Source organism: Synechococcus sp. CB0101 (genome assembly GCF_000179235.2).
Lineage (GTDB): Bacteria > Cyanobacteriota > Cyanobacteriia > PCC-6307 > Cyanobiaceae > Vulcanococcus.
Genome location: NZ_CP039373.1, coordinates 159706 through 214525, shown reverse-complemented (window position 1 = coordinate 214525; position 54820 = coordinate 159706). Strand labels below are relative to the sequence as shown.

Sequence of the window (54820 nt, the reverse complement as noted above, 5' to 3'; positions counted from 1 at the left end):
CTTTGTGAGCATCCCGCCTGAATTGCATGGTGGGCGAACACCCCAACCTCTGTTCATGGGCTTGCCACTGGAGCAGCTGGTGGCCTTCAACCTGCAGCGCCTATTCCCGGGGATGCTGATCGAAGGCCATCACTTCTTCCGGGTCACCCGTGACGCCGATCTGGAGCTGCGGGAGCTCGAAGCCGACGATCTGATGGAGGCTCTGGAGCAAGGCCTGCGCAAGCGGCGCATGGGGGGCGAAGTGGTGCGCCTGGAGGTGGCCGACGAGATGCCAGCTGAACTGGTGGAGCAGCTGATGCGCGGCATGGAGGTGGACGACTTTGACGTGTACCGGATCAATGGCCCACTCGGCTTGGATGATCTGATGGGCCTTCTGGCGATCAACGCGCCCCACCTCAAAGACGCCCCTTTTCGGGGCCGAACCCCCAAGCAGCTGCGCACCACCCAAAGCAGCCAGCTGGAGGATGGCTCGCTGCAATACCAGGATTTTGAAAGCATCTTCCGCGTGATCCGCCGCGGCGATGTGTTGCTGCATCACCCGTTTGATCTGTTCTCCACCTCCGTGGAGGAGTTCATCAACCAAGCCGCTGATGATCCCCACGTGCTGGCGATCAAGATGACGCTCTATCGCGTGTCGAAAAACTCACCGATCATTGCCGCCCTCATTCGCGCTGCCGAGAACGGCAAGCAGGTGATGACCCTGGTGGAACTCAAGGCCCGCTTTGACGAAGACAACAACATCCAGTGGGCCCGGCAACTGGAGCGCTCCGGTGTGCATGTGGTGTACGGCGTGTTAGGCCTGAAGACCCACACCAAAATCACCCTGGTGGTGCGACGCGAGCAGGAGAACCTGCAGGGCTACTGCCACATCGGAACGGGCAACTACAACTCCAAAACATCCAGTCTTTACACCGATCTCGGCGTCCTCAGCTGCAACAACGAGCTGGTGAGCGACCTGGTGGATCTGTTCAACTACCTCACCGGTTTCTCCAAGCAGCAGGAGTTCCGCCGCCTATTGGTGGCCCCCGTGACCCTGCGGCGGCGCATGCAGGAATTGATTCAGCGGGAGATCGAGCACGCGCGCGCCGGTCGGCCGGCCGCCATCAAAGCCAAGATGAATGCATTGGTGGATCCAGGCATCATCGCCTTGCTCTATGAAGCCTCTCAAGCTGGGGTGAGCGTAGATCTGGTGGTGCGGGGCATGTGCAGCCTGCGCCCCGGCCTGCCCGGAGTGAGCGAGAACATTCGCGTGATCAGCGTGATCGGACGACTGCTCGAGCATTCACGCCTCTTCTGGTTTGCCAACAACGGCGAAGCCGAGCTGTTCCTCGGCAGTGCCGACTGGATGCCCCGCAATCTGGATCGCCGGGTGGAAGCGGTGGTGCCGGTGCTTGATCCCAACATCAGCCTGCAACTGGAGTGGTTGTTGCAGCTTTATCTCGACGATGCCCATGGCTGGCTGATGCAACCTGACGGCAGCTACATCGAGCGTGATGCCGAAGCCAAGGGCCCCGTGGCGCAGCAGGAGCTGATGGAGTTGTGGTCGCTCAGAAGCGCTCCGGCTGAGGCACTTGCCAAGTGGGAATCAAGCCCTGGCGCTGTGCCAACACCTGTGCCTTCCGCTCCAGTTGGCGACGATCCAACCACCACAGCCCAAAGCGCCCCTGTTGTGCAAGCCGGCGACTGAGCAGAGCCGCCCAGTTGCGGTGCTGGGCAAGGCTGAGCGGGGCTGCCACGAGAATGCGGTCGCTGGGGTGAGGCGCCTGCAATCTGGGTTCCCGACGCAGGCGGTCATCGAGATTCACCAGCGCCTGGCCGGAGAAGCCTTCGTAGGCGATCCGCGACCGGGAATAGAAGTGAAAGCTCGGCCGGATCACTCCCAACATCGCGATCGGTTGCCCGTGCAGCTGTTCCGCAGCCTGCAAATCACGGGCTTGTAGCGCGAGGGAGCGGAGCGGTTGGCTGCGCAAGCCATCACCCAGACGCAGCAGTGGCCAATACAGAGCCGGCACCAGCAACAGCCAACTCAACTGCACAGCCAACACAGGCGTGGCCCACCGATCTGCTCGCGTCGGCATCGTGAACCAAAGGGCGATCAAGCCTCCCGCCACCAGCAAAACCAGCGCCGGAGCGATCACGCCAGACGCCCAAAGCGCCTGCTCCAGACCCACCAGATCGGGATCGCCAACCGCAGAGAGCCATTGCGGGGTGAACAGCAAAGCCAGGCCCAAGCTGAGGGAACACAGCGCACCCAAGCGCACACACCAGCGCACAGCCGCATCGCGATCTGCCAAAACCGAAGCGGCCAACAAGGCCGCAGCGGGCGTGGCTGGCAACCAGTAACTCGGCAATTTGGTCGCCGAGACACTGAAGAGCAGCAACACCGCCAACAACCAGCAGGCCGCAAAGCGAGGCAGCCCAGGCCCACGGCGCAGGCCCCGCCATAGGCCGAGCACAACCAACGGGCTCCAGGGAAGGCTGGCCACCAGCAGCATCGCGCCGTAGAACCACCACGGAGCCGCATGGCGATTCACCACCTCGGTGAAACGCTGCAGGTTGTGGTAGCCAAAAAAGCTCTGAGCAAAGGCTGATCCCTCTCGCCAGAGGGCGGCGCCATACCAAGGGGCAGCCACCACCACGGTGATCAACAGGCCCCGTAGCGGCTGCAAACCCCGCCAAAGTTGAGCGGGGTTGCGGTCCAACAGCGCGCAACCAGCCCAAGCCAGGCCAAACAGCACCAAGGCCACAGGCCCCTTGGTGAGCGTGGCGAGCCCAAGGGCTAACCAACACAGCCACCAGGGCACCCGAGTGCTATGGCACGACCACCAGGAACTCAACATCGCCAACGCCACCAGGGCCGTCAGCAGGCTGTCGCTCACACCGATGCGGCTCCAGAGCAGCACCAAAGGGCTCAGGCCAAACGACAGGCCCGCCACCAACCAGAGGCCCTGAGTGCGAGCGAGAACACGGCGCTCCCACCATGCCGTCATCAGGCACACCAGCAGCAACGTGCCAGCCGATGCCAATGCGGACGGCAATCCCGCCGACCAAGACCCCAGCGCATCCCAACGCGCCTGGCCCGGAAGGCTATAGAGCGCAGCCATCAGCCAATAGACCAAGGGGGGCTTGTCGTAGCGGGGTAATCCGTTGACCTGGGGGATCAACCAATCCCCGCTCTCGGCCATTCCGCGGGCTGAGGCGGCAAACAGCGGCGGTGTTTCATCCACCAAGCCGATCCCACCGAGATCCCAGACAAACAACAGCGCACTGAGCAGTGCAGCCAACAGGGCTACACCCCACCAGGGGAATGAATTACGGCTGAGCAACGATCAATGGACGCAAATGGGGGTGAATATCACCGGTGACGAAGCTGGATAGGCCAAATCCCTGACTGAGTGCAGCGACATGAATGCAGGTGGCCGAAGCCAGCGCAAACAGAAAGCGAACGTGATCCGTCACGCCAGGACTGGCAGGGAATAGCGCAACTCTGCTACCGGGAAAGCGATCGAAGCAAGTACACCGTGATGTAGCGGGCCAGACAACCCAGACCTAGGGAAATTCTGGAAAACCCAGCCCGTCTGCGCGAAAATGAACCTGTAATCGCAGACCAGGACTGGGTTGATGGGCGGCAAGCAGCTCGGTTTCACGGACTATGAGCTGACCACGGCCAAGAAGCGCACCAAGCGCGAGAAATTTCTCTCCGAGATGGAGGCTGTGGTGCCTTGGCAGGCACTCATCGATCTGATCGAGCCGCACTACCCCAAGGCGAGCAAGAAAGGCGGCAGGCCTCCCTATCCGCTGGCAACGATGCTGCGCATTCATCTGCTGCAGCAGTGGTACTCCCTCAGCGATCCGGCCATGGAAGAGGCCTTGATCGAGGTGCCCACCATGCGCCGCTTTGCCGGCATCGAGCTGATCAGCGATCGGATCCCGGACGAGACCACGATCCTCACGTTCCGCCATCTGCTTGAGAAGCATGGGCTGGGTGAGCAGATTTTTGACACCGTCAAAGCGCTCCTGGCCGCTCGGGGCGTAACCATGCGTCAGGGCACGATCGTCGATGCCACCTTGATCGCAGCGCCCAGCTCCACCAAGAACAAAGATGGGAAGCGGGATCCGGAGATGCACCAGACCAAAAAGGGCAACCAGTGGTACTTCGGCATGAAGGTCCACGCCGGCGTTGACAAGGACTCAGGCCTGATCCATTCGGTTGTCGTCACCGCCGCCAACGTGCACGACCTCACCCCGGCAGCTGAGCTACTGCATGGAGATGAGGAGGTGGTGTACGGCGATGCTGGCTACCAGGGCATCGCCAAGAGACCAGAAATGGCTGGCAAGACAGCGGAGTTCAGAGTGGCGATGCGGCCCGGCACGCGCAGGGCTCTTCCTGACACCCCGGATGGGAGGGTGCAGGATCTGATCGAGACGGCCAAAGCTCACATCCGCTCCAAGGTTGAGCATCCCTTCCGTGTGATCAAGCAGCAGTTCGGCTTTCAAAAGACCCGGCTGCGAGGCTTGGCCAAGAACCGCTGCAAAATCAACGTGCTTGCGGCACTGTCGAATCTGTACCAGGCCCGACGACAATTACTCGCGACAGTGTGAACAGGGACTTGGTGTGCCTGCACACCTCTATTTAGCCTCAAAACCAGCCGAAAGTGGCTGGATATGTGAGCCAAGGTCATCAAAAAATGGCCTCAGAGGCAATTTGCAGCCAAAACCACTCTTTCTGCTCGCTGCCGCCGCTCAAACACCGCTTGTCCAGAGTTTCCCTAGCGCTCAAGCAGAGACGAGCGGCTACCACGCAGACTATTCCACAATTGTTTGATTTCGTCGTAGGCGGCTTCTTGGCTGATCTTGCCATTGCCCTGGAGACCAACAATCAAGCCCACACGATCGGCGAATTGTTCAAGGTTCTGATGAAAAGCAACCCGCTCAGGGGTCCAGTTGTCACCGCGGTAATGGCTGAATCCCTCCAGGGGCGAGTGGGTCCCCTCCCCACCCGACAGTGGCCCAGGAGACTCAGTCATACAGGGAACAACCAGTGATGCAACAAGCTAACGCCATGGAGAGCGATTTGGTGTTCACCATGATCAGCCAAACCGGCCCGAGACATAATCCTGGGTGGCCTGCTGCGTTGGAGCATTGAAGATCGTTTCCGTGGCCGCAAACTCCTCAAGACAGCCCACCTTGCCGTCGCCATCAGCCTTGGGGGTGACGTTGAAAAAGCCGGTCATGTCGCTCACGCGCACAGCCTGTTGCATGTTGTGGGTCACGATCACAATCGTGTAGCTCTTCTTGAGCTCATGCATCATCTCCTCGATCTTGAGGGTTGAGATGGGGTCAAGAGCCGAGCAAGGCTCATCCATCAGGATCACCTCAGGCTCAATCGCAATGGCGCGGGCAATACACAGACGCTGCTGCTGACCACCGGAGAGGGCATAGCCACTTTCCTTGAGTTTGTCCTTGGTCTCATCCCAGATGGCAGCCTTGCGCAGAGAGCGCTCCACCAGTTCGTCCATATCACCGCGGTAGCCATTGATGCGGGCACCGAAGGCGATGTTTTCGTAGATGCTTTTGGGGAAGGGATTGGGTTTTTGGAACACCATGCCGATGCGGCGGCGCACCTCCACAGGGTCAACCTGCGGCGCATAGAGATCCTGACCATCAAAAATCACACGACCTTTGATCGTGCATCCCTCGATCAGGTCATTCATTCGGTTCAGGGCCCGCAGCACCGTGCTCTTGCCGCAACCGGATGGGCCGATGAAAGCTGTGACCTGACCGCGGGGGATTTGCATGTACACACCCTTAACGGCTTCATTGCCGCCGTAGCTGATGCCGACGTTCTCGAGTTCCATGCAGAACTCAGAACCGGATTGCTGCAGGTGAGACGGAGAAGGCATGGAGGTGGTCATGGCACAGGTTTGGTGACGGAGCGAGAGGAAAGGGGACAATCAGGCGCGAGCGAACCGACCCAACCAGCGCGCGAACAGGTTGGCGGCGAGAATCATCACGACCAACACAAACGAGGCAGCCCAGGCCAGGGCGATCTGTGCGTCGTAAGGCATGATGGCGAAATTGAAGATCAACACCGACATGGTGGCGATCGGATTGAACAAGCCCTCCTGCCAGAAGGGCGAGAACAGGGCGGTGAAGATCAACGGAGCTGTTTCGCCGGCCGCGCGGGCAATCCCCAACACCACGCCAGTGGCGATCGGTGTGAACGCCGCTGGCAAGGTGATGCGGGTGATGGTGACGAAACGGGAGGCGCCGATGCCAACAGCTCCCCAGCGCAACTCTTGAGGAACGAGCTTGAGGGCTTCGTCGGTGGTTTTGATCACCGTGGGCAGCATCAGCACCGACAGGGCCACACCGCCGGCCATCGCGCTGTAGCTCTGATCAAAGAAGAGGCGGGTGCTCACGATCAGGCCGTAAACAAACACGCCGCAGATGATCGAGGGCACACCTGAAAGCACGTTCGTGCCGAACCGCACAAACTGGGCAAACCAGCCGGAGCGCGAATACTCGGCGAGGTAGATGCCGCCGCCAACGCCTACTGGGATGGCGATCAAGCTGGCGATCAAGGTCACCACAATCGTGCCAATGATGGCGTTGCCGATGCCACCACCGTCTAGGCCTGGGGGCGGAGGCAACTCCGTGAGCAAGCGAAAGCTCAGCAGAGATCCGCCTTTGACGAGCACATAGCCCAACACCAGCAGCAGCGGAAGCACGGCGATCAAGGCGAAGGCTGCGGCCACCACCGTGAACAGCAGATTCCAGCGATTGCGCGAGAGGGAGCTGTTGAAACGCAGTGATGAGCGAGCGAAGCCTGGCTGCAGGGGAGCCATCGAAGGAGCTGTTGAAGTCATCGTGGTCAGCTGTACTTGAGGCTCAGACGGCGCACGATCCACTGCGCCAGGATGTTGACAACCAGGGTGAGGATCATCAGCACCAAAGCGGCATACATCAGGGCCGACACCTGGAAGCCATCGGCTTCACCGAATTGGTTGGCCAGCATCGAGGAGATGGTGTTGCCCGGGGCTAGCAGGCTCCAACTGAAATTGTTGGAGTTGCCGATGATCATGGTGACGGCCATGGTTTCACCCATCGCTCGGCCCAGCGCCAACATCACTCCGCCGGTAATGCCCGAAACGGCCGCCGGCAGAATCACCCGCAGGATGGCTCCCCAGCGCGTGGTGCCCACGCCGTAGGCGGCCTGGCGAAGCTCAGGCGGCACCTGTTGAAGCGAATCCCGAGAAATGGCTGTGATGATCGGCAGAATCATCACCACGAGAATCAAGATCGCCGGCGCCACGCCGGGGCCCTGAGCCGTGGTGGAGAAGAAGGGAATCCAGCCGAGATAAACGTGCAGGGCTTCCAGCAGAGGGCGAAGGAAAGGCTCCATCACAAAAATGGCCCAGAGACCGAGCACCACCGATGGGATCGCGGCCAGGAGCTCCACCATCAATCCAAGGGCCTGGCGAAGCCAACGGGGAATCAGGTTTTCAGTGATGAAGATCGCCGTGCCAACACCCAGGGGTACGGCAATCACCAGCGCCAGGATCGAGGTGATGAGCGTGCCGTAGATGGCCGTGAAAGCACCGTAGCTATTGCCGATCGGGTCCCAATCGGAGGTGGTGATGAACCGCAGGCCAAAGGCGCCGATGGCCTGATGGGCCCCTGTCAGCACCGTGAGCAGGATGCCCACCAGCACCAACCCCACAATCGAGGCGAGCAGCACTGAGAGCTGGCGAAAGCCTTGGTCCACCAGCTTCTCCGAGGGCGGCCGACGCCGCAGGGAAAAGAGATCGCTAGGTTCGGCAAGCGGCATCGGCAACAGGCCTTAACCATCCCAAGCTCCCACGCATCAGCACAGCTGGTTTTAAGAGGTGGTTAAGAGCACGAGTTCAGTTGTTTATCGAACCTGGGGCTTCAACCATTCATTAACCAGGACTTAACGAGGCGACTCCTTTGGCTGGTCAGAGTGGCGCCATGCGTTCCTTTCCATCCGTGATCGCTGCCCGCTTGGTTGCCCCCCTGTTCGCCGTAAGCGTGGTGGCGGTCACCGGTACTGCCTTGGCTCAACAGGGGGCCAGCCCCAACAAGACCATCTGGATTTCGGGATCAAGCACGGTCTACCCCTTCAGCGTGGCCGCCATCGCCAACACCAAAGGCCAAATCCCCAAAGGAGTGACGTTCAAAGCCCGGTCGGTGGGCACCAGTGCTGGCTTTCGTGAGTTTTGCAGCGGCAAGCTCAGCATTGCCGCTGCTTCGCGGCCGATCAACAGCGATGAACTGAAGCGCTGTGCAGCCGCTGGCGTGCGTTTCATCGAGCTGCCGGTGGCTTTTGATGCGATCACGGTGGTGGTCAACCCCAAAAACAGCTTTGCCAAGGAGATCAGTACCGCCCAGCTGCGCACGCTCTGGAACCGCAAGGCCCAAGGCAAGATCCAGCGCTGGAACCAGGTGAATCCGGCGTGGCCCAACACACCGATCAAACTGTGCGGCCCTGGTACCGATTCCGGCACCTACGACACCTTCAACAAGGCGATCAACGGCAGCACCACGGATTCCAGGCAGGACTACACCGCCAGCGAGGATGACAACGTGCTGGTGAATTGCGTGGCCAGCCAACCAGGAGCCCTGGGCTATTTCGGCTACGACTATTACCAAGCGAACCGCAGCCAACTGCGCGCCTTGGCGGTGCAGGGAACGCGGGGAACGGTGCTCCCCAGCGTGGAATCGGTTCAGAGTTCCCGCTATTTGCCACTCTCGCGGCCGCTGTTCTTTTACGTGAATGATCAGGCCCTGAAGAGCAACACTGCCATTCGCTCGATGGTGAGCGGAACCCTGCAGCGCGGTGTGAAAATTGCCCAGCAGGCCGGAGTGATCCCACTGCAGGATTCCACCTACCGGCTGGTGACCAACAAGCTCTACCGCAATGTGCTCGGCAGCGCCTTTGCCGGCAAACTTCCGATTGGCCTCACCGTGGGGCAGGTGCTGGAACGCAGCTTCGATGAGCACAAGCGGCCGCAATATCGCTGATGCAAGGTGTCGCAGACGACAGGATCACGCGAATCCGCCGCAAAAGGTGCGCGTTGCTACCTGAAGCCGCTTGTCGAGCGTTAGGTTGGCTTGATTCGAAGGAAAGACCATGTTGGTGAAAACAGGCCACGGCAGCATCAGTTTTGTGGCCGGTTGCTGCTGGGTGAACTCCGTGATCAAGCCACCTCCTCTGCGCCACCAGCAACATGAGCAATCCTCCCAGAACCGATTCGGCCAAGACTCCCAAGCCGGCCGACTCCACAACAGCTGACAGCCATCCCTGCAATGAAGCGCTGATCTCGCGCCAGCGGCAGCGCTACCTCGCCTCCCTTTCTATTGAGGGGGAGGCGCAAAGCGATAACCAATACCGCGAACAGTAACGAACAACGAGGGCTGCCCCGGCTGATCGAGCTTGCGCCGCAGCCAGAGCACGTGCACATCCACGCTTTTGTTGTTGCCGCAATAATCAGCGCCCCACACCTGCTCAATCAATTGATCGCGGCTGAGGGCCCGGCCGGGTTGGAGCATGAAGCACTCCAGCAGGCGAAACTCCCGCGGCGTGAGGTTGACCTCCGCACCATGCACACACACGCGGCACTGCTCGCGAAACAGCTGCAGCGCTCCGGCTTCAAGCACCGTGCCCGCCTGAGCCAAACGGGCGCTCTGCTCCATCCGCCGCACCCGCCGAAGCATCGCCCGGCAACGGGCCACCAACTCCCTTAACCCAAACGGACGCACCAGCACGTCGTCGGCGCCAGTATCCAACAACTCCACACGCTCCTCTTCCGTTGCCGCATCGGCCAAAAGCAGCAGCGGAGTGAGCAGATCGCGCCGCCGCCAGCGCTGCAGCAACGCCAACGTGGCCACCAGATCGTGGCGCTCGCTGGGCAGATTCACCACCCAAAGGGCCGGACGATCGCCCAGCCCTGGAGCGCTGAGCAAGTCTTTCAACTGTTGGGGAGCGGGTTGCTGGTCAACCCGAAAGCCCTCCTGCAGGAGTGCCAGGTGACACTGCTCTCTCCAAATTGGATCATCAGCCACGAGCCGGATCCAGGCCGGCTGGGGAGTGGCAGCCATTAATTCAGCGGTGATGAAGGGTCTGAGGCAAAAAAAGGGGGGCTGAAACAGCCCCCCGATCAATCCAGGTTTGTCTCAGATCAGGCGCCGATCTTGGCGACAGCTGCTTTAGCGCGCTTCAGGATGTCGCCCTTGAGGGGCACATAGCCCAGCCCACTGGCTTGATTCTGAGCAGGGCCCAGCAGATACATCATGGCCTCACGGATCTTGCCGGCCTTCGCACCATTTCCTTTCTCGTAAGCGAGAATCCAGGTGAGGGTGGAAATGGGGTAGCTGCCAGCACCAGCGGGATTGGGATCCTCGCCAGCCAGCTGAGCATTCAGCTTGATGTTGTTCAGAGCAGCAGCACCGCTGGCTTCAGTGGGAAGCACATACTTGCCAGCCTTGTTCTGCAGAGCAGCAGCCTGGAGCTTGCCCTTCACATAGCTCTGGTTCACGTAGCCGATGGCACCGGTGGTGTTGTTGAGCACGCCGGCCACACCCTCGTTGCCTTTGCCGCCCACGCCCACAGGCCACTTCACGCTCTTGCCCTCACCCACCTTGCTCTTCCACTCGGAGGAGAAGGCACTCAGGGAGTTGGTGAACGCGAAGGTGGTGCCGGAACCGTCAGAACGGTGCGCCACGGTGATGGGGCCCTTGCCGCACTTCAGCTGATCCCAGGTCTTGATCTTGCCCAGGAAGATGTCGACAGCCTGCTTTTGGCTGAGCTTCAGACCCTTGCAATCAGGCTTGTTGTAAGCAATGGCGATGGTGCCACCCACAGCGGGGAATTGCACCACACCGCGGCTCACCTTGGCAGCCTCAGAAGCCTTGATCGGCTCGTCGGTGGCGCCGAAATCCACAGTGCCAGCCACGTACTGGCGCACGCCAGCGCCAGAACCCACCGACTGGTAGTTCACCTTGACGCCCTTGGATGCGGCACCAGCGAAAGCGCGCTGGTAGAAGGGAGCCGGGAAGGATGCACCGGCACCGTTGATCACGGATTGTGCAGTGGCGGCTGCAGCGATGCCGAAGCTGGAGAGCACGCCGAAGCAGAGAGCCTTCTTCGCGAAGGACATGGAGAGCAACCGTTCAGGAGCCCCCAACGTCTAAGCAGCCGAGCAGACCGGGAGGTTAGCGATTGGTTAAGAGTGCGTGAATGTTTGGTTGTGAACCACAACTGCGCGTATGGGCGAATACCGAGACCGCCGCATTTCCAATGGCTGAAGACAAATACCAACTCCAGATTCTGCGGCATCCAGTGGGTCTAGGTTGAGCCCAGTTCACATCCTCGCGATGAACAATTCCCTCTCCAGCCTGCATCCCAATCCTGGATGGGCTGGCGGCAGTTCCAGCCAGCCCGTTGGCAAGCACTGCATCCTCGAGCTCTACGACTGCAATCCAGACAAGCTCAACGACGAAGCCTTCATCCGCACCACCATTGCCACCGCCGCCCGAGAAGCCGGTGCAACGGTGTTGCATTTGATCAGCCACCACTTCCAGCCCCAGGGCGTGACGGGGCTCGTGCTGCTGGCTGAATCGCACCTCTCGATTCACACCTGGCCGGAATCGGGTTACGCCGCCGTGGACGTGTTCACCTGCGGGGATCACACCATGCCGGATCGCGCCTGCCTGGCCCTGGTAGAGGCCCTGGCAGCAGGCCACTACAAGCTGAGCAGCTTCCTGAGAGACACGGCCCTACCCGCGGGTTAAGAGCAACAACGCGCCGGGGCCTGGCAATCGGTCGCCAACGCTGCCAGCCAGGCCTGCAGCTGCTCAAGCGCTCCAGAACGCAAGCGGTAGTAAACCCAACGGCCTTCCTCGCGCGCCTCAATCAATCCGGCTTCGCGCATCACCTTGAGATGAAACGACAGCCGCGATTGCGCCAAGTTGAGGTCGGCCACCAGATCACAAACGCAGCGCTCACCGCCCGCCAAGGCCTGGACCACGTCCAAGCGCAGGGGGTCAGCCAGAGCCTTGAGGAGCTGACGGGCCTGCTCCCGCTCCAGCGGCTCAACTGCAACCAAGGCGGGCAGCGGCACGGCACAACGGCTTGGATCAGGGCAAGGTTAAGGGGCTTAACCCATCACAACGCCGCCTCGCCCAACCCAGATCAACAAGACTTGGTAGATCAACATCAGTTGATCTATGGTCCGCGCATTGCTCCCTTGGCACGGCGTCGGTCCCATGCGCATTGGCATTAACGGCTTTGGCCGCATCGGCCGCTTGGTGTTCCGCGCCCTCTGGGGGAGGCCCGGCATCGAGTTGGTGCATGTCAACGACAACGCTGCTGACGCAGCCGCAGCGGCCCATCTCCTGGCCTTTGATTCAGTGCATGGCCGCTGGCAGCACACGGTTGAGGCCAGCGCTTCAGGCTTTGCGATCAACGGCCTGGCTGTAAGCACCAGCCAAGACAGCGATCCCACGGCTGTGCCCTGGCGCGAAGCCGGCGTGGAGCTGGTGCTCGAGTGCAGCGGCAAGCTCAAAACACCTGAAACCCTGCAGCCGTATTTCGACAGCGCCGGACTCTCCCGTGTGCTGGTGGCGTGCCCGGTGAAGGGCGTGATCGCGGGAGCCGAAGCCCTCAACATCGTTTACGGCATCAACCATCACCTCTACGAACCCAATCAGCACAGGTTGATCACGGCGGCCTCCTGCACCACCAACTGTCTGGCCCCCGTGGTGAAGGTGGTGCACGAGAGCTTCGGCATCAAGCACGGTTCGATCACCACCCTGCACGACGTGACCAACACCCAGGTGGTGGTGGATGCCTTCAAAAGCGATCTGCGTCGGGCCCGCTCCTGCATGCAGAGCCTGATCCCCACTACCACCGGATCAGCCAAAGCGATCGGGATGATCTTCCCCGAACTGCAAGGCAAGCTCAACGGCCACGCCGTGCGCGTGCCACTACTGAATGCCTCCCTCACCGATGCCGTCTTCGAGCTGCAGCGCAGCGTGAACGTTGATGAGGTGAATGCAGCCTTTGAGGCGGCTGCCAACGGAGCACTCCAGGGAATCCTGGGCTACGAAACCCGGCCGCTGGTGTCGGTGGATTATGTCAACGACAGCCGCAGCGCGATTGTGGATGCCCTCTCCACGATGGTGGTGAACGGCAGCCAACTCAAGGTTTACGCCTGGTACGACAACGAGTGGGGCTACAGCTCGCGCATGGCGGATCTGGCCTGCCATATCGCCAAGCTGGATGCACGCTGATGGGCATCCTTGCCTTGGCCCGGCGCCCCCTCTCGGCGCTGCAGCAATACGCGGTGGTGACAGCCAACTATTGGGCCTTCACCCTCACCGATGGCGCCTTGCGCATGTTGGTGGTGTTTCACTTCCACGCGCTGGGTTACACCACCCTGGAGATTGCTTTTCTCTTTCTCTTCTACGAATTCTTTGGCATCCTCACCAACCTCTATGGCGGCTGGCTGGGGGCCCGCTTCGGCCTGAGGCTCACCCTCTGGAGCGGCACCTTGATGCAGGTGGCCGCACTGCTGATGCTGATCCCCGTGGCCGACACCTGGCCGAAGTGGTGGAGCGTGGCCTACGTGATGGTGGCGCAGGCGATCAGTGGCATTGCCAAAGATCTCAACAAGATGAGTGCCAAGAGCGCGATCAAAACGGTGGTGCCGGACACACCGGATGATCAGAGCCGCGGTGAGCAGCAGTTGTTCCGCTGGGTGGCGATCCTCACCGGCTCCAAAAATGCGCTCAAGGGTGTGGGCTTCTTCCTCGGTGGCCTACTTCTCACCAGCATCGGCTTCAACGCCGCTGTGGGAGCAATGGCCGCTGGTTTATTCCTGGCCTTTCTGCTCACCCTGGTGCTGCCGGCCGACATCGGCCGCATGAAGGAGAAGCCCAAATTCACGGCTCTGCTCTCCAAATCCAGGGGCATCAACGTGCTCTCGCTGGCGCGATTTTTCTTGTTTGGCGCCCGGGATGTGTGGTTCGTGGTGGCTCTACCAGTGTTTCTTCAGGCCGCCCTGGGATGGCGGTTCTGGGAGGTGGGCGGCTTCATGGGGCTCTGGGTGATCGGCTATGGGATCGTGCAAGCCTCGGCACCGGCACTGAGGCGCAGCTGGGGGCAAAGCAAGCCGCCGGGTGTTTCAGCCGTGGAGTTCTGGAGCGGCGTGCTCACCGCGATTCCGGCCTTGATCGCGATCGCCCTCTGGCGACAGGTGGCCCATCCCGGGGTCGCCGTGGTGGTGGGGTTAGCGGCCTTCGGGGTGGTGTTTGCGATGAACTCCTCGATCCACAGCTACATGGTGCTGGCTTACACCGATACCGAATCGGTGAGCCTGAATGTGGGCTTCTATTACATGGCCAATGCCGCCGGGCGGCTCACCGGCACGCTGCTCTCTGGGGCACTGTTTCTGGCCGGCGGGATGCAAGCCTGCCTGTGGATGTCGTGTGCCTTGGTGGCACTGGCGTTTGCGAGCAGCACAAGACTGCCGGCCGTACACGCCACGCCAACAAGCTAAAACCAGGTTTGTGTTAATCCAGTGATTGACCTTCCTTAAGCGACTGATAACCAGGCTACGAGCTGAGAAAGCAAGGATTGACTGAGCCTATTTCATCCGGCATGGCATTCCTGCGCGAGGCACAATCCAGCATCGATCTGGGTGGGGCCGAGATCCTTGACTACCACCCTGGCCGCAAGATTGCCGCCGTGATCACCGGTGGCTCCAACCTCTCCCTGGTGAGCTATGCCAAAGGATTTGACCAGCCTGAGCTACTGCGTGAGCTGGAGCTCGAGGGCGATGCCCAGAGCGTAGCCATCAACGATCAGGGGCTGATTGCCGTCGCACTGTCGGTGAACGACAACAATGATGGACGCATTGCCTTCTACCAGCTGAATGACAAAAACAAAGCTGTCAAGAAGGGAAGCGTGGCGGTTGGCAACCTGCCCGATTCGATCAGCTTTAGCCCCGACGGCTCAGTGCTGGTGAGTGCCAATGAAGGCGAACCCAGCAAGTTTTATGGCACGGAAGACGGTGTCGATCCTGAGGGAAGCATCTCCGTCATCCGAATTCGTGATGGCAAGCCCGGTGCTTCGAAGGTGACCACCCTCGGCTTTGGCGCATACAGCACCGAAGCCTTGCGCGGCTTGGGCATTCGGATTAGTGGCGAGAATCCCACGCCGCGGCTCGATATTGAGCCGGAATACGTGAGCATCAGCCCCAACGGCCGCAAGGCTTACATCACCCTGCAAGAGAACAATGGCATTGCTCAGGTTGATCTGAAACGACGCAAAATCGACTCAATCTTCAGCCAGGGCGAGAAGAGCTGGTCTGGCATCGCCATCGACAGCACGGATGATGATGGGGTCTACGCCCCCGGCATCAAGACTCTCTTCGGTCTACGCATGGCCGATGGAATCGAGACCTTCCAGCACAAAGGCAAGACCTATCTGATCACGGCCGATGAAGGCGATAGCCGTGTTCGCCCGGATGATGTGAACTTTGAGGCCATCCTCGGCGATGAAACCACCTACTCCTTCGGCGACAACCTCACCGACGGCGTGCTCGCCACCCTTGAAGACGAACTGACGGGTGCATCGATCTATGTGTACGGATCGGCCGACGTTGGCAACCGTGGCAACTTTGAGGCCGATCAAGGGGATGAGTTGTTCATCACCCTCAAATATGGCGCTGTCAGCGATGACGGCTTCTACTCTGATGAGAAAAGAGCCGGCAAACTCACCGAGGGAGATCCCACGCTCCTTAGCGAAGGCCGAATCAAAACGGTGAGCGACAGCAACGACCCTGTCACCGGCATCCGCAGCTTCGGCGGGCGTTCCTTCACGATCTTCGATTCCAAAGGATCGGTGGTGTACGACTCGGGCAACCTGCTCGACCAAATCACCAACGCAGCGGGCTTCTACGACGATGGCCGCAGCGACGACAAGAGCATCGAGCCCGAAGGCGTTGCGGTGGCCACCATCAAAAACCGCCGCTTTGCCTTCATCGGCCTGGAGCGGCCCTTCAACCAGAACGACCCCGACGAGCTGGGCACGTTCATCCCCGTGTTCGAGATCACCCAACCCTCTGCACCCACTTACCTGGGCGCTTTCAGCGGCGCTGGATCGCTCTCGCCCGAAGGGCTCAGCTGGGTGGGTGATGGCAAGCGCGGCGGCTACCTACTGGTCGCGAATGAGGTGAGCGGCACGCTGGATTCCTTCCGATTCAACCTCGGGATGGCTTGACGCTGCCCTTACTTCCAGTTGCTCCGATCACAACGGGGTGCGACAAGCTCGCACCCCTTTTTCGTGCGCCGCATGCGGACGAGAGCCAGCTGATCGAGCCGCGATTGGCATCAGGCTGCATGCGGTCGACCAGACGTTGTCGGCACCGATCTCGAGCGCGGAGCGCGCGGTGGGGTCAGCAAGACCCCAATTCCGCAACAGACTTCGGCCAAAGTTTCACCGCATCACGCTCAAAACAGACACACAAAGGTGCATCAAAGCAGCGTTGCACAAAAGTGCAGCATCAAATCAGTGCAAGAGTGCACCGTTAGATGAGTAGCATCAACTCAAAGGACAGACGCTCCTCCTTTCACCGCCGATGCCTCGACTCACAATTGCGCTCGAGGATCGAGATCACCTAGCCCTAAGACTTCTCGCCTTACGTGATGGCAAACGCCTCAATGAAGTTGTGGATGAGGCAGTCAAGCGCTACCTAGAAAGTGCTGGAGCCTATACTTTACGCATCTCCGATTCAGAGACCAACCCGTAGCGAGCCATGAATCCTGCAGGCCCATGGGAGATCGATCAAACCCGCCTGCCGCAGCAAGTGGAACTGGATCTACCGGCTGAGGTGATGGATTGGCTCCAGAAGCGATCCGCTCAGAGCGGACGGTCGGTGAGCGAATTGATCCTCGAGCTGATCGATCAAGGACTCCAGCAGCGACGCGATGCCGCTCAAGAGGATGCCAGCGGCGGCACCAACTAAGCAGGCTCCGAGAAAACTCCAGCCTTTGCAAGGCTTGCCCGCTCATGGCCCCAACCAGCGAAAGCGTGACATGTCAGAACAAAGCATCACAGAACGTGACCAGGCGATCCTGGCGAACCAGAGAATCTGAAGAGATACTGAAGTTGTCCGCCACCGAGGTCATCCGTGGCATATGCGAACAGGACCAGCGACAGCACCAGTCCCAATGCCGGCTCATTTCGTAGCCGCGCCCCGAAACGGCTCACCATCACCCTCCCCTACACTGTCTTTAGCGCCCTCGAGCAACGCAGCCTTCAAGAGGGGCGATCCCTCAGCAACCTTGCCGCCTACCTGATTGAACGAAGTCTGAACCAGCCGATGCCCCCAGAGTCATCAGCCACTGCCAAGGCTTAAGAGAACAGCCATGGATGCGGTCATTTCAGCGAGATGGATCGCCTTGATGCTCCTTCATCTCGGCGAGATCGCTCTGGCTTGAGCCGCTGAAAAGCACAGATCACGTAGGGCAATAATAAACCCGAAGGCAAGCGATGCCAGAGCTTGCAGGTGGGATTCATGGCCCTTCAGCATGTGCTGCTCATGGCCTAAAGCGGCGACAACCAGCGTGCGTGCTCCCGCTCGGATGCACGGCAATTTGTTGGCAACTCGCTGCAGGATTGATCAACACCAAGTGGAGCATTCAGTCATCAGCCTGAGCGCAGCTGATGCAAGGCTGCGCCTTGTTTGTGTTGAGGCATCGGATCACGTTGGAGCGCCATAGCTTCACGGAATGGATCCCCTCCGTGCCGCTCTCCAGGCCCAAGCTGAAGCACTGCTGCAACAGCTGAGTCTTAAGGAGAAGCTGGCTCTGATCAGTGGTTCCACAGCCTTCTGGCCGGGCATGGCCGCGATTGCCTTCCGGGATGCCCCCCATCAACACCCCTGGCCCGCGGGCGTGCTGCCGCGGCTGGGGCTGAACGGGCTGCAGTTTGTGGATGGCCCCAGGGGGGTGGTACTCGAAGGTGGTGCCACCACCTTCCCGGTGGCGATGGCCAGGGGCGCCAGCTGGAACCCTGAGCTCGAAGCGCAGATCGGTGCAGCCATTGCCCTGGAGGCCCGCAGCTTCGGGGCGAACTGGGTGGCAGCTGTGTGCGTGAATCTGCTGCGCTACCCCGGCTGGGGCCGGGCCCAGGAAACCTATGGCGAAGACCCGCTGCATGTGGGTGCCATGGGCGCAGCCTGCACGCGCGGCCTGCAACGCCACGCCATGGCCTGCGTGAAACACCTGGCCCTCAACTCGATCGACAGCTCACGCTTCGTGGTGGATGTGCAGATCAACCCCCGCGTGTTGCATGAGTTGTTTCTGCCGCAATTTCGGGCCTGCGTGGAGGCGGGAGCGGGTTCGGTGATGAGCGCCTACAACCGCGTGAACGGCACCTGGTGCGGCCAACATCCGCTGTTGCTGCAGCAGATCCTCAAGCAGCGCTGGGGCTTTGAGGGTGTTGTGGTGAGCGATTTCATCTTCGGGATCCGAGATGGCGTGACCGCGCTCCAGGCCGGACAAGATCTGGAGATGCCGTTTCGCATGCTCTGGCGCCACAGCCTCGAAAGCGCCATCGAGCAAGGCGATATTGCGCTGCAGCGCCTCAACGATGCGGTGCGGCGCCAACTGATCCAGCAGCTGAGCGTGCCCGCCACGGCGCCGCCCGCCAGCGTGCGCGGCTGCAAGGCCCATCGCCGGCTGGCACGGCAGGCGGCGCGGGAATCGATCGTGCTTCTGCGCAACCGCGATCAAGAGCTGCCCTGGCAGCAGCTGCGCTCGTTAGCTGTGATCGGACGGCTGGCGATGCAGCCCAACCTGGGGGATCACGGCTCCTCCGACACACGGCCGCAACCGGGGCAGGTGGTCACGCCATTGGAGGGCCTGCGCCATGCCGCGCCCCAGCTCGCCATCCACACCGACCCAGGCACCCACCCATCCCACGCCGCAGCTGTGGCATCCCGCTGTGATGCGGCGCTGCTGGTGGTGGGATTGGATTGGCGCTTGGAGGGAGAACACATCCACCCCGGCGACATCGCCCCCATCCTGGCCTCGGTGCCGCCGCCGGAGTGGATGCTGCGGCTCATCGACTGGCGCCGGCTGCAGCCGTGGTGGACGCCAATCGCCCAAAGCATGGCCTGGATCACCAGCCATGCCTCTCCCCCCACCGGCGGCAACTTCGCCAGTGGTGATCGCACCGACCTGCAGCTTCCCCCCGATCAGATCGCCCTGATCAACGCCGTGGCCGCAGCCAATCCCCACACCGTGGTGGCGCTGATGGGGGGAGGGGTGGTGATCACGCAGCCCTGGGATCAGCAGGTGGCTGGCTTGCTGCTGCTCTGGTATCCGGGCCAGGAGGGAGGCCACGCCCTGGCGGATGTGCTGCTGGGGCACGCCTCTCCATCGGGCCGCTTGCCCTTTGCGATCCCGCAGAACAGCAGCGATCTGCCCAGGCTGAATCCCCACGCCCAACAGGTGCACTACGACCTCTGGCACGGCTACCGCTGCTTGCAACACCAGCGGCGGCCCGCGGCCTATCCCTTTGGCTTTGGCCTCTCCTACAGCGCCTTTGCCTGCTCGGAACTGAGCCTGCAGCGCTCCGAGGGAGCGATCGACCTCAGTCTGCTGGTGCACAACTGCGGCAGCTGGCCTGCGGCGGAGGTGGTGCAGGTGTATCTCGAGCCGCCGGGGCAGCGGGTGGAGCGGCCCGGGCGCACGCTGGTGGCGTTTCAACGGATCGAACTGCGCCGAAACGAGCGGCGGCGGCTGCAGCTGCAGGTGCCCCTGCGGCAGCTCGCCACCTTTGATCCACAGCAGGATGGCTGGGTGCTGGAGCCAGGGCTGCATCGCCTGGTGGTGGCCCGCCACAGCGATGACACGGGCCTAGTCGCCGAGCTCAACCTGGAAGGCGGCTGGTTGGAGCGCTGAGGCGCGCGGGTGTGCGGGCCAGGAGCAAGCGCAACCGCAAGCGGTTGTAGCGCTGCAGCAGCAGACAGGGCAGGTTGAACACCGTGGCAAACAGCAGGTTGATCAGCACGCCACTGGCCGGAAGCCAGAGCAGGGTGAGCAGCCACAGGGGCCAGAGCAGCCCATGCACCCATTCGGCGCGGCGGGTTTCAGCCACCAACCGCTGCAAGGCAGCGGGGTCGCGGCGCGCCAGGCTGGCCTTGCGGATGCCACCGGGCAGGGCATGACCGGCATCGGGAATCCAACGCTTCCAGCTGCGAATGCCCAGGCGCTGCTCATAGATCGCCAGCCAGCGGGTGGCTTTCTCGGGCGACGCAACACCCAAGGGGGCGTTCAACCAAGCCAGCGGCAACTGATTGGCCAGCGCCCCCACCAACAACGCTCCCACCAGCCAAAGGCAGGCCGAACTCAAGGCCGCTATCAACGGGTGCTCACCGTGCGGCCTTTCCAGCGCACGGAGCCGCGCTCGAGATTGACGATGGCCAGCACAAACACCACCAAAAAAAACAGCACGGGAATCGGAAAGATCAAAGGGCTCCAGCGAAAGCGCCCGACCCGCTGGGTGATCACCAGCAGCTGCAGGGCGTAGGCCGCATACACCGCCGCATGCAGGCGCACATCGGCGGTACCCACCAGCGGCCAACCCAACAGAGAAGCTGGCAGACACCAGGCGGCCCAGAACAAGCCCGAGAGCCAGAGCACCACCGCCAGCATCCAGGGCCAGCGCACTTCCCCGGCTGCAGTGGCGAAGTTTTTGTCGAAGCCCACCACCAGATCGCCAAGACCGCCGGGATACATGCGGTAGGCGATCAGGCCGTCGCCGATGAAGGCGCTCACGGCCAAGCCCGCCTGCTCGTAGCGATGGGCCAAAAACCAGTCCTCCACCACCTTGCCGGCCACCGCGGCATGGCCCCCACTGCGGCGGTAGTGCTCGCGGCTGGTGGCCATGGCCGGCCCGAAGGCCACACCGCAGCGCACCCCCAGCGGCACCGCCATCAGGCCCACCAGGTTGAACAACAACGACAACTGCTCATACAACCGTTCCGTGCGGTGAAACGGCTGCACCGACACCAATCCGCCCAGGGCTTGCTGCTGCACCACCAGGCTGTGCAAGAAGCCCGGAGCCGGTTCGGTATCGGCATCAAGAAACACCAACACCTCCCCGGAGCTGGCTCGCACGCCGTTGTGCAAGGCCCAGGTTTTGCCGCACCAACCCGGCGGCAAGGGGGGTGGCTGGATCAACAGCAAGGGCAGTTCGCCGCCAGCGGCAGCAGCAACCGCAGCGGTGCGATCGGTGGAGTGGTCGTCGATCACGATCACCTCCAACGGTTTGAGCCTTTGCGCCTGCAAGGCACTTAGCAAGTTGCCCAGGGTTGTTTCCTCATTGCGGGCCGGAATCAACACCGAAACCGCTGGGCTGTGCTCCAACTGGCCGAGCGGTAAGGGGCATAAATGCCACGACAACCACCAACCCAGCAACCAACGCAACCCCACAGAAAGGCCCAGCCCATCCACCGTTGCGTCAGCCCACTGATTTCACTCCCTATGCAACCCACAAGCAGCCAAGCTGCCGTGCATCAATCGCGCAGCAATTCAGCCACCAACGGTGCCAACGCGGCTGGATCCCGCAGCAGCTGAGGGTGGGTGGCGACAGGCAACACCCGCTGGCTGCCCACGGGCAACACGGCGCTCCAGGCCGGCACCACCGCCAGATCAAGGGCGGAATAAAAGCTGTGGCATTCCACCCGGCGTAACCCCTCGAGATCGCTGTTGAGCCCCTGGAGCAAAGGGCTGCCGGGCTTGAGATCGGCCAACCCAGGGAAAAGCCGGCTCGACCAGGGCTGCGCCGTCCAGGTGCCCTGCTGCGGACTGCCCAGGCTGATGAAGCGGCGCGTGCGGCGCTCACCACCCAGCCGCTGAATCCAGGTGCGCGCGATCACCCCACCCATCGAAAACCCCAACACATCCATCACCCCAAAACGGGGCGCCATCCATTCCAGCTCGCGATCGAGCAAGCGAGCCGCCTCCTGCACCGACGTGCGGCCTAATCGCAGGGGGAGCGCTGGGCTGATTAACAGCTCACGACGCCCCGCAAGCTGTTGCCGCAACCGCCCGAACACCGCAGGGGTGTCGAGCAGGCCATGCACCAAAACCAGGGGAGGATGAATGAGAGGCAGCCGCCAAAAGCCTGTCTCAATTCAAAACAGATCAGCGGCCAGCCAACCTTTTGCTTCGGTGCGGTTCACCGCCTTGATCAAGACGGATTGAACAACTGCCGAATTTGAGGACTCTTCTCAGGACACAGCATCGGGCTGTAGTAGCGAACCGCCGCTGTTTCCACCTGCTCGGGGGTGATGCCGCGGAAGTCGATCGCCGCCTGTTCGTATTGCTCGGCCAACTGCTGCTCCAGCTGCTCGCTGATCGCCGGATCACCAACGGAGCGGCACAGCAATTGGGCGTACAACCGCGCCGCACAGCCGGTGTGGCCATAGCGGGTGACGCAATTGGCCAGCTCTGGGTTCACCGGCACGGCAGGCAAGGGCGGCGGCTCCGGCAGCTGGGCCAGCGCCGGAGCCTTGAGGCCAGGGAGGAGCGCCAGACAGCAACCCCATCGCCACCAGCCGCTACTCACCGAAACTGCTCCGGCTGGCAGCGGCTGAAGCGTTCCAGCTCGGGTTGGTTGAGTCGAGGCTCGGCACCAGCCAGCAACAGCTCGGGATACACCTGGCGCAGGGCGGCTGCCGCACGGTTCAACGCTTCAGCGGCTGTGGCCTCTTCGCTGGTCTGCTGGCGCTCCCAGCGCTCCCGTCGCTCCGCCTCCTGGCGCCGCCAGGCATCCACGGCCTGCTCGTAGAGGTCTTGCTCGGCCTGCTGGTCGTAGATGGTGAGGCGGCGCTGCTCCTCGGGATCGAGGGGTTGGGGGGCAGGGCCAGGCACGTAGGCCTTGGCACGGACCGCGGTCAGCTGGGCCTGGGCGGTGTTGAAGCGCTCCACCAAAGCCGGCAGCCGCTCCTGATGGCGCTTGCACAAGCTGAGCAAACGCTGCTGCTCAGCCAGCCGCTCACGCTCCTGGGGCGAGGGTGCATTCGAGCGACAACTCGCCAGCAACAGCACAGCCAACAAGGGCAACAGCCGGAATCGGCGGATCACACGAACCCTGGGGCTCAAACCACTCTGACAGGAGAAGCGCAGGGCTGACGGGTTGCCCCCATATGGGGGTAGCGACGGCCTGGGCACCGTTCGTAGCTGTACCCAGCCGATCACCATCGATCCTTGGAGAACATCGAAGCCCACCTGGCCAAGCTGAAGGCTGAGCTCGATCAGGCCCGCCAGAGCGGCGACACCGCCAAGATCAACCACCTCGAAGGCGAGCTCAAGGATCTGGAGACCTACCAGCAGCACCACCCCGGCGAGCAGAAAGATCCCTCACCGCTCGAGGTGTATTGCGACCTCAATCCACAAGCCCCTGAGTGCCTCGTCTACGACGACTGAAACCATGAGCCCCCAGGAAGCCCGCATCACGATTGGCGAGCTCGAAGCCAATTACCAGCTGTATTGCAAAGCCCTGAAGATGTTGATCGCTGAGAAGCGAACCCTCAACAAGATTCAGCGCACGGTCTGTTGGGGACGACTCGAGACATTGCATCATTGCTTACCGAAACACTACAAATCGCCGCAATATCTCTACGCCCAACTGACTCGGGAGGAAAAAAAGGTTGCGACCTGAGCCCATCCAGCTCGGCTGGGCGCGATGATGACCACTCGCCAGGGGCTGCGCGATGGACTTCACGCCGTATCTCGACAGCCTCAGCAACGGCAATCTCGATGAGGTGCTGTTGTCGGTGGCGGTGCAAGGCAAGGTGGCACTGGCCCTGAAGGGGCGTTTTTTTCTGCGTTGCCTCTGCGAAAGCTTCAGCTCATCCACCCTGATCGGTTGCGCCGTCACCGATGAGCAGAGTTGCCTCAGCTATCTCCAGCAGGAGCCCTACGAACTGCTGATCTGCACCGACTTTCTGGAAAACGGCAACGGCTTTGAACTGGCCCGCAAGGCGCGTCAATGCCAACCCCAACTGAAGGTGGTGGTGCTGGCCCTCGGTGATGCCATCCCGGTGGAATACGCCGAAGCCAGCTGGCTGGAGGCGGTGGTGGCGGAAGCGGATTTCATCGAAGACCAGAAACCGCTGGAGGCGGCCGTGATGGCCGTGATGGGTCATCACTCCTACCGGAGCCCCTCGTTGCGCTCCGGCCAACTGCCGTATCTGAGCTGCCCGCGGCTGACGCCGCGCGAATACGAGGTGCTCGATCTGCTCGCCAGCGGTCTCACCGACCGCGAAATCGCCGAACAACTGGTGGTGAGCGAAGAAACGGCGCGCACTTACACCAAACGGCTGCTCAAAACGCTGGAGGTGAACAACCGCGTGCAGGCGGTGCTCAAAGGGATGCGCTGCGGCATGGTTCAGATCTGAACCCGCTCCCGAACGCAGACCTGCACAACACGCCCATACTGCGGGTCGATGCATGCAGCAACAGCCCATGGCGCCTCGTCTGTCGGCTCTACTCCCTGTGGCGGCCCTGGGCCTGAGCCTGCCCATCGCCGCACTGGCTGCTCCGGCCCAGGCAGCACCCAGCAGCTGCCCCACCCCCATGCTCGGGCGCTACGCCGTGATGGGCATGGGGGTGCAGAGCGGCAAGGAGCGCAACACCCCCACGGCGCATGTGTTGGAGGAGCGTTGGCTGGCTGGCGGCAAGCTGCAAGGAACGGTGGTGGAGCGGCTCGGCCGCAGCGAGCGCCAGGCCACTTACAGCGGCACAGCCCGCATGGCGGCGGGATGCGTGTTGCAGCTGGAGCGCACGTTGCCGTGGGGCCGCGAGCGCAGTGAAGTGGTACTGGATGGCAAAGGCCGCCCGCTCTACAGCCTCAACCGCAACACCGGCAGCGTGATCACCAGCCGCTGGCTGCCGATGGCGCCCGGGACCTGCCAGGCGGCGGATCTCAATGGCCTGGTGCTGAGCAGCCAAGTGGGGCTCACCTGGCGCAATGGCGGCTGGAGCCCCAACGCCGTGGTGCAACGGGAGCAATGGCGCGATGGTGCGGTGCGTGGCCTGGCGCTGTCCAGCTACGGCGGCGTGGGTGAAACCGCCAGCTACAGCGGCCAACTGAAGCTGGATCCAGCCAGCTGCTGGGGCAGCCTCAGCGAGACCGACGCCAAGGGCGTTGGCTACAACTACCGCGCGCTGCTGGTGAAGGGCCGCTCCGGTGCCCGCGGCTACTTCTACCTGCAGCGCGATCCAGACGATCTCACCGCCGGCTGGCTGGTGCGCGACTAGAGCACCCGGCCGATCAGGGCGGCCTGGTAAAAGCCAGCCGCCTGAATCGCCGCCAGGGCAGCCGGGGCTGAAGCCTCAGGCAACGCCGCGAGCAACGGGCCGCAGGTCTGCGGGTCAATCCACAGCTGTTGCTGGGCTGCCGTGGCGGCGCCGCTGAGCCGCACCGAGCCGGAAGCCTCCAGCAAAGCCAGGGCCCGGGCATTGGCGGGCGCCAAGGTGCTGCTCAGCCCCTGCTCCAACAGCTCCAAGGCCCCGGGCAGGGCAGGGATGGCCTCTGGATCCAACAGCACCTGCAGAGCAGATCCGAGCATTTCCCCCAGATGGCCGAGCAGGCCAAAACCAGTCACGTCCGTGCAGGCCTGGCAGCCATGGGCGGCCAGTAGATCCACCAAGGGCGCCTGGCTTTGCTGCATCACCTCCAGGGCAGCATCGAGCCAGGCGGGCCGCGCTGCTCCCGCCATCGCCGCCGCAAAGAGCACCCCCGTGCCGATCGGGCGGGTGAGCAACAACCGCTGGCCTTCCGCCAGGGGGCCCTTCGGCCACTGACGCTCTGGCCTCACCAGCCCATTCACCGCCAGGGTGAGCCCCAGCCCCGCCCCATCGCGCCCCTCGAGGGTGTGGCCGCCCAGCAGCGTTGCCCCCTCCGGCTCGAGCACCGAGCGCACGCCCGCCAGGGTGTGGAGCAACACCTCCTCCTGCAGCGCCGGCGCCGCCTCCGGCAGGGTCACCACCGCTTGCAGGCTGTGGAGCCGCGCCCCGCAGGCCCAGAGATCACTGCAGGCATGCAGGGTGGTGAGGCGGGCATTGAGCCAGGGGTCATCGAGCAGGGCCGGAAAGCCATCCACGCTTTGCAGCAGCAGCTCACCGTGCCCATTGCGATCCAGGCAGGCGGCATCCTGGGGTGCTGGCGCGATGCCTTCCGGATCGAGGCGCATCAAAGCCGCCTCCAAGGGAGCAGCCGGCAGCTTGGCGGCGCAACCGCGGCAGGCCATCGGCGCCTCGGCGGCCGCCATGGGCGCCGCTGGCAGGAAGCCCTGCATGAAGCGGCGATCGATGCGGTCTTTCCAGCGCCACAACCAACGTGCAGGGCCAACGCTGAAGGGCCCGTAAAACGCCAGCGCCTGCAAGCTGCCATCGCCCAACAGCTGCAGAGCCCATCGCTGGGGCTTCCAGACCCGCAGCGGCTGTTGAGGCCGGCTGAAGTGGCGCCACAGGTTGTCGGCGAGCACAGGCGCGGAGCGCACGGCCCAAACGCCAGCTGCAGGCCTGGGGTCAGCCGCGATCACGGCGCAATCGCCGCTGGCAAACAGCTGCGGGAGCCCCTGCACCTGCAGGCTGGCCTCGGTCAGCACCCGGCCCGTTTCCGCCTCCGCAGGCAGGCCACTGGCCGCCAACCAAGGCGGCGCTTCACTGCCGGTGCAGGCGAGGTCGGCGGGTGCCTGATCATCGGTGCCCCAATGAATCGGGATCCCGGCACGGGTGAGGCACTGCAGAGCAGCGGCATTCGCCGCCGGTGATCCGAGCTGCAGCTGCCGGGCGCGCACGAGCAGTTCCGCTGCCAAACCGCGGGCCCGCAGCGCCATCGCCACTTCCACCGCCGCGGCCCCGCCCCCACGAATGCGCACGGGGGGGCTCTGCGGCATCTGCAAACGCTGCTCCAGCCAAGCCAGAAACGGCTCGAGGGGCTTCACCGGCACAACAGCGCTCGAGCTGGGATCACGCCAGCGGGTCTGGCAGCCCACATTCAGGCTCAAGGCGTCAAAGCGCAGGGGCGGGCGATCCGCCAAGCGCAGCAGCTGGCCCTCAAGATCCACACCGCTGATCTCCGCCTGGAGAAAGGTCACCCCCGCTCGCCGGCACAGATCGCGCAGATCAATGGCGCAGTCTTCATGCGGATAGAGGCCGGCCACCAGGCCCGGCACCATCCCGGAATAGAGCGCGGTGCTGCTGCGATTCACCAGGAACACCGCCACCGCCTCAGGCTTCAGCCGCGGCCGCATGATCCAGCGGCGCAACAGCAAGGCATGGGTGTGGCCGCCACCGGCAAGCACCAGCAAGGATCGAGCCGGTGGCTGCCGATGCGGTGAGCGCAAGGCTCAGTCCACGTTCAGGTGACCGTCGTCATCCCAACTGAGCAGGGAAGGCAAGCCATCACGGCCATGGGACGAGCCCACCCGGGCCACCCTGGATCGGCCGTTCACCAATGGGATCAATCGGCCGAGCTGCTCGGTGATCCGCTCGCTGGCTGGCGGCGTGGAAGAGGGCTGGGCCTGGTCGGTCATCCCACCACTTTAAAGAGAGGCGGGGGAGCCGCTCTCCGCAGCCGTGGTGCCGGTTTCCAGCTCCAAGCCAGCGCGGCTGAGATTCCAGCGGTGGATCGCCACCGCTTCGGCGGAGCGGGCCGCCTGGAGGTTGCGTTGCGCGATCAACAACTCGGTGATCGGCGCGACGCCCGCCCTGTAGCGCAGCAGTGCATCGCGCACAGCCTCGGCACCGGCAGCGGCTGCAGCCGCCGCGGCTCGCATTTGCGGCCCTGCTGCCTGGTGGCTGGCATAGAAGGTTTCCACCTGCTGGGTAATGGCCTGCTCCGCGATCTCGATCGCCAGCTCGCTCTGCTGAGCGCGGCGCTTGGCCAACGCAACGGCTTCACGGGTGAGGCCGCCATCAAACAAAGGCTGGCGCAGCCCCAGCACCGCACCCCAGTCGTAGAAGCTGCCGGACACGCTGCCGCTGGTGTTCACGGTGGGGAGGTCAGGGCCTGCGGCACCGTTCACCGAAACCCGGGGGCTGGTGTTGAGCACAGGCACGTTGAGCCAGTCGCCACTGATGCCCCCACCCAGCAACAACCCAAGCTGGGGCAGGCCCGAGGCACGCGCCACCTGGATGCGGGCGAGGTTGGCCTGGCGCTGCTGATCGAGGGCTTCAAGAGCTGGCCTGTCCTGCAACGCCCGTTGCAGCGTGGGATCTAAACCGAGCGTCCAGGCCGGGCCGGGCAACAGTGGATCCTCAATGCTCACCGCTTGCTCCGGCGGTAGATCGAGCTGGCGAGCCAGGGCACTGAGGGCGATCGTGCGCTGCGAACGGGCTTCCGCCAAACCCTGCCGATCGGTTTCCACCAGGGCCTCGGCCTGGAGGGTGTCGATGCGTGCCGCCAAGCCTTCGCGGCGGATCGCGCGGGCATCGCTGAGCAGCCGCGTTGACACTTGCAGCGCGCTCTCCCATACGGGAATCAGCGCTTCGGCGAGCTGGGCGTTGAGATAGGCGGTCTGGATGGCGAAGCGCGTGCGCCGTTGCTGTTCACTTCCCTGCGCTTCAGCGGCCGCCACACCAGCCCGCGCCGCCTTCTGCAACGGCCCACGGCTGAAATCGATGAGCGGAACCGTGAGGGCAAGGCCCACATTCACGAAGGTGTTCTGCACCACGGCGTAGCCATCGCCGCCCAGCTCGAAGTTGAGGTCGCCGATGGCGGGCAGGTTGGAGATGAAGCCGATGTCGGTACCCACCTGGCCGTAGGTGCCCAAGCCCACCAGATCGAGCTTGGGCATGAAGCGGGCGCGCGCCAGCCCCTGCAAGGCCCGGCTCTCATCCACCACCAGCCCGCTGTTGCGCAACGCCAAGGATTGGCCCATGCCGAGCGCGATGGCCTGATCAAGCGTGAGCGCCAAGGGCTGCTGCGGAGCAGGCACCGCCTGGGTTTGGAGCGGCATGGCGCCGGCGGGCCTCAGGGCCAGGGCCGCGAGCGGACCAAGCACCAGGGCCAGAGCCTTGAAACGGTGGCGCGATCGGCGGCGCAAACCTCGAAAGCTGAATCAGCCGTTACCCTACCGTCAGTAAATGGCGCTCCAGAGATCTGGGCTCGATGGCAGTGGTGAGCGACCGTATCCCTCAGCTGCTGCCGATCACCGCCGTCAGCGCCGTGTGTGTCGTGTGGGGCCTTGCGCCATCCGTGCCGGTGAAGGTGGAGGGCAGCGCGGTATTGCTACCACCTGAGAGCCGTGTGGGGATTTACGCACGCTCCCCTGGGCAGGTGCAGGAACTGCACCGGCAGGTCGGCGATCAGGTGCGGCAGGGAGAGCTGCTGCTGAGCATCAACCGCATCGATCAGCAGGCAGCCGGTGGAGGTGCAGTGGGCCCCACCAACAACGCGCTGCTCGATCAGATCGCTGCCCTGGATCGCCAGAAAAACACAATTGAATCGCGCATTGGCACCCTGCGTGTCGCCAATCAGCCGGTGGGGCTCCAGCTCAAAGCCCTCGAAAACCTTCGGCGCGACGAAGTGATTCCCCGCTACAGCCCGCTTTGGGTGGGTGCCCAGGACCTGTATCTGCGCAACGAAAGCCTGATCAAGGAGCTTCAAGCCCAACTGGCGCAGCTGGATGCCACCAAGGCGGAACTGCAGGCCCAGCGCAACAGCCAATCGGTGCTGGCACCTCGCGACGGGATGCTGCTGGGACTGAGCGTGAACCCAGGCCAGGCTGTGATTCCTGGCCAACGGATCGGCACGGTGGGGCTCGGCCCGGAACCACGCGCAGGCGCCAAGGAACGCACGGCCATTGCCCTCTTCAGTGATGGCGACATCGCCCGGCTGCGCAAGGGCATGGCGATTCAGCTGGATCTACAGCTGCAAACCCGCGACCGCTATGGCGGCAGCTCCCAGCGCTATGGCCTGGTGGAGGGCCGCATCGTGGACATTTCACCGGCAACAGCCGATCTGGCCGAGGTCTCGCGCACGGTGGGCGATCCCGCCCTGGCCAGCAGCCTGATCGCCCGCAGCCGCCAAGCCGCCTTCGGCGAAGGGGGTGATCCGTTGGCGGTGCTCCCCGACAAAGCCACCTCGCCGGTGCGGTTGGTCACCGTTGAACTGGAAACCGCGAACACCCCCTCCGGCCTGCGCTGGAGTGCCAGCCAAGGCCCAGACATCAGCCTCGAGAACGGGACCCCCGCCAAGGCCGAGGTGCAGGTGGAACGGCGCCGGCCCCTGAGTTTCGTGCTGCCATTCCTACGCTGGCTCGGGGGGACAGAACGATGAATCACACCGTGCAGCGCTGGCTCAAACCCTGGCGTCAGCCGGCCCCTTGGCTCGCGCTGGTTCTGCTGATCATCACGGCCATGAGCCAGCCGCCCAGGCTGTGGTTCTGGCTGGCCCTGCTCCTGATCGTGCTGCTCGTGGGTTGGGTGCAGGCCCTCAAACGCCCTGGCCATGGCGGCTGAAGCTCCCGCTGGGAGCCTGAGCCTGGATCTGCGAGCCGCACTGGTGATCGGCCTCGCGGCAGCGCTCAGTGATGCCGCCTGCCAAGGCATCGGGCTCAGTGGTGAATCGATCGCCTACGGCGCCCTGATCGCGGCCCTGGTGGTGCGGCCGGATTTCAGCCGCTGGCCGCTGTTGATTTATCCGGTGCTGATCGTTCTGGTGGGGATCTGCCTGGCGATTGGCGTGAGCCTTGGGCTGGGCCTTTCGGATGCACCGCAGGCGTTCGTGTTCGGCCTGGTGGCGGCCCTGATGCAACTGATCACGTTGCTCTTGCCCAGCAAATTGCGTCTGCTGAGCGGCGTGGTGGCCTGCGCCGGAGTGCTGCCACTGCTGGGCACACCGAGCTGGGAGGGCTGGCGTGACGAAATGCTCGCCATCGTGATCGGCCTGCTCGCGGGCACGCTCCTCCAACTCACCTTCACCCCGGCAGGGCTGAAGCAACCGCCCGAGGAGAGCCGTGCAGAGGCTGAGGATCCACCTCTGGCGGATCGCATCCGCGCCGGCCTTTCCTCACCCTTTTTCTGGCGAAAGCTGGTGTTCGCCAGCCTGGCCTATGCCATCGGCCTGGGTGTTGGAGCCGTCACGCCGAAATATCTCTACTTCGGGGTGGTGCTTCTGCTCAACGACAGCATCGGAGCCACCATGGCGCGGGTGCGCGATCGCATGGTGGGCGTGAGCCTCGGTGTGCTGATGCCACTGCTCGTGTTCAACACGATCGGCTTGAGTGAGCTCTCGATCGGGCTGGTGATGGGCGGAACCGCTGCCTTACTAGCCGCCCTCAACCGCCGCAGTTACCTGCGCACCGCTCTGATCTCGAGTGGTGTGGCCTTCATTGGCTACGGCCCCTTGGTGGCTTGGTACATCCCGCACCGCTGGATCGATTACCTGATGGGCTCCGCCTTGGCGCTGGCGGTGGGTGTGTTCCTCTTTCCCAATTCAGCGCTGCGTCGCTTCAACCAGCTCACCGCTGGCGAACACAACCCCACCGTGGCCAGCGAGCTGCAGGTGTTGCTGCCAGCCGCCACCGAAGAGGCCCGCTGGCTGGGCCTGCCCAAACCCCAACTGCCGGCCTGCACCCCATGACCCCGCGCCAGCGCACGCTTCTGCTTGGCGGATTGGCCTTCCTGCTACCCCTGAGCAGCCAGGCCAAAGCGGCACCAATCGCCGAGGGCTGCACCAGGCCAGGAGTTGCCGTGCAACTGCTGATCTGCGGCGCCATGGTGGCCACCACCTGCGTGGTGCAACTGGGGCTCACCACCCTGATTGCGGAATGGACTCACCACCCACGCCTCATCCACTGGTGTGAAGCCAAGGCATCGAAACGAGCGCTTGCGGTGCTGGTCGGAGCGAAGCTGGTGGTGCTGGCCCTGTTGGCTTACATCCTGATGTGGGCGCTGCTGTTGACGGGTCTGGGTCTGCTGCCAGACCTGGAAACAAGTTTCTATTTCAGTGGCATCACCTTCACCAGCGTTGGCTACGGCGATGTGAGCTTGCCCAGCTGCTGGCGCCTGCTCAGCGTTGGGCTCGCGGTGGATGGGTTGCTGATGGCTGGATGGAGCACCGCGTTGCTGGTGTACATCGTGCAGCGTTCGATGGAACTGCGGCTGAAGCAGCGCAATAGCCCCTAAGCGGTCTGCACTGTCCAGCCCATCGGGTGAAGCCGTTGCAGATCCATCACCTGATTGCGGCCCTGATCCTTGGCCACATACAGCGCGGCATCGGCCGCCTGCAGCAATTCCGATAGGTGTTGGCGGCCTTCACTGCCCTTCTCCACCATGCCGATCGAGAGGGTGAGTTGCGGCTCACTGCCGTCGGCCAAGGTCCAGCGCTGGGAGGCCACCCGCTGGCGCAAGCGCTCCAACAAATCATGGGCTTGCGGCGCTGCCGCAGCCACCAGCAGAGCGAATTCATCACCTCCGAGGCGCCCCACCAAATCGCCGCGCCGAACAGCTCCGTTGAGAAAATCCGCCATGCGACGAATCACCTCATCACCAGCAGCGTGGCCATAGGTGTCGTTGATTGTTTTGAAGTGATCGATGTCGATCAAGGCCACCACCATCGGCTGATCTAAGCCAGGCAGTTCCAACCGTTCATCAGCGGCTTCGAGAAAGGCTCCACGATTGAGCACACCGGAGAGGCTGTCAGTCTGAGCAAGGCTGATCAACTCCGGCAGCAGCTGGCGCCGCACCACAAGCACCAGTGCCCCTGTGGTGAGGAAGAGAGGCACCAAGCCGAGCAGAAACACCAGCCCCGTGAGCTGCAGGGCCCGGCCCACCAGGGGCTGGAGGTCGAGATCGATCACCAACAGCCCTTGTTGGCCAAAGGCCGGCAACCCCTCAAGCGCCAGGGGGGTGGGCAACACACGCACCATGTGGTCGCCCCCAACCCAGGGGATGGGGCCATCGAGCAGCGACGAGGCACGGTCGGGTGCGCAAAAACCGGTCTGACTCTCCACAAAACAGGCTCTCAGATGAGCTCCCAGATCGCCCAAACCATCCGACAAACTGAGATCCTGCACGCGCTTCCCCACCAGAGCGTTGTCGCTGGCGGCCAGGATCAGGCCCCGTTGGTCAAGCAACAACGCCGAGCGCAATTCACGCGATGCCGCTGCCAGCTGCAGCTGCCGCTGCACCTCATACATCGGCTGAAAACTGGTGAGATTGCCCGCGAGATCACGCTCAAGCGTGCGGGCATGGTTCTCCAATTCCTGGAGTGTGGTTCGCAACACCAGGGCACCACTCACCGTGCCCAAGGCCGTGGATCCAAACGCTGCCGCCGCCAGTGCAATCCCCAGCAGACGCCGATTCACCCGTTGCCGAAGCGGCCCCTTCATCGCACCAACTCCGGAGCGATCTGGGGCAGTGGCACACCCTGCGGCAAGCGATTGGCCTGGCGCATCTGAGCCTGCAACTGCAACAAGGTGCGCTGCACCGGTCCAGAGGGGGCGAGCAGCTCAGCCTGTTGCGCTTGATCGGGGTAGCGGATCAAGCGCTGGGAGAGCAGAAATTGCTCGGATGTCACCCCCTGGCGCTGGGCCATTAAGGCCGTGGATTGCTGCGGCTCTTGCTGGGCCAACTGGCGAGACGCCCACCAGGAGCGCACCAGGGCCGCCACCAACGGCTGGTTCGAGCGCTGCAACTCCGGGCTCACCGCCAACACATCCACCACCTCTCCGGGAATCTCGCTGGAGCTGAACAACACGCGCCAACGCGGATCAGCCAGCAGCGCATCGCTGTGGGGCACGTAGGTCACCACCGCATCCAGCGCCCCACGCTTGAGCTGGGCGACCAAGGCTTTCGGGCTGTCGTAGCGGAGCTGAACATCCGCAAGCCCTAAGCCGTGGGGGCGCATAGCGCTCAGGAGCATGAATTCACCGAGCACGCTGCGCTCGAGCCCAACCCGTTTGCCTTTGAGATCGGCAGGTGAGCGCAGCGGGGCATCAGCGATCAATTGATCGGCACCGTTGGAGTCGTCCAACACCAGCACAATCACCGGACAGCGGGCCGGCACCTCGCGGCAAATCGCGATCGCCTCGGGCAGGGTGGTGGCGATGGCATCGACATCACCACGGCTGAAGGCGCGGCGCTGATCCTGCAGGGAGCCAAATTGATCCACCTGCAGGCTGAAACCTTGCTCACGGTCCAAGCCTTTGCGGCTGGCGAGATAGAAGTATTCGTAGGCCGGCCAATCCACGATGGCCAGCCGCACCGGGCGCTCTCGCCACGGCGCCAGACACGACACCAAACCCAGAGCCAAGGCAGCCGAGCCCACAACCCCTGCGAGCAAGCCCCGCCGCTTCATCGGGCCGCCTCCACAAAACGAGGGGTCACCGTTGGCACCGGTGCCCCAGACCCCATGATCTTCAGCCGCTCCTGCACGGCCTGCACCGCTTTGAGATTTCGGGCCAACGGACCGCCAGGCTGCAACATCGGCCCTTGTTGCTCCAGGCTGAAATACACCAAGCCTTGCTCCGCCTGGCGGTATTCCTCGGGGCTGAGTTGCTCCCGCTGAGCGGCTAACGCAATCGCCTTGGCAGGGTTTTGGCGCGCCGCCTGGTGTGCTGCAGCCCAAGCCCGAATCAACTTGGTGATCGTGTCGCCATGGCGGGCCAGATACTGGGGATCCACCGCCAACACATCGAACACCTCACCAGGAATGGCGCGGCTATCGAAGAGCGGACGCGACACCCCATCACGGGCGGCGTAATCACTGAACGGCGGGAAGAACACCGCCGCCTTCACCTCGCCTTTGCGCAACGCATCAGGCATTTGCGCGAGGGGAATGTTCTGCAAGCGCACATCGGAGAGCGCCAAGCCCACTTGGTCTAAAGCGCGGCTCAACACATAGGGCCCCAAGGTGGAGAAGGTCACCGCCACGGGTTCGCCCTTCAGTGCGGCGAGGGTGGGGATCGAGCGGGCCACGGCGATCTGATCGCCACCCCTCGACTCATCCAGGATCAACACGATCACCGGGCAGCGGCGCGGTGCTCGGCTGCACAAATCCACCGCCTCCACCGTGGTGAGCTGTGCCAGGGGCACATCTCCACGCAGGTAGGCGTGCACGATTGTTTGTGGATCCGGGAACTGCAGAGGCTTCAGCTCAAGCCCCTCGCGCCGATCCAAGCCCAGCTTGTGGGCCAGATACATGTATTCGTACCCCGGCCAGTTCGACACCGGCACGTCGATGCTCGGACGCTGGCCTTGGCAGCCGGTCAAGACCCCAACAGCTGCGGCAACGCTGAACGCTGCCAGGGATCCACGGCAGATCCGACGATAGACGGAGCGCACTGGGGCAGGAATCATGTCCCAGGCTAGTCAGGGAAGGCGATCTGGCAACGCTGATGCCAGCGCAGCGTGCCTTCCTAAGCTCCACTCACCTTGAGATGATCCGTGCTCGATCCCGCCCTGGTTGAGCAGGCCAACCCACGGTTGAGTGGCGGAATCAGTGAGCTCCTCGCGGAAGCGGAGCGCATGCAGCGCTGCGGCAGCTGGCGGATCCAGCACGACAGCGGCGAAGTGCTCTGGTCACCTGAGACTTACCGCCTGTTGAACGTTGATCCCAACCTGCCGGCCAGCCTTGAGCTACTCCTGGAGCAGGTTCACCCCGAGGAGCGTGACCTGCTCGCCGGCAGCGTGCGGCAATCGTGGTTGAGCGGTAGGCCGTTCCGGCTGGAGCATCGGCTTCAACTGGCCAACGATCAAATCGTGCAGGTGTTGCATCGCGGCGAAACCATCTGCGACGACAACGGCAAAGCGCTGTACACCGTCAGCACGCTGCAACGCCTCTCGCAGCAACGCAATCTGCAACTGGAGCTGGAGCAGGCCACCCACACCGATGCGATCACCGGGCTTCCTAACCGCCTGGCATCCATCAGTTACTTGGAGCAGCGCATTCGCGAACTGCCCTACAACCGCCAGATCGCCATTCTCTGCCTCGATCTCGACAACTTCCAGGGCATCAATGACAGCTTTGGCGTTGAGATCGGCAATCGACTGCTGCACTGGACTGGCGAACACCTGCGCCAACAGCTGCAACCAAGCGACTGGTTGGCCCGCCTGGATAGCGACACGTTCCTGGTGGTGCGCAGCGACAACCTGGGCAACATTTCTCAGGCCATTGATCTGGCCCAGCAACTGCAGGACTCGCTGCGCCAGGTGGTGCCTCGGCTCGACGCCCCGCTACCGATCCAACTCAGCGCCTGCGTGGGGGTGAGCATCGCGCCCGACCACGGCAGCGATGCCTCCAGCCTGTTGCAGTGGGCCAACACAGCCCTCACCGAATCCAAACGCCAGGGCAAAGGCGGATGCAAGGTGTACTCCACGGCCATCAGCCAGAAAATCCGCGAAACGCTCGATCTCGAGCAGCGCTTGGCGCGCGCCCTGGATCGCCAGGAGTTGCTCTTGCACTATCAACCGCAATGGGACCGGCAGCAGCGTCTGATCGGTGCGGAAGCACTCCTGCGCTGGCACACCCATCGCGGTGAAACCATCCCGCCCAACCGCTTCATCCCCCTAGCCGAACAGAGCGGCTTGATCGCGAGCATTGGGCATTGGGTCTTGGAGCAGGCTGTTGCCCAACTCAGCCAATGGCAGCAGCAAGGGCTCCACTTGGGGCGGCTGGCGATCAACGTGTCTGGCCATCAACTCGATCCCGATCAGCACCCCCTCGATCAGCAACTGCTCAGGCTTTGTGATCACTGGAAGGTGGAACCCAGTCAATTGGAGGTGGAAGTTACGGAAACGGCCTTGATCAGCAATCCCTCGGCCGCCGCCGACACGCTCAAACAACTCGCAGCAGCAGGCGTCAGCCTGGCGATTGACGACTTCGGCACCGGTTTTTCATCCCTGGCGAGCTTGCAGCGCCTGCCGCTGCAACGGCTCAAGATTGACCGCTGTTTTGTGAGCGATCTACCCAACACCCCCTCCGATCGCAGCATCGTGAAGGCCACGATCCTGATGGCCCACGAGCTGGGGCTGAGTTGTCTGGCTGAAGGGGTGGAAACCGAGGAGCAACGGCAACAGTTACTCGACCTGGGCTGCGACAGTTTTCAGGGTTACCTGCTGGGCAAACCGATGCCCGCTGCACAACTGCAGGAGCTGATGGCCGCACAAACAGCAATGTCCTCGAATGGGAACTGACAACGGGGCGCAGGCTGGTTAGGTTTCCCGTACCACCAGAGCTGAACCTGCACCGATGCTGCAGGCCCCGATCCCTCCGGACGACACCGCACGCCTTCAGGAGCTGCGTAGTTACGGCGTGCTCGACAGCCCGGATGAGCAGTCGTTCGATGACATCGGCGCCTTGGTGCGCGACATCGCCAACACGCCGATCGGGATCATTTCGCTGGTGGATGAGAACCGGCAATGGTTCAAAAGCTGCATCGGGCTCGATGCCAAAGAAACGCCGCGCAATATCTCCTTCTGCGGCCACACGATCCTGCAGCGCACGCCGCTGATCATCGAAGACGCCCTCGAGGATCCGCGCTTCTGCGACAACCCCCTGGTGCTACAGGAGCCCCACATCCGCTTCTACGCCGGGTTTCCACTGATCTCCAGCAATGGCCTGGCCCTCGGCAGTCTCTGCGCGGTGGATCAGCAACCCCGCCACCTGGAGGCCCACCAGATCCAGGCCTTGGAACGCTTGGCACGGCTCGCGGTTCGCCAAATGGAGCTCAAACGGCAGAGCCGGCTGCTGGAGCAGGCTGCCCAGGCAGCGCCAGAAGCCCAAGAGGGCCTAGCGCCCACCACCCCACCACGCCTCAACCAACTGCTCACCAGCAAAGAGCAGTTGCTCAGCATGGTGGAGCTGATGCTCAGCCAGAGCAGCCAGGCCTACTTCGGGGTGATGCGGCTGGAATTCAAGGAGTTGCGCCGCATCGCCAATGCCCTCGGCGAAGCCACCGCCAAGGTGCTCCGCCAAGAGCTGCAAGAGCGCCTCGCCGCACTGCTCCCGGATAACGCCAGCTGCTGCGAACTCAACGATCAAGAGTGGCTGGTGCTCACCCCCTTCACCGCCACCGATGAGCAACTCGGCGCGCTGGCGGCGGCGATCACCCAACAACTCCAACAACCCGTAGGCGTTGCGCAACAGTTGCTGAGCTCACAAGTGGCTGTGGGAGCTGCACTCTTCCAAGGCAACTACAGCAGCGCCAACGACCTGCTCAGCGATGCAGCCATTGCCCTGCGCAATGCGGCACGGCGCCCGGGCAGCCACTACAGCTGCATTGATCTAGCGAGCCGCATCCAAGCCCAACAAGACCTCCAACTCGAATCCGAACTGCGCCGTGGTCTCAGCACCGGTCAGCTCGAGCCCCACTTCCAACCCCTCTTCGATCTCCAAACCAAACAGTTGATGGGGATGGAGGCCCTGGCCCGCTGGCGCAGTGTGAATGGCGATCTGTTGATGCCCAGCCTGTTCCTGGCAGCCGCTGAGCGCGCCGAACTTTTGGGGGAGTTGGATCTGCAGATGATCCGCCAATCGATCGCGGCCAGTCATGCGATGGCGCGGGTGCATCCCCAGCAAGCGATGGTCCTGAGCCTCAACCTCTCAGGCGCCTTACTGGAGAGCCCCACTCTCCTCGATGTGCTGTTTGCCTTGATTGATGCGGAGCCACTCCCGCCGAATTGGCAACTGCAACTGGAGATGCTGGAGGTGAACCTGCAGCAACCTGAAGCCGACATTGCCCACACCCTCGATCAGCTCCACCAGCGCGGCGTGCTGCTCGCCATCGACGACTTCGGCACCGGCTACTCCTCCCTCAGCCGCTTAAATCGCTTCCCCTTCCACAGCCTGAAGGTGGACATGAGCTTCGTGAAGCTCCTCGATGCCCCCGATCAACCCAGCAACCGCATCCTGGAGGTGATCCAGGCCATGGCCGAAGCGCTCGAGCTGCACACCACCGCAGAAGGCGTGGAAACAGAAGCCCAGCGCCTGTGGCTGCAGCGCCAGGGGTTCCACTGGGGCCAGGGCTACCTGTTGGCCAAGCCCATGCCCCTGCAGGAGACCCTCAACCTGCTGCTCACGCACCAGGGCGCAGCAGTGCCGCTCTGACCTGATCGGCGCTCCAGCCCGCCACCCGGATCCATTTGCTGCGCCCGCTGGCGCCGCGCACCAGCTCCACCGCCGCGGCAGACACCTTCAGCTGACGGGCGATCAGCTTGAGCAGCGCCTCATTCGCCGCCCCATCCACCGGCGGCGCCTTCAGGGCAATGGCGATGGCCTCACCGCGCAGACCCAGCACCCGCTCGCGGCTGGCCCGGGGCTGCACCCGGATCGCCACCAATTGCTCCGGGGCTGCAGGCTCCATCAACAACGAAACTAAGAGCACAGCAGCAGGGCTTCACTGCGATGGCCGGCACTTCACCCCGACAGACCCTCACCATCCGCAAGCCCGACGACTGGCACGTGCACCTGCGCGATGGGGCGTTGCTGCAGGCCGTGGTGGGCCACACCGCCGCCCAATTTGCCCGGGCGATCGTGATGCCCAACCTGAAACCGCCGATCACCACCACAGAGCAGGCCAGCGCTTACCGCGATCGAATCCTGACGGCCCTGGAGCGAAGCGCCGGCCCCGAGTCGGCAGCGGGGTTCACACCCTTGATGACGGCCTACCTCACGGAAACGATCGCGCCGGCCGAGCTCGAAACAGGCTTTGCCGCCGGGGTGTTCACCGCAGCGAAGCTCTACCCGGCTGGAGCCACCACCAACTCCGATGCCGGCGTGCGCGATCTCGCCCACATCACCCCGGTGCTCACCTGCATGGAGCGCATCGGCATGCCCCTGCTGATCCACGGAGAGGTGACCGATCCAGCGGTGGACATCTTTGATCGCGAAGCCGTGTTCATCGAGCGCCACCTCAAGCCGCTGCTGGAGCGACACCCGGCTCTGAAGGTGGTGCTGGAGCACATCACCACCGCTGACGCCGTGCGGTTTGTAGAAGCGGGCCCCAGCAACCTGGCGGCCACCATCACCCCCCACCACCTGCACATCAACCGCAATGCCCTGTTCCAGGGCGGGTTGCGGCCGGACATGTATTGCCTGCCGGTGGCCAAGCGCGAGCAGCACCGCCTGGCGCTGCGGGCGGCGGCCACTTCCGGCAACCCGAAGTTTTTCCTGGGCACCGATTCAGCCCCGCACCTGCGCCACGCCAAGGAGAGCAGCTGCGGCTGCGCCGGCATCTACAACGCGCCCTATGCCCTGGAGAGCTACGCCCAGGTGTTCAGCGACGAGAACGCCCTCGAGCAACTCGAGGCCTTCGCCAGCCTGAACGGCCCCCGCTTCTACGGCCTACCGCTGAATGCCGGCAGCGTCACCCTGGAGCGGCGCGCCCCCGATCCGGATGAGCCCGGCCTGCCCGCGATTCTGGAACTACCCAATGGCACCACGGAACCCAGCCGCCTGGTGCCTTTCCACGCCGGCGAGCAGCTGGAATGGCACCTAGCAGCCAACAATGACTAGGAGCTTTACGTTCTCTTAATCAATTAGTGCCGAAAAGCACTTGAAGCACCCTGCCGCACATCGTTAACTGGCGACCAAGATCAACGATCGGGATGGCTCTGTTTTCCTGGATTGCCAGCGTGGACAGCGATGCTCTCCTCGATGCCCTGGCCGAACCCCTGCAGCAACTGGGGCTGGTGATCGACCCCCACGTAAGCAGCGCCAGCCAGGTGCTGGCCTGCGATCGCCCCAATTGCGGCCTGCCCATGGCCCAGCGGGTCACCGTGCTCGCCTCCTGGAACTGCAGCCGCTCACGCGAAGCCCAGCTCGAGGTGCGCAGCTCCGAGCCCCAGCTGCGCGCCGGCACCCGCTGCCAGCAGATCGCCGAACGACTGCAAGCCGCCAACCCGGGATCCGCCCAAATCGGAAGCAAATCTTGAATCGGTAACCGCTGCTACCGGGAGGGGGGTAGGCCGCTCCATAGGTTCCGCCTCAGTGGATCACTGGAGAGCAAGCTCCATGCAAACCCAGGTGCTGATGCAAGCCACCGATGGCAGCTGGAACACCAGCAAGACCTATCCCAATCCCCTCCTGGCCTATATCGCGGCCCGCAAACTGAGTCGGCAAGAACAACGCGCCTGCCGCACGGTGTGCAGCAGCGGTCAGGTGCTCGAAGAGATTCGCCCTTGAGGCCCTAACGAGCTCGCGCCGTAAAGAGCTCGCAATGTTTGGCAGACAACACCAAACAGTGCCCCTACGGTCCTGCTGGTCCCTCCCTGCCAGCCAGAACGTTATGGCTCTCGTTCAAGCACCTGCCCTTGGCATTGAGCGTTTTACCGCCGGACAGCACAAAGAAAACCGGCCGCACGCCTCAACCGACGACCTGAACGCGATCATCCGCGCGGTGTATCAGCAGGTGCTAGGCGGCCAATATCTGATGAGCAATGAGCGCCTCAGCGGCGCTGAATCGCTGTTCCGCAATGGCTACCTGAATGTGCGCGAACTGGTGCGCACCGTGGCCAAGAGCGCGCTCTATCGCTCGCGCTTCTTTGAGAACTGCAACCCCTATCGCTTCATCGAGCTCAACCACAAACACCTGCTGGGCCGCGCTCCTCAGAACAAAGAGGAGATGCTGCACCACTTCACGATCCTGCAGGAACAGGGCTACGACGCCGAGATTGATTCCTATCTCGATAGCGATGAGTACAACCGCCATTTCGGCAACGACAACGTGCCTCACCTGCACGGCTGGAACTATTCCGCCGGCCATGAGGGGCGCCAGTTTTCCTGGCTGATGCAGCTGGCCCGCGGCGCCGCCGCATCAGTGAAAGGCGATGGCAGTGGCACCCAGTTCAAGCTCGGCCGGGCCCTGCACCAAAACCGCCCCGTGCCCGTAGCGGTGTCGGCTGCCAGCCGCTACGCCCACATCAGCACCGATGGACCGTTCCGCGCCGCTACCTCCAGCGGCAGTGATCTGCCGGTGGCCGACCTGGGCAACGCCCGCCGCATTGATGGCACCCCCGCCTACGGCTTCCGCAGCCAGGAACTGCTGATCTCGAGCCCCAGCGCCGGCGCCGCCGGTGAGGGCAGCCGCGTGGTGACCATCACCGCCACCGGCATCGCCAACAACCGCTTTGTGCGCCACGGCGCCTACACCACCCGCGTGCCCTTCAGCCGCATGAACGAGGCCCTGCAACGGGTGATCCGCCAGGGCGGCCGCGTGGTGAGCGTGGTGGTGAGCGGTGAGGGCGAACTCGCTCCAGTCCAGGCCTCAGAGGCGCCCAAAGCGGCCCAACCGGCAGCAGAGCGCGCGGCTGCACCCGCAGCCAAGGGCCGCGGCCGCCAGAAGAAAGGCTGAGACCAGACGCAACGCGTTGTTGCCAAATGCGGCCGCAGGTCAGATCCTGTGGCCGCACCCCACCCCTCTCGCATGCGCCAGCTCCGCCGCGGCCTGCCAGCGCTGCTGGTCGCCCTGGCCCTGGCGGGGCCCGGCCGCGCTGCGGCCCAGGAGCCTGAACCTGAAAACCTGTCGCTGGCCAGCGACTGGCCCACGCTGCAGACCCTGCTGCGACTCCCCGACTGGATGGATCTGCAGTTCAGCGTGACCGCTGAACCACTGTTTAACCCGATCGGCGGCGAGCGCTCCGCCGGCAGCTGGATTCAACAAAGCACCCTCGAGCTCAACCTCAGCGCTGGCCTCAACCAACCCAGCAGCAGCTGGACGGAATTCGACCACTGGCAGCTGCGCGTGGTGGTGAATCACGACGCCGGCGATGGCTTCTACAACAGCGCCATCGGGGCCCTATTCCCCCTGCAGCAGGTGGCCTATCCCGCCGGCTTCTACGGCACGGAGGCCTCGATTGAGCGCAAGGCCGGCGAGGGCTGGCTGAGCTTCAAGGCGGGGATCCTGCCGCTCAACCCGGATTTCGTGGAAGTGCCGGTGCTCGGCAACTACGTGCACTCCTCGTTCAACAACACCCTCAACATCTCGGTGGCGGATTTACCGATCAGCCCCTACAGCGCCTTCGGTGGGGTGGTGAGTGCCCATCCCTCCAAGGAAATCACCTTGCGCTATGGCCTGTTTGATCTGAGCAGCACCAACACGATCTCCCGCTGGTTGGGGCTCACCGATGGCGGGGTGGGCCCGAGCGTCGGTACGGCGCAGTTTCTGCAGGTGGATCTTGAACCGGCATCGATGAGCGCCGCACCGCTGCAGGCCTGCCGCACGGAGCGTGGCGTTCAACGCCGCCGAGGCCCCTGCAGCGCGCCGGTGAGCGTGCAAAACCAACTGCCCAATGGCCTGGTCAGCCTGGGGGGCTTTCTCACCAGCGAAAACGGCAATGGGGTCTACGGGAGCGTGACCCTGCCCAGCGGCCTGCCCCTGGGCCTGGCCGATCGCCTCTGGATCGGCGGCTCCTATTCCCCCGATTCCAGCCTTGATATCGCCCCCACGTTTGTGGGCGGTGGCCTGGTGATTCAGGGCCCCCTACCCAGCCGGCCGTTGGATGTGGCCCTGTTCGGCATCGGCCGCGGCGGCCTCAGCAACCAGCTCAGCACGAGCCCCTATGAAGCGATGCTTGAGCTGGGCTACCGCATCCAGTTCAACGAGAGCTTCAACCTGCAGCCCACGCTGCAGTGGATCTTCAACCCGAGCGGCGCCGCTCAGCCCGTGCCGGGGATCCTGGCGGCTGGCGTGCAAGTGCAGCTCAACTTTTAAGCCGGCCTGAGGCCATCGCCTCCATCAGGCGGTTCTCGTTCTGCTGCTCCAGCAATGCGATCGGATCCAACCGATCCGGCGGCGCCTGCCAGGGTTCGAGCCAACCAGCCGGTTGCAGCATCAGCGAAGCAAGGAAGCGGTAGCTGATCCACACATAGCGACCAGAGTGGAGCTGTGTCTGCTCTGCCTCTGCTCGTTCATGGCCCTCTCCTTTCGAGAGCTTCAAGCGCAGCTGCAACCCGACTGGGGCTGTGAGCACAGCGGCGACGGGGGCCAGTTCGATGTGCTGGTGGTGCCCTCGTTGTCGATGGACCAGGCCCTGATGGCCCTGGTGACCGGCGCCCATCACTACGAGGAACGCCAGTTGTTTGCATTGATGCGCCTGCGGGATCCGGGGGTGCGAGCGGTCTATGTGACCAGCAAGCTCCTGCCGGAATTGGTGGTGGATGCGGTGCTCGAGCTGATGCCGGGCGTACCCACCTCCCACGCCCGCCGGCGCCTGCACCTGTTCGACACCGACGACGCCTCCAACCGCCCCCTCACCGCCAAGTTGTTGGAGCGGCCCGCCCTGCTCGGCCGCATCCGCGAGCTGCTGCGCCCCGGCCGCAGCTTCATCAGCTGCTTTGTGGTGACGGAGCTGGAAAAACGGCTCTCCGAGCTGCTGCAGGTGCCCCTACTCGGCACCGATCCGGCGCTCGGCTACTGGGGCAGCAAGGCCGGCAGCCGCGCCCTGTTTGCCCGCTGCGGCGTGCCCCATCCCCCTGGCAGCGGCCTGGCCCACAACCTCACCGACCTGGCGGAGGCCACCGCCGAGCTCTGGGAAGCCCACCCCGAGCTGCGCCGCTGTGTGGTGAAGCTGAATGAGGGTGTGAGCGGCGAAGGCAACGCCTGCCTGGAGCTCGCTGCGCTGCCGTTGGCGGAGCTCAGCGGCCGTGAGCGGCGCCAGCGCATCCAAGGCGCCCTGGAACAGTTGCCGATGCCGGCTGCACTGTGGCAGGAGCTGTTGAGCCAGCAAGGTGCCCTGGTGGAAGCCTGGCTCGATGGCGGCGAAGCCCTCACCTCCCCGAGCGTGCAGGGCACGATCCACCCGGGGGGTGCGGTGGAGCTGGTCTCCACCCATGAGCAGATCCTCGGCGGCGCCGGCGGGCAGACCTACCTGGGCTGCCGCTTTCCCGCTGAAGACGCCTACCGCCTGGAGCTAATGCGCTACGGCCAGGCGGTGGGTGAAGCCCTCGCCGCCGAAGGCGCCCTGGAGCGCTACGCCGTGGATTTCATCGCCCGCCGCCTCAACGGCCAATGGGATCTGCAGGCAATTGAGGTGAACCTGCGCCAGGGGGGCACCACCCACCCCACCATGGCCCTGCGGGCGATCACCACCGGCCAGCTGGATCCCCGCACCGGCCTGTTCATGGCCCCCACTGGCCAGGCGGTGTACTACAGCGCCACCGACAACCTCACGGATCCGCGGCTGCGGGGCCTACTGCCGGCCGATCTGATCGACATCGTCGCTGAGGCCGATCTGCATTACGACCCGGCGCGACTGCGGGGCAGCGTGTTTCACCTGCTGGGTTGCCTATCGGAATACGGCAAGCTCGGCATGACTTGCATCGGCCGCAGCGCAGAGGAAGCCGAGGCGGTGTATCGCGCCACCGCCGATGGTCTGATCGGTCGGGCCGGCGAGCTGCAGGCTGGTGTTTAAGCCTGGCTGGCTTGCGCTGGAATCACCAGCACGGGCAACTTGGCGTGGGTGAGCACCCGCTGGGTTTCACTGCCGATCAACAACCCGGCAAGGCCGCGGCGGCCATGGGAGGCCATCGCAATCAGATCGCAACCCAGCCGTTCGGCCGCCTCGAGGATCGCCTCATGCACCAGCGGGCTGACGCAGGTTTCGCTGCTCGCCTCCACCCCGGCGGCCTGCGCCTGCTCCAGGGCCTTGTCCAGGATGGTGGCCGCGAAGCGGGCATTGGCCTGGCTGAATTGCTCGCTCAAGGCGGGATCCAGCACCAGGCCTTCGCCGTAGATCGCCACATCGGGGCGCCCGTAGTAGCTGGGCTGCACGTGGAAAAAGCTCACCCGCGCTCCGCTCTGCTTGGCCAGCTCCAAAGCGGCGTGCACCGCTCCATCCGTCAGCTCGGAGCCGTCGATCGGCACCAACAGATGACGAACCATGGCAACCCGGGCGCGACGTCTGCTTGAAGGCTAGGTACTAAGCAGGGATCCAACCAGCCAGATGGGAAGCCGCCTGGGAGCGCACCAGCGCCCGCGCCGCCGGCAGGGCCGGCTCCAGCCGCTGCGAGCTGAAGGGCGGCAGGTTGCGGCTGCGCAACCAGGCACCCCAGCGGAATTCATGGAAGGGGATCAGGGGAGCCGCGGCCACCAGCCCCTCGCGCTTGAGCTTCCACACCAGGCTGCGGTAGGGGTCGTCCTGGGTGCCAGCGAGGCTGCTGGGCAACGCGGAGGGATGGAGCGGTCCCAGGCCGCGGCCGTCATAGAGGTAAAGCCAACCGCGTTGGTGCAGCTGCTCCAGCACCGCATGGCGTTCAGACACCTCCAGCTGAAGCACCACATAGCCAAAGGCGGTGGCGGAGGGGTCGAGTTCGAGCAAGGCCCGCAGGCGGTGGTGGCGATCCACCATCCAGAGCTCACCGGAGGCGCTGCGCACCAAGGGCGTGGGCTTGCGCTTGAGATAGCGGCGCCGCTGCTTGGGGTCATCGGCGGCGAAATCCACTTGGCGGCTGCGGATCTCGGCCATGCCCACACACATCTGGGTGGGCTGCAGGGCCGAAAGCGGCACCTCCAACAGATCGTCGGACGGAGCCGGAAGGGGTTGGTAGGGGGGCAACCGCAAGGCCATCGACCGACCTTAAGCCGATTGGCCCGGGCCTGGATCAGCGCCTGCCTGGCCGTGCTGCTCTGGCTCGGCTGGGCCACACCTGCCCGCGCCGCCCAGGCCTGCACCCCGATCAACGAAAAGGAGGTGGCCCAACTCTTTGACCAATGGAACAGCGCCCTGGCGAGCGGTGATGCAGATCAGGTGGTGGCGCTCTACAGCAGCGACGCCCTGTTGCTGCCCACCCTCTCGAGCGAGCCACGCACCAGCCCCGCCGGCATCCGCGATTACTTCAACGGGTTTCTGGCCGGAGAGCCCCAAGGGCACATCGACAGCCGCAGCATCCAACTGGGATGCAACGAAGCGATGAGCGCGGGCACCTACAGCTTTCGCTTCGCCGATGGCCATCAGGTGAAGGCCCGCTACACCTTTGTGTATGTGTTCAGCGATGGGCGCTGGCAGATCCAGCACCACCATTCCTCCCTGATGCCCAGCGCTTAGGCGCTCTGCGGGAGCGCGCTAGCGGCAGCGGCGGTGGAGCTTTTGTAGCGGCAGCCATCTTGATGCTCACGCACGGTGCAGCCATACATCTCGAGGAAGAGATCGCGATCGGCCAGGGAGCCCGTGAGGCCGCAGTTGAGGTAGTGCTGGCGCAGGGGCGTCCAGGGGCGCGCGAGCAATTGGGCGTGCAGTTTCTGCAGGCGGAAGCGGCGCAGGGCCTTCAAGGGCGCTTCACCGCAGTGGGCATGGCAGAGGTTCTGGAGCGTGCGCACACTCACATGGCAGTGGCTAGCCAGATCCGCCATCTTCAGCGGGCTGGCGTAATGCTCAGACACGTAGGCAGCCAGCTCCGCCATAACTCCCGCATCGGGCGTGGAAGCGGCGATGAGCAAGGAACGAGGCGACACGCATCGTCAGCCAAGACAGGTCGTGGAATGCAACTTATCCGCTCGAGATCACCCAGCAGATCGGCCACAACACACCGTGAAGCCTTATGCAGATTCTGTATTGCTAATCCAGTTACAATTACTACCAGATGTGCATTTAGAACCTGACGCCGTCATAGATCTGCATCGTGGCAAACCCCAGCGAAGCCGCCACCGGATTGGGGCCAGCCGGTAGCGCCTGAACCCCAAACATGTAGGTGTCCGCCTGGAAGGGGTTATTCCAGGGCTTGAGCGCCACCGTGATCGTCTGACCTGGCTGCGGCGGCTGCGGGAATTGCACCGTGATGCGGCGCTCCTGAGGATTAAACGCTGCCTGCACAGGAATGGCGGCACCCTCGCGGCGCGGCAGGCCCACAAAGGCCCGGGTGCGCTCCGGTGCGAACTGGAAACTGCGGTCCACCCCGCGGGTCTGCTGAATCACCAAACCACCCAGGCCGGCGCCGGACTGCTCCGGCAGGGTCACGGTGAAGTAGTAGGTGGCAGCGGTCTGCCCCACATAGGCGTAGTAGTTGGTGAAGGTCACCTTCCAGGGCGGGCGGGTGAACCAGGTCTGACCATCGAGCTCAAGGGCCTGAACCGGCGCAGCCACCACCTGCAGCGCCACCACCGCAGGCACGATCCAGGGGGTGACCATCCACTCAGCAGCGCGTTGCCCGCAAGGTAGCGGCGGCTCGAGCCGTTGATAGTGTCAGAACGATTGTTTGTCAGATCGATGAACCGAGCTGAACTCGACGCCATCGACCTGATGCTGCGCGACCTCAACACGCGCCACGATGAAATCCGCCACCGCGCCGCCTTCCGGGGCTGCACCCGCGAACTGCTCACCCTGCAGGAAGAGCTGGTGCGCTACCTGATGGGCAAGCGCGAAGGGCTCAACGGGCGCTGAGCCTCAAGCGGCCTGCACAAACGGCTTGGGGTTCTGATCGCGGCGGTGCTGCCGCGGCAGTTCCGGCCCCTGTTGGTTGCCAGCCAAAGCAGCGGTGCTCTCCAGGGCGGTGCGCATCAGCCGGGCCGCGTGCAAGCTCATGTCGCGCGGCACACTGATGCGGTCGCGCCAGTAGCGCAGACCTGCCGCCGTGCCCGCTGGAGGAGCCACAGCTGCATCGGCTGGTTGTCGCAGCAGGTTGGTGAGGGCACAGCGCAGGGCCTGCTCCAGGGCCTGGCCGGCAGCAGCCCCGCGGCGCAGACCCTCGGGATTCACCTCCAACAACCGGTGGCGGTGGCGCAGCATCCGGCCTAAGGCTTCATGGGCCGCATCGGCTGGTGCGGGCTGCCTTGTTTCCACCACCGCTGGATCCGCCGCCGTCCAGGGGCCCTGATCAATCAGCCGCGCCACGCGCTGCTGCTCGGCCCCACCGCTGGCCAGGCAACACCCCATCTGGGGCGGCAGGTCGTGGGCGTGGGTGTGGATGTCGCTCTGGGTGCCGAGGTAGGTGGAGCGCTGCTCGAGCGCCGCAAACCAACGATCAATCGCTGGGTGTTGGCTCCGCAGGCCATAGCCCTTGTAGTAAGCGAGCGAGGCATTCATTCGCTCGAGGTAGGGCACAAAGATCACATCAGCCGTGCCGAACTGAGGGCGAAAAAAGGGCCCAGCCGTGGCCTGCAGGGCTTCTTCCACCAGGCCGGCCATGCGGATGAAATGCTGCTCCGCCGGGGCCGTGTGGGGGCCTTCGCCCTCGCAGTAGCAAAGCCATTGGCACCAGGCGCGAAACAGCCGCCGCTCCAGCTGCCGCAGCGCAAACACATCCGGGTTCTGCAGCCCCTCCTCGCCCAATGGCCCGAAGCTCTCCTCCAGGGCCTGAAGGATCAGATCGCTCTCGGTGATCAGATGGCCATCGAGCTCCAGGGCCGGCAGCATCCCCGAGGGCACCAGCTGCTTAAACCAGCGCTCCTTCTCGCCGTAGCAGAACATCGTGACCTTGCGGATCCGATAGGGGATCCGCTTCTCTTCCAGCCACAGCCACACCTTCTGGCAATAGGGGCACCAGGCGTGGTGATCGCGATACAGGGTGACGCGCACCTCCGATTCCGGCCGGCCAAACAAACGCAGGCGCGCTTGGGCATTCGTGGGCCCCTCCACCCGCTGGCGCTGCAGCTCCGATTCACGGATCGGAGCCAACCGTTGCTCGAGTTGTTCCCAGCTGAGTGGTTCCATCGCCACAGCATGAAGCAGTTCGCAGCGGCGCCGTGAGCGGCCGGGCGACGGATCCCCCAACCGGAAAGCCTTGCCAGTTGCGGGCACGCGGATCAGCCTGAGAACAGCACAGCGGCGATGTCTTGATCCCACCCCAGAAACAGATGACCGGCATGCTCGGCCATCCGGTGGCTGAAAACCCGATCGATCGGATGTTCGATGCGGTGTACAGCCACTACGGCCTGCACTGGCAGTTCTGGAAGAACGACATCGCCTCCGAGCACGACCTTGCGCTCGCCATCGCCGCGCTGGCCCCGCTCGGCTACCGCGGCGTGGGGATCACGGTGCCCTACAAGGTGGCCGTGATCCCGATGCTCGATGCCGTCGACGACGATGTGCGCGCCATCGGGGCCGCCAACTACATCACGATCGAGCAGGGGCGCTTGATCGGCCACAACAACGATGGCAAGGGTGTGGTGAAGGCGATCGAGAAGGTCGCACCTCTCAAAGGAAAACGCGTGGTGATGCTCGGCGCTGGAGGAGCCGGCCGTGCCATGGCCGTGGAGATGGCCTGGGCCGGCGCTGCCCAGCTCACGCTCGTCACCCGCCGCGAAGCTCAGGGCCGCGAGGTGGCCGAGCTGGTGCAGCGGGCCAGCGGCGTGCCCTGCCATTGGCAGCTCTGGCAGGCGCCACTGCAGGTGCCCGCCGGCACGGATCTGTTAATGAACGCCACCCACCTGGGCTGCGCTCCCGAACTTGAACCAATCCCCGTGGACTGGGCCAGCGTGGATCCGGGCTGCATCGCCGTGGATGTGATCACCAACCCACGCATCACACCCTTCCTGGCAGCGGCGCGCCAGCACGGCTGCCCCGTGGTGGACGGCGTGGAGATGCTGGTGCAGCTGGCGATGCAGATCTTTGAGCGCTGGACCGGCGTGAGCCCCGAGGAAGCAGTGTTCCAAAAGGCCGTGGCCGAGGCCCTCGGCGAATGACACACAGAACACCCGAACCGAGCCATTCGGCTATGCGCTAAGCGTCATACAGCTAGGCTTGGAGGAACCCCTGGCCCCAGCGCCTCCCAGCGGCATGACTGAGCATTTCGACCTGGTGGTGATTGGCGCCGGCTCGGGTGGCCTGGCCGCCGCCAAGCGCGCCGCCAGCTACGGGGCTCGCGTGGCGATCGTGGAGGGTGATCGCGTAGGCGGCACCTGCGTGATCCGCGGCTGCGTGCCCAAGAAGCTGATGGTCTACGGCTCTGCCATGCGCCATCACCTGCACGATGCCGCCAGCTACGGATGGAGCATCGGCGAGACGTCGCACAACAGCGCCGAGCTGCTGCAGCGCGTGCGCGCCGAGGTGGATCGGCTCAACCAGCTGCATCTCGGATTTCTGGAGAAAGCCGGCGTGGAGCTGGTGCGCGGCTGGGGTCGCTTCGCCGATGCCCACAGCGTGAGCGTTGTTGATCAAGCCGGCAACGAACAGCAGCGCCTACGCGGCGAGCGCATCCTGATCGCTGTGGGTGGACGCCCCCATCGCCCCGAGATCCCCGGCGCCGAGCTGGGCTGGGTGAGCGACGACCTGTTCAACCTCGAACGCCTGCCAGAGCGCGTGGTGGTGGTGGGCGCCGGCTTCATCGCCTGCGAGTTCGCCTGCATCCTCAACGGCCTCGGCGTGAAGGTCACCCAGCTGGTGCGCGGCGATCACCTGCTGCGCGGCTTCGATCTCGAATCCAGCCGCGCTGTGCAAGAGGCGATGGAAGCCGATGGCATCGAGATCCGCTTCGCCCACAGCCCCGCTGCGATCGAAGGAACCCCCGGCGATCTCACCGTGATCACCCAAAGCGGTGAACGACTGGCCTGCGACGGCGCCCTGCTGGCCACCGGCCGGCGCCCCTTCCTGCAAGGGCTCAATCTCGAAGCCGCCGGCGTGGCGATCGAAGGCCACCGCATCCCAGTGAGCGCCGATCAGGTCACCAACGTGCCCCATATCTATGCGGTGGGCGACGTGACCGATCGCGTCAACCTCACGCCTGTTGCCGTGGATGAGGGCCGCGCCCTGGCCGACACGATCTGGGGCCGCAAACCACGCCAAGTGGATCACGAGCTGGTGGCCAGCGCCGTGTTCTCCCAGCCCGAGCTCTCAGGGGTAGGCCTCACCGAGGAAGCGGCGATCGAGCGCTTCGGCGTTGATGGTGTGAAGGTGCACCGGGCCCGCTTCCGGCCGATGAGCCAGGCGCTCCCCGCCCGTGATCCCAAGGTGTTGCTCAAGCTGGTGGTGGAGAGCGCGAGCGGCAAGGTGGTGGGCTGCCACATGGTGGGCGAACACGCCGCCGAGATCATCCAAATGGCGGCGATCGCCATCGGCATGGGCGCCACCAAGGCCGACTTCGACCGCACCATGGCGCTGCATCCCACGGTGGCCGAAGAGTTCGTCACCATGCCGAACTGATGCCCCGCACGGTTCTAATCAGTGGCGCCAGCCGCGGCATCGGCCGCGCCATCGCCGAACGGCTACTGGCGGATGGTCATCGGCTCAGCCTGGGCTTGCGCGATCCAGGCGTGCTGAGTGGATCGGCGTTGGATCCCGAGCGCATCGGTGTGGATGAGCACGGCCAACCGCGCCTGCTGCTGCACCCTTACAACGCCGAAGACCCTGCCGCGGCTGAAGCCTGGGTAGCGGCAACCGTGAGCCAATTCGGTGCGATCGACTCCGTGGTGCACAGCGCCGGTGTGTTTTCTCGCGTTCCCCTGCTGTTTGAACCCGGCCAGGAGCAGGAGATTCAGCAGCTTTGGGACGTGAATGTGATGGGGCCCTGGTGGCTCACCCGCGCCGCCTGGCCCCACCTGGCCGCCCATGGATCCGGGCGCGTGATCGTGTTGGTGTCGATGAGCGGCAAACGCTCCAAGGGTCGTCTAGCCGGCTACACCGCCAGCAAATTCGCCCTGATGGGCCTTTGCCAAACGATGCGCAACGAAGGCTGGGAGCAGGGCATCCGGGTGAGCGCCATCTGCCCCAGCTGGGTGAACACCGACATGGCCGCAGCCGTGAACGCCATGCCCAAAGAGGCGATGAGCCAACCGGGCGACATCGCCTCCCTCACCGCGCAGCTGCTGGAACTGCCCAACAGCTGCGTGCCCTTTGAGCTGGCGGTGAGCTGCAACCTGGAGGCGTGAGCTCTGCCACTCAGCTATAGCCAAGCACCGGCTTGAGCAAGAGGATCACAACCGGAAAGGCCATGAACAACACCGACAGCGGCATAGCGATGAACAAGGCCTTTCGGTGGTGCCGGTAGGCGGTGATCACACACCAGCCCGCCAGAGGAAAGAACAACAGAATTGCCGTGATCAGCCCTGGTGAATAGAGACCAGTGCGCAGCGCAGGGAGCACGTGAAAGCCCACGGCATTCACCAACATCAATCCTGGCAGCAGCAAGGCGGCCGCTGGCACCTGCCAACCCACACCGCCCGCCAACAAACCGAGCGGAATCACCCCGAATCCATTGGTGATGTAGAAGTCGCCCCAGGTCACGGGTAGGCCCAGCACCTGTTCAGCCCAGGGCTTCCAGCCCAGGTCGTATTCCTCGATCACATGGAGCCCGTAGGCAACCAGACAGAGCCAGAAGATGGCCTTGCCCAACGGCGAGGCTGGATTGAAGCGCTCGTTCATGGCAAACAATCAGCAGGTGAATGGAAGATCAGTGCTGCCTTGGCGGGATGCCATAGCGCTGGCGCAGCTCCTGCACAGGCACAGCGGCATCGGCGAACAGGTCCCAGTCGCCGATGAGGTTGCGATTCATCTGCAATCCACGCTCAACGCCCTCAAACAGCACCTCTGGATCGAGATCGTGTTGATGGTCACCGGTTTCAATCGGCACCACGGAACGGCCCAGCTGGAATTCAGCCAAGACGAGCAAAATCGAGAAGAAGGGATCGCTGTTGCGGCTCATACCTGCCTGCAAGCCAGCCACACCACCTTCTTCAGCTGGCGTGGTTCCGTAACCACCCAGCACATGCATGCAGTCATGGCGAGCGAGGGTTCCGGGGGGGCCACCAGGCTCGCCAGGCACAGAAAAACCGTTGGCGTTGATGAACTGGATGTACGCCTGACCCAGTGTTCCCTCCGGTAAGTCACCAAGGGCGCGGTAACGGGCCGCTTCACCCGGGTCGTTCTGCTTGAGCACATAGTGGGCCAAATCCATGGCGGCTTGAAGCCGGCCACGGCCCAGAAAATCGCGGACGGCGCCTGCGATAAAACCGCGGCGTGCCATATCCAGCCGCACCAGGCCCATGCGTTCATGCACGAGGTTGGCGTAGGTGTTCACCACCTCGTCACCCTCTCCCAAAACCCGGGCTGCACGGCGCAGGTAGGCGAGACGCTCCTCGCTGAGCTCACCATCCATCAGGGCGGCCACAGTCATCCCGCGCAAGATGCGGGCTCGCCAGATCGGATCGCTCAGCTGATCAGCGAGGTCTTCAGGACTGAGGGGGGTGAGTGTGTCGAGATCGATCTGGGGTTGGTGGGCCAGGTGATCGCGAATCGCTTCGATGGTGTGGCGTTCTGCAGGGTCAATCGTCGAGCCCCCGGCACAGAACTGAGCCACTCCCAGCAACGCCCCGAGTGCGATCCGGGCTGTGTCTTCATCGGCCCGGATCGATGGATCGGCGAGAGAAGCGCGGTGTCGATGCGGAACCGACTGAACCATCGCCTTTGTAGCGGTGTGCTGTCCTGTGGCTAGCAACGTGCTGCTGAAGGGTCAACAGCCATTCACACCGCACAAGCACGATGAAGGATCAGTCGCGGAAGCGGGCGGCGCTGAAGTCGTAGCGGCGGGTGAGTTGGAACACCGTACCGCTGAGCAGCAGCAGGCTGATCAGGTTGGGGATCGCCATCAATCCGTTGAGGATGTCGGCCACGGTCCACACCAGATCGAAGCTGGCCACCGCGCCGATCACCACCACCGCCACCCACACCAGACGGAAGGGTTTGATGCCTTTCACACCCACCAGGAATTCCAGGCAGCGCTCGCTGTAGTAGCCCCAGCCCAGGATCGTGGTGGCGGTGAAGAACACCGTGCCGAAGGTCACCAGCCAAGCGCCGCCCGGCAGACCCCAATCGAAGGCGGCCATGGTGAGTGCCACACCCG

The 54820-nt window shown here is 63.7% G+C and carries 60 protein-coding genes and 1 pseudogene (2 of these 61 running past the window's edge); 31 read left to right on the top strand and 30 right to left on the bottom strand.

The window, feature by feature from the left end; all coding sequences use genetic code 11:
• Window positions 1–1687, top strand: partial view of a polyphosphate kinase 1 gene (gene ppk1, locus CB0101_RS01210; protein ID WP_010309567.1) — the 3' portion only. It extends 566 nt beyond the left edge of the window; the window shows 1687 of its 2253 coding nt (coding positions 567–2253); its start codon lies off the left edge, out of view; the stop codon is at window positions 1685–1687.
• Between the two features lie 943 nt (window positions 1688–2630).
• Here the strand turns inward: ppk1 and CB0101_RS15585 are convergent.
• A pseudogene (locus tag CB0101_RS15585) lies at window positions 2631–3185 on the bottom strand (ArnT family glycosyltransferase); the annotation flags it as partial.
• 436 nt (window positions 3186–3621) lie between these two features.
• Here CB0101_RS15585 and CB0101_RS01200 point away from each other — a divergent pair.
• A complete protein-coding gene (locus tag CB0101_RS01200) occupies window positions 3622–4602 on the top strand; it encodes an IS5 family transposase (protein WP_136643901.1) in 981 nt (326 codons plus the stop codon).
• A gap of 167 nt (window positions 4603–4769) precedes the next feature.
• Here the strand turns inward: CB0101_RS01200 and CB0101_RS01195 are convergent, their stop codons facing one another.
• The 4 genes from CB0101_RS01195 to pstC form a co-directional block, all read right to left on the bottom strand.
• Window positions 4770–5027, bottom strand: a complete 258-nt coding sequence (locus tag CB0101_RS01195) for a hypothetical protein (protein WP_136643924.1) — start codon at window positions 5025–5027, stop codon at window positions 4770–4772.
• Window positions 5028–5090: 63 nt separating this feature from the next.
• Entirely contained in the window at window positions 5091–5915 is an 825-nt protein-coding gene (pstB, locus tag CB0101_RS01190; RefSeq protein WP_010309587.1) for a phosphate ABC transporter ATP-binding protein PstB, read from the bottom strand.
• A 39-nt stretch (window positions 5916–5954) separates the two neighbouring features.
• Window positions 5955–6848 (bottom strand): phosphate ABC transporter permease PstA, encoded by an 894-nt coding sequence (gene pstA, locus CB0101_RS01185; RefSeq protein WP_010309589.1) that lies wholly within the window; start codon window positions 6846–6848, stop codon window positions 5955–5957.
• Between the two features lie 26 nt (window positions 6849–6874).
• The gene (gene pstC / locus CB0101_RS01180) at window positions 6875–7831 is read right to left on the bottom strand and encodes a phosphate ABC transporter permease subunit PstC (RefSeq protein ID WP_010309591.1); all 957 of its coding nucleotides are present in this window, start codon (window positions 7829–7831) and stop codon (window positions 6875–6877) included.
• 161 nt (window positions 7832–7992) lie between these two features.
• Here pstC and CB0101_RS01175 point away from each other — a divergent pair, with 161 nt between their 5' ends.
• Window positions 7993–9045, top strand: coding sequence for a PstS family phosphate ABC transporter substrate-binding protein (locus tag CB0101_RS01175; RefSeq protein WP_043717755.1), 1053 nt, complete (start codon window positions 7993–7995; stop codon window positions 9043–9045).
• A 24-nt stretch (window positions 9046–9069) separates the two neighbouring features.
• On the opposite strand, the gene CB0101_RS15200 is transcribed toward CB0101_RS01175, so the two are convergent.
• The 3 genes from CB0101_RS15200 to pstS form a co-directional block, all read right to left on the bottom strand.
• The gene (locus CB0101_RS15200) at window positions 9070–9225 is read right to left on the bottom strand and encodes a hypothetical protein (RefSeq protein WP_168187927.1); all 156 of its coding nucleotides are present in this window, start codon (window positions 9223–9225) and stop codon (window positions 9070–9072) included.
• A gap of 153 nt (window positions 9226–9378) precedes the next feature.
• Complete coding sequence (locus CB0101_RS01170; protein WP_010309596.1) at window positions 9379–10122, bottom strand: winged helix-turn-helix domain-containing protein; 744 nt, start codon at window positions 10120–10122, stop codon at window positions 9379–9381.
• A gap of 80 nt (window positions 10123–10202) precedes the next feature.
• Entirely contained in the window at window positions 10203–11180 is a 978-nt protein-coding gene (gene pstS, locus CB0101_RS01165) for a phosphate ABC transporter substrate-binding protein PstS (protein WP_010309597.1), read from the bottom strand.
• Window positions 11181–11397: 217 nt separating this feature from the next.
• Here pstS and speD point away from each other — a divergent pair, with 217 nt between their 5' ends.
• Window positions 11398–11814, top strand: coding sequence for an adenosylmethionine decarboxylase (gene speD, locus CB0101_RS01160; protein ID WP_010309599.1), 417 nt, complete (start codon window positions 11398–11400; stop codon window positions 11812–11814).
• Here speD and CB0101_RS01155 read toward each other — a convergent pair.
• Window positions 11811–12143, bottom strand: a complete 333-nt coding sequence (locus CB0101_RS01155) for a helix-turn-helix transcriptional regulator (protein ID WP_010309601.1) — start codon at window positions 12141–12143, stop codon at window positions 11811–11813. The two genes, speD and CB0101_RS01155, sit on opposite strands and share 4 nt — an antisense overlap.
• A gap of 145 nt (window positions 12144–12288) precedes the next feature.
• Here CB0101_RS01155 and CB0101_RS01150 point away from each other — a divergent pair, with 145 nt between their 5' ends.
• From CB0101_RS01150 to CB0101_RS01125, 6 genes are all read left to right on the top strand, one after another.
• Window positions 12289–13314 (top strand): ArsJ-associated glyceraldehyde-3-phosphate dehydrogenase, encoded by a 1026-nt coding sequence (locus CB0101_RS01150; RefSeq protein WP_010309603.1) that lies wholly within the window; start codon window positions 12289–12291, stop codon window positions 13312–13314.
• A complete protein-coding gene (arsJ, locus tag CB0101_RS01145; protein WP_010309605.1) occupies window positions 13314–14582 on the top strand; it encodes an organoarsenical effux MFS transporter ArsJ in 1269 nt (422 codons plus the stop codon). The genes CB0101_RS01150 and arsJ overlap by 1 nt, the downstream gene beginning before the upstream one ends.
• A 101-nt stretch (window positions 14583–14683) precedes the next feature.
• Window positions 14684–16306 (top strand): choice-of-anchor I family protein, encoded by a 1623-nt coding sequence (locus CB0101_RS01140; RefSeq protein ID WP_010309608.1) that lies wholly within the window; start codon window positions 14684–14686, stop codon window positions 16304–16306.
• A 535-nt stretch (window positions 16307–16841) separates the two neighbouring features.
• Window positions 16842–17051 carry a ribbon-helix-helix protein, CopG family gene (locus tag CB0101_RS01135; RefSeq protein ID WP_010309620.1) on the top strand — a complete coding sequence of 70 codons (210 nt, stop codon included), beginning with the start codon at window positions 16842–16844 and terminating at the stop codon, window positions 17049–17051.
• A gap of 165 nt (window positions 17052–17216) precedes the next feature.
• Window positions 17217–17444 (top strand): hypothetical protein, encoded by a 228-nt coding sequence (locus CB0101_RS15720; protein WP_071778139.1) that lies wholly within the window; start codon window positions 17217–17219, stop codon window positions 17442–17444.
• Window positions 17445–17817: 373 nt separating this feature from the next.
• Window positions 17818–19995: a beta-glucosidase gene (locus tag CB0101_RS01125; protein ID WP_010309624.1), complete on the top strand. Its 2178-nt coding sequence runs from the start codon at window positions 17818–17820 to the stop codon at window positions 19993–19995.
• Here the strand turns inward: CB0101_RS01125 and CB0101_RS01120 are convergent.
• The 5 genes from CB0101_RS01120 to CB0101_RS01100 all read right to left on the bottom strand — a co-directional run bounded on the left by CB0101_RS01120 (window position 19964) and on the right by CB0101_RS01100 (window position 23184).
• Window positions 19964–20446 carry a hypothetical protein gene (locus CB0101_RS01120; RefSeq protein WP_010309627.1) on the bottom strand — a complete coding sequence of 161 codons (483 nt, stop codon included), beginning with the start codon at window positions 20444–20446 and terminating at the stop codon, window positions 19964–19966. The two genes, CB0101_RS01125 and CB0101_RS01120, sit on opposite strands and share 32 nt — an antisense overlap.
• A gap of 8 nt (window positions 20447–20454) precedes the next feature.
• Window positions 20455–21549, bottom strand: a complete 1095-nt coding sequence (locus CB0101_RS01115; protein ID WP_029553018.1) for a glycosyltransferase family 2 protein — start codon at window positions 21547–21549, stop codon at window positions 20455–20457.
• A 62-nt stretch (window positions 21550–21611) separates the two neighbouring features.
• Window positions 21612–22184, bottom strand: a complete 573-nt coding sequence (locus CB0101_RS01110; RefSeq protein ID WP_010309632.1) for an alpha/beta hydrolase — start codon at window positions 22182–22184, stop codon at window positions 21612–21614.
• A 104-nt stretch (window positions 22185–22288) separates the two neighbouring features.
• Entirely contained in the window at window positions 22289–22666 is a 378-nt protein-coding gene (locus CB0101_RS01105) for a hypothetical protein (protein WP_010309633.1), read from the bottom strand.
• Window positions 22663–23184: a hypothetical protein gene (locus CB0101_RS01100; RefSeq protein ID WP_010309635.1), complete on the bottom strand. Its 522-nt coding sequence runs from the start codon at window positions 23182–23184 to the stop codon at window positions 22663–22665. The genes CB0101_RS01105 and CB0101_RS01100 overlap by 4 nt, the downstream gene beginning before the upstream one ends.
• A 123-nt stretch (window positions 23185–23307) precedes the next feature.
• On the opposite strand from CB0101_RS01100, the gene CB0101_RS01095 reads away from it, so the two are divergent.
• From CB0101_RS01095 to CB0101_RS01080, 4 genes are read left to right on the top strand one after another with little or no spacing between them, the layout of a single operon-like run.
• A complete protein-coding gene (locus CB0101_RS01095; RefSeq protein WP_010309637.1) occupies window positions 23308–23526 on the top strand; it encodes a CP12 domain-containing protein in 219 nt (72 codons plus the stop codon).
• A 4-nt stretch (window positions 23527–23530) separates the two neighbouring features.
• The gene (locus CB0101_RS01090) at window positions 23531–23761 is read left to right on the top strand and encodes a DUF3136 domain-containing protein (protein ID WP_010309640.1); all 231 of its coding nucleotides are present in this window, start codon (window positions 23531–23533) and stop codon (window positions 23759–23761) included.
• Between the two features lie 52 nt (window positions 23762–23813).
• Window positions 23814–24500, top strand: a complete 687-nt coding sequence (locus CB0101_RS01085; RefSeq protein WP_010309642.1) for a response regulator transcription factor — start codon at window positions 23814–23816, stop codon at window positions 24498–24500.
• A gap of 52 nt (window positions 24501–24552) precedes the next feature.
• Entirely contained in the window at window positions 24553–25362 is an 810-nt protein-coding gene (locus CB0101_RS01080; protein WP_246833799.1) for a hypothetical protein, read from the top strand.
• Here CB0101_RS01080 and selD read toward each other — a convergent pair.
• The 3 genes from selD to CB0101_RS01065 are packed head-to-tail and all read right to left on the bottom strand — an operon-like array spanning window position 25359 to window position 29156.
• Complete coding sequence (gene selD, locus CB0101_RS01075) at window positions 25359–27455, bottom strand: selenide, water dikinase SelD (RefSeq protein ID WP_029553020.1); 2097 nt, start codon at window positions 27453–27455, stop codon at window positions 25359–25361. The genes CB0101_RS01080 and selD overlap by 4 nt on opposite strands.
• Before the next feature lie 3 nt (window positions 27456–27458).
• Window positions 27459–27644 carry a hypothetical protein gene (locus CB0101_RS01070; protein ID WP_010309650.1) on the bottom strand — a complete coding sequence of 62 codons (186 nt, stop codon included), beginning with the start codon at window positions 27642–27644 and terminating at the stop codon, window positions 27459–27461.
• A 9-nt stretch (window positions 27645–27653) separates the two neighbouring features.
• Window positions 27654–29156 (bottom strand): TolC family protein, encoded by a 1503-nt coding sequence (locus CB0101_RS01065; RefSeq protein WP_010309652.1) that lies wholly within the window; start codon window positions 29154–29156, stop codon window positions 27654–27656.
• 74 nt (window positions 29157–29230) lie between these two features.
• Here CB0101_RS01065 and CB0101_RS01060 point away from each other — a divergent pair, with 74 nt between their 5' ends.
• From CB0101_RS01060 to CB0101_RS01045, 4 genes are read left to right on the top strand one after another with little or no spacing between them, the layout of a single operon-like run.
• Entirely contained in the window at window positions 29231–30391 is a 1161-nt protein-coding gene (locus CB0101_RS01060; RefSeq protein ID WP_136643921.1) for a hypothetical protein, read from the top strand.
• Window positions 30388–30573 (top strand): hypothetical protein, encoded by a 186-nt coding sequence (locus tag CB0101_RS01055; RefSeq protein WP_010309658.1) that lies wholly within the window; start codon window positions 30388–30390, stop codon window positions 30571–30573. Before CB0101_RS01060 ends, CB0101_RS01055 begins: the two co-directional genes overlap by 4 nt.
• Complete coding sequence (locus CB0101_RS01050; RefSeq protein ID WP_010309660.1) at window positions 30563–31696, top strand: FUSC family protein; 1134 nt, start codon at window positions 30563–30565, stop codon at window positions 31694–31696. The genes CB0101_RS01055 and CB0101_RS01050 overlap by 11 nt, the downstream gene beginning before the upstream one ends.
• Entirely contained in the window at window positions 31693–32241 is a 549-nt protein-coding gene (locus CB0101_RS01045) for a potassium channel family protein (protein WP_010309663.1), read from the top strand. The genes CB0101_RS01050 and CB0101_RS01045 overlap by 4 nt, the downstream gene beginning before the upstream one ends.
• Here CB0101_RS01045 and CB0101_RS01040 read toward each other — a convergent pair.
• From CB0101_RS01040 to CB0101_RS01030, 3 genes are read right to left on the bottom strand one after another with little or no spacing between them, the layout of a single operon-like run.
• On the bottom strand, window positions 32238–33446 hold the full coding sequence (locus tag CB0101_RS01040; protein ID WP_050778786.1) for a diguanylate cyclase: 1209 nt from the start codon (window positions 33444–33446) through the stop codon (window positions 32238–32240). The genes CB0101_RS01045 and CB0101_RS01040 overlap by 4 nt on opposite strands.
• Window positions 33443–34414 (bottom strand): ABC transporter substrate-binding protein, encoded by a 972-nt coding sequence (locus CB0101_RS01035; protein ID WP_029553021.1) that lies wholly within the window; start codon window positions 34412–34414, stop codon window positions 33443–33445. Before CB0101_RS01035 ends, CB0101_RS01040 begins: the two co-directional genes overlap by 4 nt.
• Window positions 34411–35328 (bottom strand): ABC transporter substrate-binding protein, encoded by a 918-nt coding sequence (locus tag CB0101_RS01030; protein ID WP_010309669.1) that lies wholly within the window; start codon window positions 35326–35328, stop codon window positions 34411–34413. Before CB0101_RS01030 ends, CB0101_RS01035 begins: the two co-directional genes overlap by 4 nt.
• A gap of 174 nt (window positions 35329–35502) precedes the next feature.
• Here CB0101_RS01030 and CB0101_RS01025 point away from each other — a divergent pair, with 174 nt between their 5' ends.
• Together CB0101_RS01025 and CB0101_RS01020 are read left to right on the top strand one after the other, a co-directional pair.
• Window positions 35503–37251, top strand: a complete 1749-nt coding sequence (locus tag CB0101_RS01025) for a bifunctional diguanylate cyclase/phosphodiesterase (protein ID WP_010309671.1) — start codon at window positions 35503–35505, stop codon at window positions 37249–37251.
• 55 nt (window positions 37252–37306) lie between these two features.
• The gene (locus tag CB0101_RS01020; RefSeq protein ID WP_010309673.1) at window positions 37307–39163 is read left to right on the top strand and encodes a sensor domain-containing phosphodiesterase; all 1857 of its coding nucleotides are present in this window, start codon (window positions 37307–37309) and stop codon (window positions 39161–39163) included.
• Here CB0101_RS01020 and CB0101_RS01015 read toward each other — a convergent pair.
• Window positions 39132–39419 carry a DUF167 domain-containing protein gene (locus CB0101_RS01015; protein ID WP_029553022.1) on the bottom strand — a complete coding sequence of 96 codons (288 nt, stop codon included), beginning with the start codon at window positions 39417–39419 and terminating at the stop codon, window positions 39132–39134. The genes CB0101_RS01020 and CB0101_RS01015 overlap by 32 nt on opposite strands.
• A gap of 41 nt (window positions 39420–39460) precedes the next feature.
• On the opposite strand from CB0101_RS01015, the gene pyrC reads away from it, so the two are divergent.
• The 5 genes from pyrC (at window position 39461) to CB0101_RS00995 (ending at window position 43766) form a co-directional block, all read left to right on the top strand.
• On the top strand, window positions 39461–40570 hold the full coding sequence (gene pyrC / locus CB0101_RS01010) for a dihydroorotase (protein ID WP_010309679.1): 1110 nt from the start codon (window positions 39461–39463) through the stop codon (window positions 40568–40570).
• A 92-nt stretch (window positions 40571–40662) separates the two neighbouring features.
• Window positions 40663–40989, top strand: a complete 327-nt coding sequence (locus CB0101_RS01005; protein ID WP_010309682.1) for a hypothetical protein — start codon at window positions 40663–40665, stop codon at window positions 40987–40989.
• Window positions 40990–41068: 79 nt separating this feature from the next.
• On the top strand, window positions 41069–41239 hold the full coding sequence (locus CB0101_RS15195) for a hypothetical protein (RefSeq protein WP_010309684.1): 171 nt from the start codon (window positions 41069–41071) through the stop codon (window positions 41237–41239).
• Window positions 41240–41342: 103 nt separating this feature from the next.
• Window positions 41343–42407, top strand: a complete 1065-nt coding sequence (locus CB0101_RS01000) for a phycobilisome rod-core linker polypeptide (protein WP_010309688.1) — start codon at window positions 41343–41345, stop codon at window positions 42405–42407.
• 72 nt (window positions 42408–42479) lie between these two features.
• A complete protein-coding gene (locus tag CB0101_RS00995) occupies window positions 42480–43766 on the top strand; it encodes a carbohydrate porin (protein WP_010309690.1) in 1287 nt (428 codons plus the stop codon).
• On the opposite strand, the gene CB0101_RS15190 is transcribed toward CB0101_RS00995, so the two are convergent.
• Complete coding sequence (locus tag CB0101_RS15190) at window positions 43756–43920, bottom strand: hypothetical protein (RefSeq protein ID WP_010309692.1); 165 nt, start codon at window positions 43918–43920, stop codon at window positions 43756–43758. The genes CB0101_RS00995 and CB0101_RS15190 overlap by 11 nt on opposite strands.
• 45 nt (window positions 43921–43965) lie before the next feature.
• Here CB0101_RS15190 and CB0101_RS00990 point away from each other — a divergent pair, with 45 nt between their 5' ends.
• Window positions 43966–45465, top strand: coding sequence for a peptide ligase PGM1-related protein (locus CB0101_RS00990; protein ID WP_043717776.1), 1500 nt, complete (start codon window positions 43966–43968; stop codon window positions 45463–45465).
• Here the strand turns inward: CB0101_RS00990 and CB0101_RS00985 are convergent.
• Together CB0101_RS00985 and CB0101_RS00980 are read right to left on the bottom strand one after the other, a co-directional pair.
• Window positions 45462–45935: a universal stress protein gene (locus tag CB0101_RS00985; RefSeq protein WP_010309698.1), complete on the bottom strand. Its 474-nt coding sequence runs from the start codon at window positions 45933–45935 to the stop codon at window positions 45462–45464. The genes CB0101_RS00990 and CB0101_RS00985 overlap by 4 nt on opposite strands.
• A 37-nt stretch (window positions 45936–45972) precedes the next feature.
• Complete coding sequence (locus CB0101_RS00980) at window positions 45973–46620, bottom strand: ParB-like protein (RefSeq protein ID WP_010309701.1); 648 nt, start codon at window positions 46618–46620, stop codon at window positions 45973–45975.
• 18 nt (window positions 46621–46638) lie between these two features.
• Here CB0101_RS00980 and CB0101_RS00975 point away from each other — a divergent pair, with 18 nt between their 5' ends.
• On the top strand, window positions 46639–47097 hold the full coding sequence (locus CB0101_RS00975) for an SgcJ/EcaC family oxidoreductase (protein ID WP_010309705.1): 459 nt from the start codon (window positions 46639–46641) through the stop codon (window positions 47095–47097).
• On the opposite strand, the gene CB0101_RS00970 is transcribed toward CB0101_RS00975, so the two are convergent.
• Window positions 47094–47504 (bottom strand): helix-turn-helix domain-containing protein, encoded by a 411-nt coding sequence (locus CB0101_RS00970; RefSeq protein ID WP_246833798.1) that lies wholly within the window; start codon window positions 47502–47504, stop codon window positions 47094–47096. The two genes, CB0101_RS00975 and CB0101_RS00970, sit on opposite strands and share 4 nt — an antisense overlap.
• Before the next feature lie 136 nt (window positions 47505–47640).
• On the bottom strand, window positions 47641–48177 hold the full coding sequence (locus CB0101_RS00965) for a DUF2808 domain-containing protein (protein ID WP_010309709.1): 537 nt from the start codon (window positions 48175–48177) through the stop codon (window positions 47641–47643).
• 78 nt (window positions 48178–48255) lie between these two features.
• Here CB0101_RS00965 and CB0101_RS15185 point away from each other — a divergent pair, with 78 nt between their 5' ends.
• Entirely contained in the window at window positions 48256–48429 is a 174-nt protein-coding gene (locus tag CB0101_RS15185) for a hypothetical protein (RefSeq protein WP_010309711.1), read from the top strand.
• A gap of 3 nt (window positions 48430–48432) precedes the next feature.
• Here CB0101_RS15185 and CB0101_RS00960 read toward each other — a convergent pair whose 3' ends face one another.
• A complete protein-coding gene (locus CB0101_RS00960) occupies window positions 48433–49698 on the bottom strand; it encodes a glutathione S-transferase family protein (protein ID WP_010309713.1) in 1266 nt (421 codons plus the stop codon).
• Between the two features lie 122 nt (window positions 49699–49820).
• Here CB0101_RS00960 and CB0101_RS00955 point away from each other — a divergent pair, with 122 nt between their 5' ends.
• The 3 genes from CB0101_RS00955 (at window position 49821) to CB0101_RS00945 (ending at window position 52850) form a co-directional block, all read left to right on the top strand.
• A complete protein-coding gene (locus tag CB0101_RS00955; protein WP_210409960.1) occupies window positions 49821–50669 on the top strand; it encodes a shikimate dehydrogenase in 849 nt (282 codons plus the stop codon).
• 94 nt (window positions 50670–50763) lie between these two features.
• On the top strand, window positions 50764–52125 hold the full coding sequence (gene gorA, locus CB0101_RS00950; protein WP_029553024.1) for a glutathione-disulfide reductase: 1362 nt from the start codon (window positions 50764–50766) through the stop codon (window positions 52123–52125).
• Window positions 52125–52850, top strand: coding sequence for an SDR family NAD(P)-dependent oxidoreductase (locus tag CB0101_RS00945; protein WP_010309719.1), 726 nt, complete (start codon window positions 52125–52127; stop codon window positions 52848–52850). The genes gorA and CB0101_RS00945 overlap by 1 nt, the downstream gene beginning before the upstream one ends.
• A 10-nt stretch (window positions 52851–52860) precedes the next feature.
• On the opposite strand, the gene CB0101_RS00940 is transcribed toward CB0101_RS00945, so the two are convergent.
• The 3 genes from CB0101_RS00940 to CB0101_RS00930 form a co-directional block, all read right to left on the bottom strand.
• Entirely contained in the window at window positions 52861–53343 is a 483-nt protein-coding gene (locus tag CB0101_RS00940; protein WP_010309722.1) for an HXXEE domain-containing protein, read from the bottom strand.
• A 28-nt stretch (window positions 53344–53371) separates the two neighbouring features.
• Window positions 53372–54379: a TerB family tellurite resistance protein gene (locus CB0101_RS00935; RefSeq protein ID WP_136643919.1), complete on the bottom strand. Its 1008-nt coding sequence runs from the start codon at window positions 54377–54379 to the stop codon at window positions 53372–53374.
• A gap of 88 nt (window positions 54380–54467) precedes the next feature.
• A protein-coding gene (locus tag CB0101_RS00930) for a sodium:alanine symporter family protein (protein ID WP_043717763.1) crosses the window boundary here: on the bottom strand, window positions 54468–54820 show its 3' portion. 994 nt of this gene lie beyond the right edge of the window; 353 of the gene's 1347 nt are visible here — the last part of the coding sequence; its start codon lies beyond the right edge, outside the window — the gene reads right to left on this strand; it ends in the stop codon at window positions 54468–54470.

What these genes read in the sequence shown, in the direction of transcription:
- CB0101_RS01070 (WP_010309650.1), bottom strand. Translation starts at nt 27,644, where the DNA reads ATGACCGACCAGGCCCAGCCCTCTTCCACGCCGCCAGCCAGCGAGCGG.
- CB0101_RS15185 (WP_010309711.1), top strand. Translation starts at nt 48,256, where the DNA reads ATGAACCGAGCTGAACTCGACGCCATCGACCTGATGCTGCGCGACCTC.
- CB0101_RS01020 (WP_010309673.1), top strand. Translation starts at nt 37,307, where the DNA reads ATGCTGCAGGCCCCGATCCCTCCGGACGACACCGCACGCCTTCAGGAG.
- pyrC (WP_010309679.1), top strand. Translation starts at nt 39,461, where the DNA reads ATGGCCGGCACTTCACCCCGACAGACCCTCACCATCCGCAAGCCCGAC.
- CB0101_RS01135 (WP_010309620.1), top strand. Translation starts at nt 16,842, where the DNA reads ATGAATCCTGCAGGCCCATGGGAGATCGATCAAACCCGCCTGCCGCAG.
- CB0101_RS01170 (WP_010309596.1), bottom strand. Translation starts at nt 10,122, where the DNA reads ATGGCTGCCACTCCCCAGCCGGCCTGGATCCGGCTCGTGGCTGATGAT.
- CB0101_RS15195 (WP_010309684.1), top strand. Translation starts at nt 41,069, where the DNA reads ATGCAAACCCAGGTGCTGATGCAAGCCACCGATGGCAGCTGGAACACC.
- CB0101_RS01050 (WP_010309660.1), top strand. Translation starts at nt 30,563, where the DNA reads ATGGCGGCTGAAGCTCCCGCTGGGAGCCTGAGCCTGGATCTGCGAGCC.
- CB0101_RS01175 (WP_043717755.1), top strand. Translation starts at nt 7,993, where the DNA reads ATGCGTTCCTTTCCATCCGTGATCGCTGCCCGCTTGGTTGCCCCCCTG.
- CB0101_RS01195 (WP_136643924.1), bottom strand. Translation starts at nt 5,027, where the DNA reads ATGACTGAGTCTCCTGGGCCACTGTCGGGTGGGGAGGGGACCCACTCG.
- CB0101_RS00940 (WP_010309722.1), bottom strand. Translation starts at nt 53,343, where the DNA reads ATGAACGAGCGCTTCAATCCAGCCTCGCCGTTGGGCAAGGCCATCTTC.
- CB0101_RS01015 (WP_029553022.1), bottom strand. Translation starts at nt 39,419, where the DNA reads ATGGAGCCTGCAGCCCCGGAGCAATTGGTGGCGATCCGGGTGCAGCCC.
- CB0101_RS01055 (WP_010309658.1), top strand. Translation starts at nt 30,388, where the DNA reads ATGAATCACACCGTGCAGCGCTGGCTCAAACCCTGGCGTCAGCCGGCC.
- speD (WP_010309599.1), top strand. Translation starts at nt 11,398, where the DNA reads ATGAACAATTCCCTCTCCAGCCTGCATCCCAATCCTGGATGGGCTGGC.
- CB0101_RS01040 (WP_050778786.1), bottom strand. Translation starts at nt 33,446, where the DNA reads ATGAAGGGGCCGCTTCGGCAACGGGTGAATCGGCGTCTGCTGGGGATT.
- CB0101_RS00980 (WP_010309701.1), bottom strand. Translation starts at nt 46,620, where the DNA reads ATGGCCTTGCGGTTGCCCCCCTACCAACCCCTTCCGGCTCCGTCCGAC.
- CB0101_RS00985 (WP_010309698.1), bottom strand. Translation starts at nt 45,935, where the DNA reads ATGGTTCGTCATCTGTTGGTGCCGATCGACGGCTCCGAGCTGACGGAT.
- CB0101_RS00965 (WP_010309709.1), bottom strand. Translation starts at nt 48,177, where the DNA reads ATGGTCACCCCCTGGATCGTGCCTGCGGTGGTGGCGCTGCAGGTGGTG.
- pstA (WP_010309589.1), bottom strand. Translation starts at nt 6,848, where the DNA reads ATGGCTCCCCTGCAGCCAGGCTTCGCTCGCTCATCACTGCGTTTCAAC.
- CB0101_RS01045 (WP_010309663.1), top strand. Translation starts at nt 31,693, where the DNA reads ATGACCCCGCGCCAGCGCACGCTTCTGCTTGGCGGATTGGCCTTCCTG.
- CB0101_RS00990 (WP_043717776.1), top strand. Translation starts at nt 43,966, where the DNA reads ATGGCCCTCTCCTTTCGAGAGCTTCAAGCGCAGCTGCAACCCGACTGG.
- pstB (WP_010309587.1), bottom strand. Translation starts at nt 5,915, where the DNA reads ATGACCACCTCCATGCCTTCTCCGTCTCACCTGCAGCAATCCGGTTCT.
- CB0101_RS01005 (WP_010309682.1), top strand. Translation starts at nt 40,663, where the DNA reads ATGGCTCTGTTTTCCTGGATTGCCAGCGTGGACAGCGATGCTCTCCTC.
- arsJ (WP_010309605.1), top strand. Translation starts at nt 13,314, where the DNA reads ATGGGCATCCTTGCCTTGGCCCGGCGCCCCCTCTCGGCGCTGCAGCAA.
- pstS (WP_010309597.1), bottom strand. Translation starts at nt 11,180, where the DNA reads ATGTCCTTCGCGAAGAAGGCTCTCTGCTTCGGCGTGCTCTCCAGCTTC.
- gorA (WP_029553024.1), top strand. Translation starts at nt 50,764, where the DNA reads ATGACTGAGCATTTCGACCTGGTGGTGATTGGCGCCGGCTCGGGTGGC.
- CB0101_RS01085 (WP_010309642.1), top strand. Translation starts at nt 23,814, where the DNA reads ATGGACTTCACGCCGTATCTCGACAGCCTCAGCAACGGCAATCTCGAT.
- CB0101_RS01035 (WP_029553021.1), bottom strand. Translation starts at nt 34,414, where the DNA reads ATGAAGCGGCGGGGCTTGCTCGCAGGGGTTGTGGGCTCGGCTGCCTTG.
- CB0101_RS01080 (WP_246833799.1), top strand. Translation starts at nt 24,553, where the DNA reads ATGCAGCAACAGCCCATGGCGCCTCGTCTGTCGGCTCTACTCCCTGTG.
- CB0101_RS01150 (WP_010309603.1), top strand. Translation starts at nt 12,289, where the DNA reads ATGCGCATTGGCATTAACGGCTTTGGCCGCATCGGCCGCTTGGTGTTC.
- CB0101_RS01000 (WP_010309688.1), top strand. Translation starts at nt 41,343, where the DNA reads ATGGCTCTCGTTCAAGCACCTGCCCTTGGCATTGAGCGTTTTACCGCC.
- CB0101_RS00995 (WP_010309690.1), top strand. Translation starts at nt 42,480, where the DNA reads ATGCGCCAGCTCCGCCGCGGCCTGCCAGCGCTGCTGGTCGCCCTGGCC.
- CB0101_RS00945 (WP_010309719.1), top strand. Translation starts at nt 52,125, where the DNA reads ATGCCCCGCACGGTTCTAATCAGTGGCGCCAGCCGCGGCATCGGCCGC.
- CB0101_RS00960 (WP_010309713.1), bottom strand. Translation starts at nt 49,698, where the DNA reads ATGGAACCACTCAGCTGGGAACAACTCGAGCAACGGTTGGCTCCGATC.
- CB0101_RS01140 (WP_010309608.1), top strand. Translation starts at nt 14,684, where the DNA reads ATGGCATTCCTGCGCGAGGCACAATCCAGCATCGATCTGGGTGGGGCC.
- CB0101_RS01200 (WP_136643901.1), top strand. Translation starts at nt 3,622, where the DNA reads ATGGGCGGCAAGCAGCTCGGTTTCACGGACTATGAGCTGACCACGGCC.
- CB0101_RS01090 (WP_010309640.1), top strand. Translation starts at nt 23,531, where the DNA reads ATGAGCCCCCAGGAAGCCCGCATCACGATTGGCGAGCTCGAAGCCAAT.
- pstC (WP_010309591.1), bottom strand. Translation starts at nt 7,831, where the DNA reads ATGCCGCTTGCCGAACCTAGCGATCTCTTTTCCCTGCGGCGTCGGCCG.
- CB0101_RS00935 (WP_136643919.1), bottom strand. Translation starts at nt 54,379, where the DNA reads ATGGTTCAGTCGGTTCCGCATCGACACCGCGCTTCTCTCGCCGATCCA.
- CB0101_RS01125 (WP_010309624.1), top strand. Translation starts at nt 17,818, where the DNA reads ATGGATCCCCTCCGTGCCGCTCTCCAGGCCCAAGCTGAAGCACTGCTG.